General features: G+C 58.6%; 43 protein-coding genes and 2 pseudogenes (2 of these 45 cut by a window edge). 23 read left to right on the top strand and 22 right to left on the bottom strand.

Features of this window, described 5'->3' with window-relative positions:
- Both M017_RS0119375 and M017_RS0119370 read left to right on the top strand, forming a co-directional pair.
- Positions 1-537, top strand: the 3' portion of a protein-coding gene (locus tag M017_RS0119375) for a hypothetical protein (RefSeq protein ID WP_031499812.1). 360 nt of this gene lie to the left of the window's left edge; the window shows 537 of its 897 coding nt (coding positions 361-897); the start codon falls outside the window, past its left edge; its stop codon occupies positions 535-537.
- On the top strand, positions 534-1,196 hold the full coding sequence (locus tag M017_RS0119370) for a hypothetical protein (RefSeq protein WP_031499811.1): 663 nt from the start codon (positions 534-536) through the stop codon (positions 1,194-1,196). The genes M017_RS0119375 and M017_RS0119370 overlap by 4 nt, the downstream gene beginning before the upstream one ends.
- 3 nt (positions 1,197-1,199) lie before the next feature.
- Here M017_RS0119370 and M017_RS0119365 read toward each other — a convergent pair whose 3' ends face one another.
- The 5 genes from M017_RS0119365 to M017_RS0119345 all read right to left on the bottom strand — a co-directional run bounded on the left by M017_RS0119365 (position 1,200) and on the right by M017_RS0119345 (position 7,676).
- Positions 1,200-2,462, bottom strand: coding sequence for a hypothetical protein (locus M017_RS0119365; protein ID WP_031499810.1), 1,263 nt, complete (start codon positions 2,460-2,462; stop codon positions 1,200-1,202).
- A 10-nt stretch (positions 2,463-2,472) separates the two neighbouring features.
- Entirely contained in the window at positions 2,473-5,736 is a 3,264-nt protein-coding gene (locus M017_RS0119360) for a TonB-dependent receptor (RefSeq protein ID WP_031499809.1), read from the bottom strand.
- Between the two features lie 120 nt (positions 5,737-5,856).
- On the bottom strand, positions 5,857-6,180 hold the full coding sequence (locus M017_RS29760; RefSeq protein ID WP_031499808.1) for a peroxiredoxin family protein: 324 nt from the start codon (positions 6,178-6,180) through the stop codon (positions 5,857-5,859).
- Between the two features lie 189 nt (positions 6,181-6,369).
- On the bottom strand, positions 6,370-6,531 hold the full coding sequence (locus M017_RS29460) for a hypothetical protein (RefSeq protein WP_155121499.1): 162 nt from the start codon (positions 6,529-6,531) through the stop codon (positions 6,370-6,372).
- A gap of 167 nt (positions 6,532-6,698) precedes the next feature.
- Positions 6,699-7,676 (bottom strand): hypothetical protein, encoded by a 978-nt coding sequence (locus M017_RS0119345; RefSeq protein WP_031499806.1) that lies wholly within the window; start codon positions 7,674-7,676, stop codon positions 6,699-6,701.
- Positions 7,677-8,286: 610 nt separating this feature from the next.
- Here M017_RS0119345 and M017_RS0119340 point away from each other — a divergent pair.
- Positions 8,287-11,583, top strand: a complete 3,297-nt coding sequence (locus M017_RS0119340) for a transglutaminase family protein (protein WP_031499805.1) — start codon at positions 8,287-8,289, stop codon at positions 11,581-11,583.
- Here the strand turns inward: M017_RS0119340 and M017_RS0119335 are convergent.
- From M017_RS0119335 to M017_RS0119315, 5 genes are read right to left on the bottom strand one after another with little or no spacing between them, the layout of a single operon-like run.
- Positions 11,540-12,724: a ribonuclease H-like domain-containing protein gene (locus M017_RS0119335; protein WP_051670510.1), complete on the bottom strand. Its 1,185-nt coding sequence runs from the start codon at positions 12,722-12,724 to the stop codon at positions 11,540-11,542. The genes M017_RS0119340 and M017_RS0119335 overlap by 44 nt on opposite strands.
- Positions 12,725-12,742: 18 nt before the next feature.
- Complete coding sequence (gene lipA, locus M017_RS0119330) at positions 12,743-13,612, bottom strand: lipoyl synthase (protein ID WP_031499803.1); 870 nt, start codon at positions 13,610-13,612, stop codon at positions 12,743-12,745.
- Positions 13,612-14,427 (bottom strand): glutamate formimidoyltransferase, encoded by an 816-nt coding sequence (gene ftcD / locus M017_RS0119325; protein WP_031499802.1) that lies wholly within the window; start codon positions 14,425-14,427, stop codon positions 13,612-13,614. The genes lipA and ftcD overlap by 1 nt, the downstream gene beginning before the upstream one ends.
- Complete coding sequence (locus tag M017_RS0119320) at positions 14,424-16,043, bottom strand: hypothetical protein (RefSeq protein WP_155121498.1); 1,620 nt, start codon at positions 16,041-16,043, stop codon at positions 14,424-14,426. Before M017_RS0119320 ends, ftcD begins: the two co-directional genes overlap by 4 nt.
- Complete coding sequence (locus M017_RS0119315) at positions 16,034-16,774, bottom strand: ABC transporter ATP-binding protein (protein WP_031499800.1); 741 nt, start codon at positions 16,772-16,774, stop codon at positions 16,034-16,036. The genes M017_RS0119320 and M017_RS0119315 overlap by 10 nt, the downstream gene beginning before the upstream one ends.
- A 52-nt stretch (positions 16,775-16,826) precedes the next feature.
- On the opposite strand from M017_RS0119315, the gene M017_RS0119310 reads away from it, so the two are divergent.
- Entirely contained in the window at positions 16,827-17,756 is a 930-nt protein-coding gene (locus M017_RS0119310) for an HDOD domain-containing protein (RefSeq protein WP_031499799.1), read from the top strand.
- A gap of 467 nt (positions 17,757-18,223) precedes the next feature.
- Here the strand turns inward: M017_RS0119310 and M017_RS26910 are convergent.
- From M017_RS26910 to M017_RS0119265, 9 genes and pseudogenes are all read right to left on the bottom strand, one after another.
- A pseudogene (locus tag M017_RS26910) lies at positions 18,224-18,978 on the bottom strand (IS5 family transposase); the annotation flags it as partial.
- 101 nt (positions 18,979-19,079) lie between these two features.
- Positions 19,080-22,751 carry a hypothetical protein gene (locus M017_RS0119300; protein WP_035957885.1) on the bottom strand — a complete coding sequence of 1,224 codons (3,672 nt, stop codon included), beginning with the start codon at positions 22,749-22,751 and terminating at the stop codon, positions 19,080-19,082.
- An 11-nt stretch (positions 22,752-22,762) separates the two neighbouring features.
- Positions 22,763-24,766, bottom strand: a complete 2,004-nt coding sequence (locus tag M017_RS0119295; protein ID WP_031499797.1) for a BatA domain-containing protein — start codon at positions 24,764-24,766, stop codon at positions 22,763-22,765.
- Positions 24,767-24,769: 3 nt separating this feature from the next.
- Positions 24,770-25,654 (bottom strand): DUF58 domain-containing protein, encoded by an 885-nt coding sequence (locus M017_RS0119290; RefSeq protein ID WP_031499796.1) that lies wholly within the window; start codon positions 25,652-25,654, stop codon positions 24,770-24,772.
- A gap of 3 nt (positions 25,655-25,657) precedes the next feature.
- On the bottom strand, positions 25,658-26,686 hold the full coding sequence (locus M017_RS0119285; protein ID WP_031499795.1) for an AAA family ATPase: 1,029 nt from the start codon (positions 26,684-26,686) through the stop codon (positions 25,658-25,660).
- Between the two features lie 15 nt (positions 26,687-26,701).
- Positions 26,702-28,945 carry a tetratricopeptide repeat protein gene (locus M017_RS0119280; protein WP_051670508.1) on the bottom strand — a complete coding sequence of 748 codons (2,244 nt, stop codon included), beginning with the start codon at positions 28,943-28,945 and terminating at the stop codon, positions 26,702-26,704.
- The gene (locus tag M017_RS0119275; protein WP_031499793.1) at positions 28,945-29,856 is read right to left on the bottom strand and encodes a hypothetical protein; all 912 of its coding nucleotides are present in this window, start codon (positions 29,854-29,856) and stop codon (positions 28,945-28,947) included. Before M017_RS0119275 ends, M017_RS0119280 begins: the two co-directional genes overlap by 1 nt.
- Positions 29,857-32,121 (bottom strand): glutamine amidotransferase, encoded by a 2,265-nt coding sequence (locus M017_RS0119270; protein WP_031499792.1) that lies wholly within the window; start codon positions 32,119-32,121, stop codon positions 29,857-29,859.
- A gap of 24 nt (positions 32,122-32,145) precedes the next feature.
- Positions 32,146-32,958, bottom strand: a complete 813-nt coding sequence (locus M017_RS0119265; RefSeq protein WP_031499791.1) for a DUF4159 domain-containing protein — start codon at positions 32,956-32,958, stop codon at positions 32,146-32,148.
- Between the two features lie 135 nt (positions 32,959-33,093).
- Here M017_RS0119265 and M017_RS0119260 point away from each other — a divergent pair, with 135 nt between their 5' ends.
- A complete protein-coding gene (locus tag M017_RS0119260; RefSeq protein WP_031499790.1) occupies positions 33,094-34,365 on the top strand; it encodes a citrate synthase in 1,272 nt (423 codons plus the stop codon).
- Between the two features lie 56 nt (positions 34,366-34,421).
- Here the strand turns inward: M017_RS0119260 and M017_RS0119255 are convergent, their stop codons facing one another.
- Positions 34,422-35,666, bottom strand: a complete 1,245-nt coding sequence (locus M017_RS0119255; protein WP_051670506.1) for an amidohydrolase/deacetylase family metallohydrolase — start codon at positions 35,664-35,666, stop codon at positions 34,422-34,424.
- Positions 35,667-35,682: 16 nt separating this feature from the next.
- On the opposite strand from M017_RS0119255, the gene M017_RS0119250 reads away from it, so the two are divergent.
- The 8 genes from M017_RS0119250 (at position 35,683) to M017_RS0119215 (ending at position 45,451) form a co-directional block, all read left to right on the top strand.
- Positions 35,683-38,295 carry a serine/threonine-protein kinase gene (locus tag M017_RS0119250; protein ID WP_031499788.1) on the top strand — a complete coding sequence of 871 codons (2,613 nt, stop codon included), beginning with the start codon at positions 35,683-35,685 and terminating at the stop codon, positions 38,293-38,295.
- Positions 38,292-39,059 carry a cyclase family protein gene (locus M017_RS0119245; protein WP_031499787.1) on the top strand — a complete coding sequence of 256 codons (768 nt, stop codon included), beginning with the start codon at positions 38,292-38,294 and terminating at the stop codon, positions 39,057-39,059. Before M017_RS0119250 ends, M017_RS0119245 begins: the two co-directional genes overlap by 4 nt.
- 114 nt (positions 39,060-39,173) lie before the next feature.
- Complete coding sequence (locus M017_RS0119240) at positions 39,174-41,210, top strand: response regulator (protein WP_051670504.1); 2,037 nt, start codon at positions 39,174-39,176, stop codon at positions 41,208-41,210.
- Positions 41,211-41,233: 23 nt separating this feature from the next.
- Positions 41,234-42,406, top strand: coding sequence for a chorismate synthase (gene aroC / locus M017_RS0119235; RefSeq protein ID WP_031499785.1), 1,173 nt, complete (start codon positions 41,234-41,236; stop codon positions 42,404-42,406).
- Positions 42,407-42,928, top strand: coding sequence for a peptide deformylase (gene def, locus M017_RS0119230; protein WP_031499784.1), 522 nt, complete (start codon positions 42,407-42,409; stop codon positions 42,926-42,928).
- Positions 42,919-43,857: a methionyl-tRNA formyltransferase gene (gene fmt / locus M017_RS0119225; protein ID WP_238325952.1), complete on the top strand. Its 939-nt coding sequence runs from the start codon at positions 42,919-42,921 to the stop codon at positions 43,855-43,857. Before def ends, fmt begins: the two co-directional genes overlap by 10 nt.
- Positions 43,858-45,042, top strand: a complete 1,185-nt coding sequence (gene argJ / locus M017_RS0119220; RefSeq protein ID WP_238325951.1) for a bifunctional glutamate N-acetyltransferase/amino-acid acetyltransferase ArgJ — start codon at positions 43,858-43,860, stop codon at positions 45,040-45,042.
- Positions 45,023-45,451, top strand: coding sequence for a hypothetical protein (locus M017_RS0119215; RefSeq protein WP_031499781.1), 429 nt, complete (start codon positions 45,023-45,025; stop codon positions 45,449-45,451). Before argJ ends, M017_RS0119215 begins: the two co-directional genes overlap by 20 nt.
- A gap of 23 nt (positions 45,452-45,474) precedes the next feature.
- Here M017_RS0119215 and M017_RS0119210 read toward each other — a convergent pair whose 3' ends face one another.
- Positions 45,475-46,164, bottom strand: a complete 690-nt coding sequence (locus M017_RS0119210) for a carbohydrate-binding family 9-like protein (protein WP_238325950.1) — start codon at positions 46,162-46,164, stop codon at positions 45,475-45,477.
- 184 nt (positions 46,165-46,348) lie between these two features.
- Between M017_RS0119210 and M017_RS0119205 the strand changes: the two genes are divergently transcribed.
- The 10 genes and pseudogenes from M017_RS0119205 (at position 46,349) to M017_RS0119160 (ending at position 55,950) form a co-directional block, all read left to right on the top strand.
- Complete coding sequence (locus M017_RS0119205; RefSeq protein ID WP_031499779.1) at positions 46,349-47,506, top strand: hypothetical protein; 1,158 nt, start codon at positions 46,349-46,351, stop codon at positions 47,504-47,506.
- A 12-nt stretch (positions 47,507-47,518) separates the two neighbouring features.
- Complete coding sequence (locus M017_RS0119200; RefSeq protein ID WP_080507949.1) at positions 47,519-48,937, top strand: tetratricopeptide repeat protein; 1,419 nt, start codon at positions 47,519-47,521, stop codon at positions 48,935-48,937.
- Positions 48,938-48,943: 6 nt separating this feature from the next.
- Positions 48,944-49,402, top strand: coding sequence for a roadblock/LC7 domain-containing protein (locus tag M017_RS0119195; RefSeq protein ID WP_031499777.1), 459 nt, complete (start codon positions 48,944-48,946; stop codon positions 49,400-49,402).
- Between the two features lie 48 nt (positions 49,403-49,450).
- Positions 49,451-50,869, top strand: a complete 1,419-nt coding sequence (locus M017_RS0119190; RefSeq protein ID WP_035957882.1) for an amino acid permease — start codon at positions 49,451-49,453, stop codon at positions 50,867-50,869.
- Positions 50,863-52,140 (top strand): ethanolamine ammonia-lyase subunit EutB, encoded by a 1,278-nt coding sequence (locus tag M017_RS0119185; RefSeq protein WP_051670502.1) that lies wholly within the window; start codon positions 50,863-50,865, stop codon positions 52,138-52,140. Before M017_RS0119190 ends, M017_RS0119185 begins: the two co-directional genes overlap by 7 nt.
- Complete coding sequence (eutC, locus tag M017_RS0119180; protein WP_031499774.1) at positions 52,125-52,817, top strand: ethanolamine ammonia-lyase subunit EutC; 693 nt, start codon at positions 52,125-52,127, stop codon at positions 52,815-52,817. Before M017_RS0119185 ends, eutC begins: the two co-directional genes overlap by 16 nt.
- A 31-nt stretch (positions 52,818-52,848) precedes the next feature.
- Positions 52,849-53,160, top strand: a pseudogene (locus M017_RS30785) (FKBP-type peptidyl-prolyl cis-trans isomerase); the annotation flags it as partial.
- A 420-nt stretch (positions 53,161-53,580) separates the two neighbouring features.
- Positions 53,581-54,468, top strand: a complete 888-nt coding sequence (locus M017_RS0119170; protein ID WP_031499772.1) for a hypothetical protein — start codon at positions 53,581-53,583, stop codon at positions 54,466-54,468.
- On the top strand, positions 54,447-55,376 hold the full coding sequence (locus M017_RS0119165; RefSeq protein ID WP_031499771.1) for a glycosyltransferase family 2 protein: 930 nt from the start codon (positions 54,447-54,449) through the stop codon (positions 55,374-55,376). The genes M017_RS0119170 and M017_RS0119165 overlap by 22 nt, the downstream gene beginning before the upstream one ends.
- Entirely contained in the window at positions 55,363-55,950 is a 588-nt protein-coding gene (locus M017_RS0119160; RefSeq protein WP_031499770.1) for a malonic semialdehyde reductase, read from the top strand. Before M017_RS0119165 ends, M017_RS0119160 begins: the two co-directional genes overlap by 14 nt.
- Here the strand turns inward: M017_RS0119160 and M017_RS0119155 are convergent.
- Positions 55,943-57,671, bottom strand: partial view of a tetratricopeptide repeat protein gene (locus M017_RS0119155; protein WP_162179981.1) — the 3' portion only. The gene runs 1,256 nt beyond the window's last position; only the last 1,729 of its 2,985 coding nucleotides appear in the window; its start codon lies beyond the right edge, outside the window — the gene reads right to left on this strand; it ends in the stop codon at positions 55,943-55,945. The genes M017_RS0119160 and M017_RS0119155 overlap by 8 nt on opposite strands.

Here is a 57,671-nt window from a genome sequence, read left to right as displayed (position 1 = left end):
AGCTATGACCTGGCGCTGCTCCCGCAAATGAACAGCACCGAGCGGGCCGCAGCCGAAAAGATACTGCTGTCCAAGCTGAGCGCCAATCCGGACTGGCGCGACGTCGAAGCGCTCCACGCCATCGATAGCCCGGCGGCACGAGTCGCCGTCCAGGCCGCCCGCCAGAATCGGAATGCAGACGTTCGGAATTTCACGTTGCAACTCACCCAGCAACAGCAACCGCTCTCGGAGACCGAGGTCATTCAAGCGATCCAAAGCGCTGCCGCGCTGGACGGTCTTGCCGGAGTGATCGATCTGGCGTCGCAATACAACACCCCGGCGGTCCGCAGCGCAGCTCTTGAGAGAGCCCGGAGTGGCGATGCACCCACTCGCGTTCACATGGCTGCCTTGCTCTACTATTTCTGCGGACTGAGCGCCGAAACATTCGATTGGAAGCAGCGCCCTATCTTTTTGCAGTTCGCGGAACCGGATTCCCAGGCCGCCTGGAATCAACTCAGCAGCAAACTAAAAGACTTTGAGGAGATATCGAAACCATGATCTATCTAGCTGCCATTGTCGTTGGATTGATTGTCGGGGCGGCACTCGGCTTCGGCGTTGGACTGGGTGCGGCGACCGTCTACACCGAGATGTATGGCGCCAACAGCGGCGGGAGTGCCATGGGTGGCTTTTTCTACATTGGACCCTTTGGCCTGCTGGCCGGCTTTCTCCTCGGAGCCGCAGTATTTCTCCGCTATTCCGATGCGTCTCGCGGCCTAACCACTGGCCTGTTCTGGGCCGGTGGGATCGTATTCGCGATTGGCTTGATTGCCTTTGCTATCCCTGTCGTCAACACACTCCAGGAACGCGCCTCACGAGCGCCTTTCGACCTGGAGCTTGAGTTTGAAGTTCCAGCCAGCCAGATCCAGGATTACAAAGATCAAGAAAAATTCCATTGGGGCTACTCTGGCGAGTCTCCCGAGGAGAAAGCGGATTCGCCCTTCTTCAACGAACAATGTGCCAACGGGGTTTGCATCCTCACAGGGGCCATCCAGATGACAGACTTCCCCTCCCGGCGCCTCGCCATCTTCGAGTATGAAGGCAAGCGCCAAAGCTTCCCCATCGCGCAAGCCGGACGAGTGACCCAAGCCACCGATTGGTCCGAATGGCAACAGGGCGATCAGGTCCGCTTCCGCTGGATGATGAGGAAAGCAAAGTAACGGCTATTCCCAGATCAGCTCCACCACATTCATTTCATGCTCCGCTTCCGCCGCCCGGGCATGGACAACTTCGCCGCGTAGTTCCACCCGGACGCCCGCCTTCTTCGCTTCCGGCACCGCCACGGCGACAGAATCCCGCGTCGGCACTCCCGGTAGCAGCGCTTCCACCGCGGCGCCATCCATGGTCAGAGCATCCCGGCCCTTCGAGAGATATCCCTGGGGCCGATGCACCAACAGTCGCGGCCCACGCAATCCCTCCATCGCCGCAGCCGGCAAGAAGCGAAAGTTCAGCAAGGGTGTGGAGCGCAAGAGTCCGGCCATGAAGTAACGCACCACTCTTCCATCCTTCTCCAGGACAAACTCATACTCACGCTCGGGTTGGACCGCCAACGGCCCCCAAGCACCTGTTTCGGGAGTCGTCAGATCCAGAACAGCCTCGCCGTCACGCTCCGCAGTCCCTGCCTGTAAAGCAAACACGCGAAAGCGAAGTCCAGCTACCGGCCGGTTTGTGGCCGCCATTCCTGCAAAGCCCGTCACTACACCGCTCAAGGTAGGCTTGGTCTCTGCCATCACCTTTGCGACGCTTGGCGCCGCACCTGTCAGAAAACGGTAGGTCTGAGCAAAAGCCAGCGGGTGGAAGGCCACCTCCCGATGATCAAGCCCAGGGAGTACCACATTCTCTGCCCCCTTCAACTCCGGACCGTCATATCCCACATTCGGTTGCGCGAACTTATCCATCTTGTCGCTTCGCAAGGTAAGGAACTTTACGCCCTCCACCACCTCTGAGCCTTCATTCAATTGCCGCAGGAAATGTCCCTTCCCATTGAACTCTCCTTCCAGCCCTGTATCCATTTGCATCACGCCGTGATTCGGCGTCCCGCAAAGCACGGCATGCGATACGACGGCTGCGCCACCTGCATTCTTCAGATAGTTCCGGATCGTCATTCCGCCACGGCTGCTGCCCACCAGCGCGACTTTCTTCTCGCCTGTCTCGAGCAATACGCGTGTCACCAGCGCGCTCAATTCGCTCGCCTGATCGGTAGTGGAGGAACGGAAAGGTTCCGCTCGATGGTTCTCACGGCGAGCCACCGGGTCTGTGAAGCGGATCGCAAACAAACGATCCGCCCGGTACCCATTCGATTCAAACATCCAGATCACCGGCAACCACTTGGTCGCATCATCTCCGTTCCCATGAACGAAGATGATCGGCGTCTGCGCCGCAGCAAGCAGACTCAAAGCCAAGAGAGAGAAGAGAAGCTTCTGCATGGTGTCTTCCTTAGAATTGCAATTTCAAAGCAAGCTGCAACTTCCGGGGATCATAGGTCGATGTGATCGTACCGAAAGCAGTGCTCGAAATATTTGCATTCGGTGCGCTGAAGTTGGCCTTATTCATCACATTGAACGCCTCGGCGCGGAACTGCATCCGGAGCCGCTCGGTGATCGCGAAGTTCTTCGACAAGCCCAGATCCACCTGATAGAAGGCAAAACCTCTCGTGATATTCCGGCCCGCATTGCCAAAGGGCTGATAGTAGTCCGGAATCGAGACATTGTTCCTGTTTAGATAGGAGTTCACCGTTCGCTGCCCCTCTGGCATCAACGGATCTCCAGACACATTGGGGCGGAAAGCATTAAAGCCCAGCAGCGTCAGGAACGGAGCCACCTGGCTCCTTGCCGCAGCCGTATAACTCATCGTAAAAGGCTCGCCCGCACGCATGTTCACAATCGAATTCACCTGCCAACCACCCAACACCAGATCTACGGCCCGATGAGAGCTCTGCAGGAAGCGCCTTCCCCGTCCAACCGGCAACTCATAGACCAGGCTCGTGATGTTATTGAACTTGCGATTGTAATTTGAGATTCCTTTATCTGCTCCAATGTCATAAATATTTTGGAAGCTTGTTCCATTCCCGTTGCTGCTGTCAAAGGCCTGGCTGGAATTATCAATCGCCTTCGCCCAAGTGAAGCTGTTCAGGAAGTAAAGTCCTGCTTCGCTCCGCTTCTCGGCGCGCACCTGCAGGCCATGATAATTGGAGAATCCATTGGCAACCGTACCCGAGATGGAACTGTAAGCCAGATTCGGACGACGGTCTTCGATATTTGTGTTCTCGCCAATCGCATTTGGCCTCGCCTGATTCAGGTCATTGATGGTCGCCAAATGATCGGCCTTGTTCCCCACATAAGCGACGTCCAACAGAATCCCCTTCGGCAATTCATGCTGGATCGAAACAAACCAGCTCTTCACTGTGCCCCAGGGCGAATTCGGATCCACATACTGCACCGTACTCTTGCGCGGATCGAACTTCTCCGGTGCCGTAAAGTCAGCCGGGAAACCTTGCTGCGTGTTCAAGAACCCAGGCTGCCCCGGCGTCTGCGCCGCACTGGCCAACACAAAACGTGGCGCGTTATAGGCCAGATAGCTCGTGCCGGTACGATTGAAGCTGTTGTAACCCATGCCATAGCCGCCGCGCAGAACCGTCTTCGGAGCAAAGGTCCAGGCAAGCCCCAGCCGAGGCGCGAAGTTGTTGGTATCCATATGCACCAGGCTCCGGTCATAGATCGATCCACTCTTTGCCGTGAGGATCTTATTTGTTACCGGATCCCAGTTCGACAGTAAGTTATCCCGCTCATAAAACGGCGTGGCCAACTCATAACGAAGCCCCAGATTCAAAGTCAACTTGGAGTTCAATTTGAAGTCATCCTGGAAGTACGTAAAGAAGGACTGCTGCCTGTGATTCACCAGCCCCGGGTTCACCAACTGATAGGTATTGCGCGCGCCAAATAGGAAGTCTGCAAGGCTATAGATTCCTTGTGTTGCCGCCGTAGCGGTCACACCTGCCGGCACGGAGAACAATCCCGTATAAGTATTACGACCGATGATCGGACTCACATCCAGCGTTTCGACGCCGAGCCACTGATATTCCACACCGGCCTTCAACGTATGGCGGCCCGCAATCCGTGTGTAGTTCAGCTTCGGGTTCCACAGCCTTGGGTGCTGGAACTGCGGGCTCGTCCCCTGACGGCCCAGCGAAGTAAAGCTGATCAAGGTCTCAGCGGTGATGCCGCCGGTATAACGCTTGTCCGTAGGCAATCCCGGAATCCCAAACAGATCGAGCAAGCTCGGTCCGCCACTCAGTGGCGGGTCCTTACCGGCCTCGGAAGCGGAGTAACCCAGACGGGCCTCAAGGATCGACTTCTCATTGATCGTCCAGGTGAGGCCACCTGCGAACGAAGTCAACGGCACCTTTTGAAATCCATTGCCATTGCCACCTGCCAGCCCCACGCCAAGCGTGCCCGGATCGAACACATCGAAGCGGCTCTTACTAAAGCGGAAGAATCCGCGCACTTTGTCGGAGAAGTATTGGTCCGCTTTGAAGTCTCCCTTGTCCCGCGAATCCGTGATGCGGCGCAGGCTCTGATAGTTATTGGCCGCAGCTGCACTCGTATTCGCCGGAAGCGCATCCAGCACGCCCCGCGCATAGCGAATCACCGCACTCGCCGGAATCACACCGTCAGAATAAATCTCTCCCGTGAACGGATTCTTGATCGGCACACCCAGACTTCCCGAGCGTTGCGCCGCGTTCGGCAAGGTCGCATAAGCAACCGAGGAATTTACCTCGCGATAGGCCTCATAGTCCAGGAAGAAGAAGGTGCGATTGCGAAGAATCGGGCCGCCCAGTGTAAATCCGAATTGATTCTGATTCTGAATTGGCCGTCCCGTCGTCGGCTTAAAGAAGCCAACGGCATTCAGCTCCGTGTTCCGGAAGAATTCCCAGGCTGCGCCATGAAACTGATTCGTGCCCCCACGCAGACTCGCATTCACGGTCGCCCCGCCGGCCCGCCCATACTCCGCGCTCATGTTGTTCGTAATCACACGAAACTCTGCTACAGCATCTGGCGGAGGCTGCACCACTTGATTGGAGAACCCCTGATTGGAAGTTCCGAAATAATTATTGTCCAATCCATCCAGCAGGAAGTTATTCGCCGTACTTCGCAATCCATTCACGCTAAACGAAGCTTCTCGCTGCGCCGAACCGACGCCCGAACTTGGTGTCCGGACAATGCCCGTGCTCAGATAGACCAGCTCGGAATAAGCACGTCCTGCCAGGGGCAGTTCACGAATCTGCGCCGCCCCAATCGTTTGTCCTCGATCCGAGCTGTCCGCCTGGAGAACAGAAACCTCCGCCGTCACTTGCACGCTTGTCTGCACCGAACCAAGCTCGAGCTTGAAATCCACGCGCTGCCGCGCTCCGATCGTCAGTTCAAATTCCGGACTCGACTGTGGACGAAATCCATCCTTTTCCACTCGAACCCGGTATCGTCCAATCGGAATGGAAAGGAACTCAAAGCTACCCGTCTCACTGCTTTGCGCACGGAAGCTAACTCCCTTGCGCACTTCCTCAATGAAGACACCAGCAGACCCTAATGGCGCACTCGACGAGTCAGAAACGTTCCCCAGAATGTTTCCCGTATCGAACTGGCAGAACAACGGCACGACACTCGCCAGAAATAGCGTGGCGAAAGACAGCAAAAACCTATGCATGGTCCTTAGAAGTACCAAGCAGAAATGTCTATTTAATGAACGATTCCTAACAGATAGATGTCACCTCAAGGAAGCCTCACGCCCAGCTTCCGCAACGCCGCTCGCACTGTGTCCTCTGCCTCAGCACTCATGCCCGTTTCCACCGCGCACAATGCCCTCGCGATCAATCACCACCAGCGTCGGAATGCTATCCACTTCATAGGCCTTGCGCGCCACCTGCTTGGGGCTGTCAAAGAGAGTTCTCATCTTTCGTCCGAGATGATCTCGCAGCCGTTCCCACTGCGCTCCAAATTCTGACCGATCCAGAACTACCGCGAGAACAGGCGCCGTTCCAGTGCCCAACGCCAACAAGTCTTCCTGCACAAACGCATTCGCAAATTGAGGCTTCGAGAACCGCACCGTTAACGCCGTAGGGTCATGGCCAGAAGACTGTAACAACTCCATGGCCACTCTCTGTGCTCTCGCTTCCGATTCCCGACGCCTCATGACAAACGTGATCGGCGACGTCAAGACACACTCCGGCATCCGACCAATCTTACGGTCTCCATGCGCCAGTACATGCGCGAGAAGGGCTGCAAGCTCAGTCTCATTCGAAACTCGCAACAAGAGCGCACCGCTGAGGTACACCAACCTCTAACTGACTGCCTCCGTAGAGGCTTCGACACCACGACTGATTCGAAACTCGACATCGAGGCCCCCCACCTGGCTGGCAACTCGATGGACATAGCTCAATCGGCCAGGATCAAGCACGCGGCCGTCTCGACGATCCAACTCTGCGCTCACAAGCTGATTCATGAGCTTCTCTTTGCGAGCAGTGTCCTCATCCGCGGCAAGAGCAACACAAGCAGGGAACGAAGACTCATCGACTGGCTCCTGCCCAATATCTTAGGACTCTCCGCAGCGCGCAGAATCACCATCGCCCGCCGCTTCAGAAAGTGCTCTCCGTAAGAACAGAGACGTCTCTAAGGAAACCGAACCACCGCATCTACCTTCTCTGCAGGCATTGGATGATACTTCAACCGCACCACTCGTAAGCGCTCATCGTGCATCCTCAAACTCAACAGCATCTGCAAATTGTAATCATCAAAGGGAAACGAATCCTGTTCCACCACGACCAATCCCCCCGCGGGCACTTGCAGCTTGCGGTACTGCTCCGATGCCATCACTTCTCGCACCGGCGCCGAATCAAGATAAAACGGCACCCGGTACTTCTCCCCTCGCTGCACATTCCAAAAAGCAATCAGCAAACAATAGCAAAGCATCGCCGGCACCCAGACCGGCCGCCCAAGGGATTGCAGCTTCTCGAGCAAGGGCAGCAGGCAGAATCCCAGTCCAGGAACCGCAATGAAAAAGACGTAGATGTTCCGCTTGTAAGCAAACAGAAGCAGCCCGCTCACCACCAGAATCAACCACCAACCCAGCAGTGGCCGCCGGTCCCGCAGCAGTAGCGCCAACAGCAGCGGCAAACTCGCCACGATCGCAATCTGCCACCAAGCAGCATCGAGAATCGTAAAGTCGCTAACCCACCCGAGATACCACGACAAATTCCGATGGAGACGATCTATGCTGAACTCGAGCGAGTAGCCGCCATTGGCCGTCATCGCGCTTTTCCGGACCAGATACCAGATCGTTTGTGGTGCAAGCAACAGAGCGCTCCGCCAGTCCTTCCAGAACAGAAACACAAAAGGAATGCACACACTCACTTCCTTCGCTCCCAATGCAAGCTGATAAAGAAACAGACCCAGAATCACCAATTGGTAGCGATTCCCGGCGCGCTTCAGACAAACATAGGCGGCCCAGCCAAACAAGCTCGCCAACGTGTCATAGACAATATGTGCCCCAAAATATGCATCCTGCATTTGCGGGAAATAGGCCACCGCAATCATGCAAAGAAGAGCCGTCAGCTCCGAGGCATGGCAACGAAACACCAGGAACCACACAAACAGATTGCAACACTGCGAGATAAATCCGGATCGGAAGCGGCTGAAAGCCAAACAGTTCATACATCGGCCGGTAGAACAAGGCGGCCGTCGACCGGTCGAGTGGAATCTCAAAAGTGAACAGATTGCGAATCTCTGTACCCCAGGATCGTGGAATGGAATGAACCCAGGTATTCATCACATCATCGGGCTGCAAACTCAAAGGAGCCGAATATAAAAAGAAGAGTGCCGCGCTCAAAAAGACACAAAAAATAAGTGCGATTCCGCTACGATTCAAACCCAACCTCCAACAAACACTCGCAAACACATCTTGTAATTCTATCCAGTATCTGGCCCCCCAAGGATCCGGTAACAGGTAGGCGTCCGGCGCAATCTTCCGTGCAGGAGATCCTCTCATGGAACAGAAATCAGAGAAGTGCGCTCACCCAAGTTGCAAATGCAAGGCAGTGCCAAATAGTAAATACTGCAGCACCTTCTGCGAAGGGCAGGCCCAGACGGCCGATATTCTTTGCAGTTGCGGACACGCAAGCTGTAGCTAGCGTTACAGCCCCACCGGGGCAAATACTGCCGGAGCCTACGCCGATCATGCCAAAATCGTGGAACCACCACCATGGCAATTCGCGTAGCCCTCCACCATCGCACCAGCTACAACTACGATCGTCCCGTCACGCTGGGGCCTCAGGTTGTCCGGCTCCGTCCCGCTCCGCACAGCCGTACTCCAATCTTGAGTTACGCCCTGAAGATCCAGCCCGCCAACCACTTCATCAACTGGCAGCAGGATCCGCAGGGCAACTACCTCGCCCGGCTGGTCTTCCCCGAACCCACCACCCACTTCTCCGTCGAAGTCAACCTGCACGCCGACATGAGCGTGATCAATCCTTTTGATTTTTTCCTCGAACCGTACGCCGAAAATTTCCCATTTCACTACGAAGAATCACTCGCCCGCGAACTCCGTCCTTTTCTCGAAACGAACCCAATCACGCCCGCACTCCAGAGCTTTGTGGATTCCATCGACCTCAGTCCCCGCCTCAGCGCCAGCTTTCTCGTCGACCTCAATTCCCGCCTCCAGAACCTCATCCGCTACACCATCCGCATGGAACCCGGCGTCCAGACGCCCGAGCAAACCCTCACCTTGCGCAGCGGCTCCTGCCGCGACACGGCCTGGCTGCTCGTCCAGACCCTCCGTCATCTCGGCCTCGCCGCCCGCTTCGTCTCCGGCTATCTCATCCAACTGAAGGCTGACGAGAAGTCGATCGACGGCCCGTCTGGCCCCGAGGCAGACTTCACAGACCTCCATGCCTGGACAGAAGTCTATCTACCCGGCGCCGGCTGGGTCGGGCTCGACCCCACCTCCGGTCTCTATGCCGGCGAGGGCCACATCCCGCTCGCCGCCACTCCCGAGCCTGCCTCAGCCGCCCCGGTCAGCGGTCTGGTTAGCCCGAGTCAGGTAGAATTCGAACACCTCATGCGCGTCGCGCGCGCCCACGAAGATCCGCGAGTCACCAAACCCTACACCGACGAGCAGTGGCAGGCCATCGACGCCTTGGGCGAGCAGGTCGATCAGGATCTCGAGGCTGCCGACATCCGCCTCACCATGGGAGGCGAACCGACCTTTGTCTCAATGGACGACATGGATAGTCCGGAGTGGAATACCGAAGCACTTGGCTCTGAAAAGGAACGCCGCGCCGGGCAACTCATCCGCCGCCTCCGCTCTCTTGTCGCGCCCCAAGGCCTGCTCCATTACGGACAAGGCAAATGGTATCCGGGAGAGACCTTGCCCCGCTGGGCCTTCACCTGCTATTGGCGTAGCGATGGCTCCCCGCTCTGGCAGGACGACCGGCTCATCGCCAACCCCGAACAGAACTACGGGCACGGCACCGGCGAGGCGCTGTGCTTTGCCGAAGCGCTTGCCGAACGCCTCACCATCTCCCCGGACTTCGTCATCGCCGCCTATGAGGATCCTCTCCAATGGGTCCACAAGGAACGCCAACTGCCGATCAACGTCGATCCGCTCGACAACCGTCTGGCCAACCCCGAAGAGCGCGACCGTTTCCGCCGCGTCTTCGAGCGTGGCCTCGACACACCGTCCGGCTTCGTCCTCCCCTTACAAAAGCTGGAAACCAAGGACGGCCCTGCCTGGCAAAGCGGACTCTGGCTGCTCCGCGCCCGCCACCTCTTCCTCGTGCCAGGCGATTCGCCGGTGGGCTACCGGCTGCCGCTGCAAAGTCTTCCCAACGAACCCGATTCCAGTATCCGAAAGATCTATGAGATCGACCCAATGGCGCCGCGCGGTCCACTGCCCATTTCCGAGGGTCCGCCGCAGATCGGGCTCTGGGGTGAATTCCTCCAAAGCCCGCCCCGGCAGATTGTTCGCGAGCAGACACTTTCCGCAAAACCCGACGCCACCGTCCGCACCGCGCTGTCCGTCGAACCTCGGCACGGCCGTTTGCATATCTTCATGCCCCCGGTTGAAAGCGCAGCCGAATACGTTGAGCTGATCGCCGCCGTCGAAGAAACCGCTGGCAAACTCGATCTGCCTGTCCTCATCGAAGGCTATGCGCCGCCCTTTGACCATCGCCTCCGTAGCCTCAAGGTCACTCCCGACCCTGGCGTCATCGAAGTGAACACAAACCCCGCCGCCTCCTGGCGCGATCTGGTCTACGGCACCACACAGCTCTACCACGAGGCCCGGCACTGCCGTCTGGCCGCTGAGAAGTTTATGCTCGACGGCCGCCACACCGGCACCGGTGGCGGCAATCACATCGTCATGGGCGCCGCCAAACCAGCCGATTCCCCCTTCCTGCGCCGTCCCGACCTGCTCCGTTCCCTCGTCCTCTTCTGGCTCAACCACCCCTCGCTGTCCTATCTGTTCTCGGGCACCTTCATCGGGCCCACCAGCCAGGCCCCGCGCGTCGACGAAACGCGTCCCGATGCGGTTTACGAACTGGAGATCGCCTGCCAGCAACTGGACACCCACGGCCTCGAAGACCGCTATCTCCCCTGGCTCACAGACCGTCTATTTCGCAATCTTCTGGTCGACGTCACCGGCAACACCCACCGCGCCGAGTTCTGCATCGACAAGCTCTATTCGCCAGATTCCGCCACTGGCCGCCTGGGTCTGCTCGAGATGCGTGCCTTTGAAATGCCGCCGCACGCGCGCATGAGCCTCACCCAGCAACTGCTCATCCGCGCCCTGGTATCGCATTTCTGGAATCATCCTTATCACCAAAACCCCATCCGCTGGGGCACGCGGCTGCACGACCAGTTCCTGCTGCCTGCCTTTGTCCAAACGGATTTCGCCGAAGTGCTCGCTACACTCCCCCATCCCATGGACCCTTCCTGGTTCGCGCCTCACTTCGAGTTCCGCTTCCCCGTCTACGGCACCGTCACCTACGATGGCATTGAGCTCGAACTGCGGCAGGCCATCGAACCCTGGTATGTCCTGGGTGAAGAGGGCAGCGCGGGCGGCACCACGCGCTTTGTCGATTCCTCCGTCGAGCGCCTGCAGGTGCGCGTCCGCAACTTGACTGGCGAGCGCACTGTGGTCACCTGCAACGGACGCCGTCTGCCGTTACGCCCTACCGCCGTCAAAGGTGAATATGTCTGCGGCGTCCGCTACCGTGCCTGGCAGCCGCCGAAGTGCCTGCACCCTACGATCAAGGTCCACACGCCGCTCCATTTCGATCTGATCAATACCGAAACCAAGCTCTCGCGTGGCGGCTGCATCTATCATGTCGGCCATCCCGGCGGACGCAATTACGACACCTTCCCGGTCAACGCAAACGAGGCCCAGGCCCGCCGTGCGGCGCGCTTCCTCGCTTATAGCGGCACTACGGGCAAAGTCGAAATCCCGGAACTTCGCATCAACCCCGAGTTCCCCACAACCCTCGACCTTCGCTGGGTTTAGCGAGTTTCCGTTCGAGGCGCTCGCGGCGATGGCGGAGTTCCATGGTCTTCCCGAGCGCCTCGGCCTCCACCACGCATTCGAGCGCCATGAACAGGTTCTTCTCCGTGTGCTCGTAATACTTAGCCAATTCCTCAAGCGCCTCGGCACGATAAGGGTTCTTGCTGCGCGCCAGATCGCTCCAGATACTGAGCGCTCCCGCCGCATTCTCGCGTTTCTTTTCGACCAGCGCCCATTCCCACAGCGCACGGAACAGCAGTTCGTCACCCATCGGAGCATCGATGCTCCGCCTGTACATCTCTGCGGCTTCGTCCAGCCGGTCTTGCGACACCAGCCAGCGCGCCACCCCACTCAGCTCCGCACCATGGCCCAGCGAACAAGCGCGCGGATCGTCGAACACCGCCGGAATGATCGCCGCGAGAAAGGCAAGCGAAAGGATGTCCAGCGCATTGTGCTCGAGGACAGGCTTCAGCTTCCCCGCCCGGCGCGTGCGCAAGTACTCAAAGTACAACTGCGGAATCAGTTCGCCCGGCACATCCCCCACCCGTTCATGCCCCAACACTTGGCGCTCCAGCTCCACCAGGCGGCAGGATTCATAGCGAAGCTTCCAAAGCCGGCGTGCCCCGTATAACAGGTCCAGATGCTCCATGCGGCTGAACGGCGTGCGTTGCCGCGACAGCGTATAGCGCGTCTCAAGCAGCGGCTGATCGTAGCTCCGGCCGTTGTAACTCACCAGAGTGTCAAAGCGAGTCAGATACTCGGCCAGCGACGACAGCGCGCTTGCCTCCTCGCCATGCTCGCGAATGAACCACTGCCGCATCACGAAGCCGTCCTCTTCGACACTGGCCGCGCCGATCAGAAACGCCATCGTCCCGGCGCCCCCGGCCAGTCCCGTCGTCTCCGTATCGAGATAGACCCAAGGCTTCGCCGACAAGTCCCGCAAGCGTTCCACTGGCAGTTTGCCATGCAGATGTTCATGCGGATAGGTGCGAGTCAGTTCCCAATGCTTGCCCAACGCCGTTTCTACTTCCGCGCCTCCCAGGCAAGACGCGTCTTCCGGCTCAGTGGCCGGAGCAAAACGGGCCTCGACTTTCTGGATGCGCTTGCGCAAAAGGGCAAGCTGCTCGTGCAGACTCGTCGCCAATATTCGTGATCTCTTCGCCTATTTTACGGCTTCGTCGGCGTGATAGCTAGAACGAACTAAGGGGCCGCTTTCCACATGTTGGAAACCGAGCTCAAAGCCATACTTCTTCAGCGCCGCAAACTCGTCCACCGGCACATAGCGCACAATCGGCAAATGCTTGCTCGAAGGACGCAGGTATTGGCCAAGTGTGACGATATCGACATCGTGCGCGCGCAAGGCCCGCATTGCCTCGCGAACCTCCTCCAGCGTCTCCCCCAGGCCCAGCATCAGGCCGCTCTTGGTGGGCATCTCTGGCGCCTTGCGCTTGGCATACTGCAACATCTCGAGACTGCGCTCAAAGCGCGCTCCCAGCCGGACTTGTTTGTACAAACGCGGCACGGTCTCCGTGTTGTGATTCAGCACATCGGGACGGGCTTCGACCACGATATCCATCGCCGCATGCGAACCCTGAAAATCGGGCACCAGCACCTCGACCCCACAGCCCGGCACACGTTCGCGAATCGCGCGGATCGTTGCCGCAAATACGCCAGCGCCGCCATCGGCCTGATCGTCGCGGTTCACGCTGGTGATGACGGCAAAGCGCAGGCCCATCTGCGAGACGGCTTCGGCAACGCGGCGCGGCTCGTCATAGTCGACCTCAAGCGGCGCGCCCTTCTGCACGGCGCAGAATCCGCAGCGGCGGGTGCAGACATTGCCCAGAATCATGAAGGTCGCGGTCTTGCGATTCCAGCAGTCTCCGATGTTGGGGCAGGCCGCGCTTTCACACACGGTATGCAGTTTCAGATCGGTGACCAGTTGTTTCAGATCGCGGTAGTTATCGCCAACCGGCGCGGGAGCCTTCAACCAGGCGGGCCGTGTCGGACGAGCAGGCTCAATGGATACAAGCACTATATTCCTAGTTTATCCTCGAGGATCTGATTAGGCCGGAACGATTGCCGTCCGACCGCTGCGCGCGGAATGAATCCAATCAGTTCCGGCTCGAGAATCCCCACTCCATATGCGGCGGCTTCTGCCTCAACAGCCGCATAAACCTCATCTACGCTGGTGACGGCAAAGTCCGTCAAGTTCATCGACACCTGTGCGATGCCCCGCGATTCCAGAAACAAACCCAAGGCCTTCACGCAAGGCAAGCCACCGGAACTCGTACGGATCTTTGTTGCAATCGCCTTCGCAATTGCAACATCGCTTGTTGTCAGGTTCAGGTTGTAGGCAATCAGAAAATGCCGTGCGCCGACGACCGTGGCACCGGCTGTTGGATGCGGGGCACCCAAATCGGGAGCAAAGCCACCGCGCCGCACCACCTCGAGACGCCGCTTCTCTGGTACCTTTGCCGCCGCTTCATAAAAGTGAACCCCCACGCCGAAGCGCCGCCAGATCTCTGCTCCGGCTTCCCAGGCAATCTCGATGCAGTCCTCCATCGTCGCCCCCTGCACGGGGACGAAAGGGACCACATCAGCCGCGCCAATTCTCGGATGGACGCCCACTTGTTGCGTGAGATCGATGCGTTCCACCGCAACGCCCACCGCACGAACGGCAGCATCGAGCACAGCCTTCGCCTCACCAGCAAGGGTAAACACACTGCGATTGTGATCAACATCCGCCGTGCGCCCGAGCAGTGTCACTCCGGTCAATGCCGCGGCAATCGCATCGAGAGTGGCGGCATTGCGGCCTTCTGAAAAGTTCGGAACGCACTCAACGATCATGCAGCGCCAATCGGACCTTCGCCCACGCTCAGCGCTGCGAGAAGCTGCTCTTTGCGCTCCTGGGCTCCGCGCTCGGCCGTATCCATCGCAATTCGGTAAAACACAGCGGCAAGTACGGCGTTCAGCGTCAGCACCCCAAAAAAGGCCCACTCACTTTCAAAGGCATAGCGAGCCAGATAGGCCAGCCCAATCGGAATCCCCAACACCGGATAGGCCAACAACATCCACACCTGGAACTGGCCACCTTGCCGCGCCCGCCAAGAGCTTTGCGGATTCGAAGGCCGCGGGTAATAGACGCTCCCGATGTTCCCCAGACCGGTGAAGAAGATCGCCAGCACGCCGGTGACGGCAAAGGCCTCCGCAATCTGAACGCCCCCAACCGGGAGCCGCAGCAACAGGCAGGCACCAGTCACCAGAACGAGTTCTAGAAAGATGTAGACACTTGCGGTGATGTTTTTCGCCAGCAGCACCGTCCGGAATTTCACCGGCGCAACCCAGTACAACTGCGCAGCGCTCCGATCAAAACCAAGGTGATTGAACAGCGCCACCTCCCCCAGCATCATCACCGAATACACACTGATCCAAGTGAGAAAATTTCGCTGCATCACGCCGCCTGGCGTCGCAATCTCACGGCTGAAAACAAGCGGCAACCAAACCACCAGACCAAAGGTGAAGCCCATGAAAAACACCAGCCGGAAGCGGGAACTCCGCGCCAGGCTCTGCATCTCTTTCTCCACCAGTGCGGCAAGCGGATCGGGAAAAATGCGGCGCGGCCACTCAAAGAGCAGCCCGACCCAGCCCCGCCCCGAAGTGGTTCCCCCATGCCCGGCATCGGCACGCGCCGCATCGACATCAAAATGCAGTCCGCGCTCGAACTGCCGGCGGCCAAACCAGATCGCCAACACGGTCCAGCCCAGCATCAGTGGCAGGTGCACTTGCGGCTGTCTTCCCAAGGCCAACCCGGCCGCCGCCCCCCAAGGCAAGAACGACTGATTGAAGCCCATCACAGCCTCTTTGAAGCCTTGCGGTAAGCCCAGCAGCGCAATCATCTGCGGACTCACCATCACCACCACCATCAACAACACCGCGATTTCCCGAATTCCCTTTCGCTCCATGATCCGGGCCACCAGATCCTTGATCCCCGCCGAGAGATACAGGTTAAAGACGAGGAAGATCAGGAGCGTAAAAGGCGCCCAGACTGGAATCTCCGCGTTGGAGAGTAAACCGACAAACGCGCCGGTCAAAAACAACACGACTTCGATTCCCGTCGAGAGGCGCAACAGGACCTCTATCAGGAAGAGCTGATTGTGTGGCACCGGATAGACGATGAGCTTGCGTGAATCGAGCGACATGCCGGTGGAGGCGAGAAAAACCGGCACCACCTGCCAATACAGAAAGGCTGCCAGCAAACCGAAAGTAACAAACGATTCCAGTTTCGGAACCCGGCTGGGATGCACTGAGCCGAGCGCAAAGGCAACACCGACGCTCAGCGCCGCCACCATCAGGTACCAGATCGCCATGACGATGGTACCGACCCAATACCCGCCCATCTGCGGCTTGCGATAAAAGTTCACCAGGGTCCGGAACTGAGCCCAGAGGATTGCCTTTATAGCCATGAAAGGTCTGCCGATCGATGCGTCTCGCCCACTGTGCGCACAAACAGGTCTTCCAGCGTTTCCGACTCCCCACCCTGCCGCAATTCATCCAAAGTTCCTTCTGCTACCAGTTTGCCCTCATGGATGATTGCAATCCGGTCGCAGAGCCGCTCCACCACTTCGAGCACATGCGAGGTGAGAAAGATCGTCGCGCCGCCCTTGACCAGATCGAGCAGCAAGTCCTTCATCAAGCGCGCCCCCACCGCATCGACGCCTTCAAAGGGCTCATCCATCAGAAACAACTTCGGCCGGTGGATGAGTGCGGCCGCCATCGCCACACGTTTCCGCATGCCTTTGGAATACTCGGCAATCAACTTCCGGCCCGCGCCCCCGAGTTCAAAAAACTCAATCAGTTCTTTCGCCCGTTCCTGCGCGACAGGCCGCTCGAGGCGATAAAGACGGCCAATGAACTCGAGATACTCCGGCCCCGTCAGATTGTCAAAGAGCAGTGATTCATCGGGCACAAGACCAAGGTTCGGACGAGCCTTCTCGATCGAATCGCCCAGCAGAAGAATCTCGCCAGAACTCGGTTGCGCCACGCCCATCATCATCTTGATGGTCGTCGTCTTTCCGGCGCCATTCGGACCCAGAAAACCGTAGAAACATCCTTGCGGCACCGACAGGTTCAAACCGTCTACCGCCGCCTTGGCGCCATAGGTTTTTCTCAGATTCTTAATCTCGATGGCTAACACTTTTTGTATTATCCCCCTTCAAGTTCCACTACCCAGTTCCGATAAGGCCAGAGTGGAGCTCATCACGATCGCCGACAAGGAGTCCGATATCCTGAGCGTCGAAAACAAGCAATTGCTCTATCGACCAAAGCTCCAGCGCGTTCTCAACAATTTGCCCGCCTTCTCCCCGATCCTGAACCGCCTCCTCGCCAGTTTGGCCAGTGAGGATGTCCGGTTTAGTGAGTTGGCGAGTCTGATTGAAAAAGATACTGTACTCAGCGGCCATGTGCTCCGTCTGGTCAATAGCGCAGCGATGGCCCGCCGGAGCCGCATCAATTCGATCTCCCATGCGGTGAGTGTCCTCGGTATTGTCCGGCTACGAAACTTTCTGCTCAGCCTCTCGATTGCCCGCCTCTGGCAAAGCACACGCACCCAAACCCCCTGGTCCATGGCGAAGTTCAACCTGCATGGAGCAGCCGTTGCGCTGATGGCCGACCTCCTGGCGCAACACTGTGATTGCTCCTACCCCGAAGGTGCTTTTCTCGCCGGACTCCTGCATGACTATGGCAAACTCCTGATTGCAGCCGCCTTGCCCGAACAGTTTCTGGAGATTCTGAAGCTCAGTAGCGAAGAGGAAAGCTCTCTCATCGATTGCGAACGAAAAGTTACCGGCTTCACACACGCGGAGCTCTCCGCCATGACACTCAAAGCGTGGAATCTTCCGGAAGACATCGTACGTGGCGTAGAGTTCCACCATCAGCCGGAGGAAGAAGCCGCGCTACTTGCTACGCCCGTGAAAGGCATTCTCCTCGGCCGGCTGATCTTCATTGCCGATGTCATTGCTCATCACCTGGGCTTACATGTTCTGCCTGCGGAAGGTCCAGCACAGCCGTCCCGGGCCAATGCGCTGGCCGCGCTGGAGATGTTTGGCTTTCACGCCGTTGCCCCCAAGCTCCTTGAGCAATTTGACACCGAGTACGACGCGATTCGCGCCTTCTTCTAATTCTTCTTTGCCGCCAAGCGTGGCGCGCCGAGTTTTCCTCACGCGCCAGAAGCAGGCTGCACTTGAGAACTTCGATTTCCCCGCCGATCCTGACGTTTCGAGACGAGAGAAGCCATCATCGTCTCGAAAGCAGTATCTTGAGAAATCCGATGCACGGCACTGTGGACTGGTGGAAGATTCCTTTCGTCCGGAGCGCAAGTTCAAGACATACCCGATGGGCTATTTACATGCTGAGGTCCGTATCACCGAGATCAGCATCTGCATTCCTGGCCACGCTACATTGCCACATGTTCGACATGCGTCGCCGCAAACCCCATCGAACACCAGCTCACCAAGATCAGGCATCCATGGACCAACGGCCAAGTCGAACAGATGAACCGCGCGATCAAGGACGCAACAGCTAGAGCCTGTAATTCACTTAGATCCAGAAAGGCGCGGTTGAGGAAGGGGCAGGCGAAGAGGAAGGGGCAGGCGAAAGCGAGGAAGTGGAGTCCGGCAACGGTTTGAGGAAGGCGTTCGAAATCACGGGCGAGACAGCGAAAGCGGATGGTCCAACCGAAACTCCGTTCCACAACCCAGCGCCGCGGGAACAGGACAAAACCCTTCTTGGCCTCCGGTAACTTGACGACTTCCAGTTCGATCCCGTGTTGTTGGGCCGCCTCAGCTGCCACTTGTCCGGTATCACCCTCATCCTCTCCCGTCACCAGTTGGATTTGAGCGGCCAGTGCACTCACTTGAGCTCGATCCTGCTCAGCGGCCGGAGTGACATGGAGAGCCAACAGATGGACCAGGGTATCTACGGCAATAGTGTCTTTTCTTCTCTTGGCTCCGTCGTAGCCACCGCGCGCCCCGCGTTCCGGCGTCGACTGCAAGGTACGGCTATCGAGAATCGCCGCGCCCGGTTGCGCTTTGCGCCCTTCCCGCAAGCGCAATACCTCTCGCAGGTCCTGAACCATGACTTCAAACACCTGCGCTTGAATCCAACGCTGCGCCTGCTGATCAACCACCTCCCAGGGTGCAGATCATTCGGCATCCAACGCCAAGAGGCTCCCGTTCTGATGATGTAGCGCAGCCCGTTGAAGACCTCTCTCAGATCATGGTTGCGCGTGGTGCGGCTTCATCCAGCAATGTCAGGTAGCCTGACACAAAGGCCCAATTCTTCATCGCTCACGTCGGACGGATATCGCTTTCGGGCTTCGGGGGGAAGGCGCCAGCCCTTCAGCGTCTCAAAAGTGAATTACAGCCTCTAGGATCGTACCTGACGCGCTGCGGAGTGCACATCTGTTGCAGCACAAACTTCAAGCGCGAGGAGGCCCAACTGTCCTAATTCTTCTTGGGTGTCGTGGACGTCGCGCTGCCCTTGCTCAGGCGCCGGAAGTATTCCGCGACCTGATCGGCATAACCTGTAGGAACACGGTCCGGAGTCGCACTGCGCGCCTGGCTTCCTGCTTCCTTCGCATCCATCTCGCGGCGAAGCTTCAGTTCCAATTGCTCCAGCACAGGGAGCAACTGGCTTCGCATCTGTTCGACGAGAGCCGGATTGCCCTTGAAGCGATTCGGGTCTAAGGCCGCCATCTCGCGAAGCAGTTTCTGGATCTCGGCCTGATCTTCTGGAGTGCTGCCCAAGCGATTTCGGTTTGCTTCAAGATCCCGCAGACCTTGCGAGAAATTCTGCTGCATCCCACGCATCTCGGCAGCATTCGGCAGACCAGGTTGGCGCTCGCCCATATTCATGGCACCACGATCTGTACCACTGCCCCCGCCACCGCGTTGTTCGCTCGGGTTGCCCTGCTGGCCACGACCCTGCCCCTGTTGCTGGCCCTGGCCCGGCTGATTGCCAGCCTGCTGCCCCTGTCCCTGCCCTTGCTGCTGTCCTTGCCCGCCTTGCTGGCCACCCTGTTGCCCTTGTTGCTGCTGTCCTTGGCCTTGCTGTTGTCCCTGCTTGGACTGTTGTCCTTGCCCCTTCTGATTCCCCTGCTGGCTGCCGCCCTGTTGCCCCTGCTGCCGGGTCAATTCGGCCACTTGCTGCCGCAGACGTTCTACCTGCGCGAGCGCCTTCTCATTCGGATCCTGAGGATTGCCGCCCGGGCCAGCCATCTTCTCGGCCTCCTTCACCTTGTCACGCAACGCATCGAGAGCCTTTGTGATTTCCTTCTCGCGACCCGCCATGTATTGCCCATACCCACGGCGGATGTATTCGCTCATCATCTTCATCTTCAGGTTGAGGTCTTCCTTCTGGGCATCGCCCAAGCCTTCCTGAAGCTTCGCCGAGGCGCTGCGCTGCGAACTCCGCAATTGACGGGCGGCATCCTGCAGATCCTTTTCGAGTTTCTGGTAATCCTCCATCATCTTTGCCTTCTCATCGGCCAGCTGATTCGCCTTCTGCGGATCTTGCCCCTCTTTGAAGGAATCGCTGCGGGCATTCGGGTTCCGGTTCTCGCCCTGCCCATACTGGTTGCGCATCTGCTTCTCAAAGTCACGCTGGCGCTGGGCCAGCTCTTCGCTCCGCCTCGATAAGTCGCTCAGTTGCTGCTCTCGTCCCGACTTCTCGCTGTCCCGCATCAGGTTGCGAGCTTCATTCAGCCGCTCGGCGGCACGGCGTGTTTCCGCATCGTTCTGCTGCCCGTTCTGCTGATTCGCTGTCGCGCGGCGCATATCGTTGGCCGCTTCCTTCAACTGTTCCATTGCCTTGTCCAGGCGAGGATCGCGATTCAACTTCTGTTGCTGGCGGCTCTGTTGCCCGCTCTGCCCCTGCTGACCGCTTTGTTGAGACTGTTGGCCACTCTGCGATTGCTGTCCAGCTTGTTGCTGGCTCTGCTGCTGGTTCTTCTGCAAGCGCTCGAGTTCCTGCTGCAACTTCTCCGCTTCACGGCGCAACATCTCCTGCTGCCAACGCTGCTCCGGCGATTGCTGATTCTGCCGGTTGTTGCTCGCCAATTCCTGCTGCCTGCGGGCGAGCTCTTCCAGCTTCCGCAGTGCCTCATCGGTTTCCCTTTGCTTCTGCTCGGCACTCATCTGCTGGCCGGTCTCGTACTGATTCTTCTCCGTATCTAACTCGAGATCGAGCAGACTCTCAAGATCACGCTGAGCGCCACCCCCTCCGCCGCCCCCTTGCTGCCCCATGGCAACTTCGATTTCCTTGCGCCGCGCCTCAGCCCGCTGCAAGTATTGCAACGCCTTCTGCTCATGCGGCAACGCATCCTTGAACTTCTGGCCTCGCAAGGCCTCCACTGCAGGCGACATCGCGTTGGCCGCTTCCGTCATATCCTTGGCCATCAGTTCGATCGTCTCGTTCTGTCCAGCCAGTTGCCGGGCGCGAATGCGCTGTACGAAGGTCTGCGCCTGCTGCCGCAGCTTCTCCTGCGTTTCACTCAAAAACTTTGCGTTCTCTTTGGCTTCGTTCGCGTTCTTCTTCGTCTTGTCTTCCTGGAAGGTGGCGCTGATGATTTCCTTTTGCCGCTGGACAATATTGCCATCCTGATCCTGCTGTCCACCACCCCCGCCACCCTGCTGTTGGCTCTGTGAAAACTCCCGCTCATAAGGCTGCGCCTCGAGGAAGAAGACATCCGTCGAAGACTCCGACTTCGCATCGTGCGCCTTGGCGTAGAACATCACATTGTCACCAGGGGAAAGCTTAAAATCTTCGAGGTTCAACTGGTAGCTGCCAGAACCATTCTTCGATCCACGGTGGATAGGCAACTGCACGGTCTGCTCCGTCCCCCCATTCACCGAATAGTGGAAGCTGAGCGCATGCAATCCGAAGTCGTCAGTCGCACTGATCTCGAAGGCAACCTCTTCGATCGGGCTCACCTTCGCATCGCGTCCCGGCCGCGAGATCTTCACCTCAGGCGGACCTTCCTTCAATGCTTCGACAAAGTAGTCATCGGTCAGACGGATCGCCTTATCGTTCTCAAGCATGGCCAGATGGAAAGAGCCATCCTTGCGAATGCTGACCGTCACCAAATGAGTGATTGGACTCTTGCTGTGCACCGGCACCCGCGTCCCGTCGTCCATCAGCAGCACCGGCTTCTCGAGTGGCTTATCGGTCTCGATCTCGAGATAGGCATCCGTACCTGTCACCGCGCGGAGATCGCCGCCCGGGTTCTCGATCTGATCCGGCATTCCAGACCAGGACGGGAAGTGGTAGGTGGTCTTGATCTTTTTGACCCCGGGCAGATCGACAGCCGTCAGCGTGTATTGCTGGCTCTTCAGGCTCCCGGCGACAACATAATAATCCACACTGTCGGCAAGCCCGGCAAACAGGAAATTCCACTTGTCCGTCGCCCCATTCACCGGCATCATCGGCACTTCTTCCCAGGTGCCGGCTTTGTGGAAACGGGCAAAGATGCGGACACTCGGCGGGTTCATCCCACTCACCTGCGCGGTCACCATCATGTCAGCCCGGCGGCGCACTTTGGTCGAACCAGGTTCCACTTTCAGTTCCCGATTGAATACGCTCGCACCCTTCGGAACCCCGCCCCAGAGCAGCGCACTGCCCTGCCCCAACCAACCCGGACCCGCCAAAATCAACCAAGCTAAAACACCCAAACTCACCACGGCCGTGCCCGCAAAGCTCGCGATCCAGGAACTGCCTACCAGTTGTGATGGCTCATACGCACGCGCCTTCTCCCAGGCCTGTTCGGCAACCAGCGCCACCATCGGATTCGACTCGTCCTTGTTCTCAAGACAAGTGATCAGACGCTGATCAAGACCCGGCACCGTCTGCTCCACCTTTTGCGCTGCACGCCGGCGATTGATCAACATCACCGGAAGCGCGATACCGAAGGTGATCGCGGCAGCAATGCTGAGGAAGAGCAGGGCCCGCGACCAGTTCCAATTCTCCGCCTGGACATCCAGGCGATAATTCACAGCCACCAGCAGCACCGTCATCAACAGTGCCACCATTGCGGCAATCGCCAACCCTTTCAATACCGCAGACGCCAGCAAGCGGCGCTTGACGCGCTCTACGTATCGATTCAGGTACTCGAATGCCATAACGGTACTCCTTAAGCTTGGGCTTGCAAATAACGGGCCGAAAGCAAACTCTCGGCAAGAAGCGTCACAAATGCGAACAGCGCCACCCACCACCAGAAGCTTTGCGGCTCCGGTTGGGGCGTGTCCACCACACTACCAGCTTGTCCGGTACCGCCGGCGGACTTGCCGGTCTGTTCCCACAACTGCAGATTCTCACGCGGCGTCGGATCGAGGTCGCTCTCTCGACGATCGACATTCACCGCCACCAGTTCCTGCCGTCCATTCTCGCGGCGCACATCGTAGAATCCCGATTCGCCTAGCCGCAAGCTACTCGCCGCAGCCGCCTCTTTGAGGCTGAGCGCCCGCTCCCCATTCGGCCCCAACACTTCCACCGACGAGGCACGTTTCTGATCGGCGCGCAGATCAAGATAGGAATCCACCAGATAACTCGAGGTCCGCTCTTCGACGTTGCCCAGATAAGCAGCCGTCTGTTCGATAAATGGCACAAAGCCCGGCTTCACCGGAAAGTCGTTCGACACATTATCGAAGCTGGAGGCAAAGACCAGCACCTTGCCTTCTCCCATCTTCTTCTCAAGCAACAACGGACTCCCGTCATCAAGCTTCGCCGCCACCACAGCCCCTTCGGGCACTTCCATGCCAGCGAACTGGAAGAAGCGGACGCCTTCGAGGCGGCCGGCCCGGCGCAAGGACGGAAAGGTCGGGTCTACATTAGCCGCTGCATAGAAGCGCTGCGCCCCACGCGTCGCCACTTTCGATCCTTCGCTCTTGATGCCCACCACCGGAATCACCGGCAGGCTGCCGGTCTGCGTTCCGGCGGCAATCAACAAAGCACCACCGCCTTCCACATAAGTCTTAAGCGCGGCTTCCATCCCCTTCACCGCCAGCCCCGGATCATTCAACACGACAAAAGCGTAGCCCGACAAATTCACGCTCGCCGCATTCCCCGCGCTCATCTCCTCCACGCGGAAGAACGACTCTGTGCTGGACTCGAGCGCCGTCTTGAAATACATGCCGGCACGGGATCCACGCTGCTCCTCAATCAGCAGAACCTTCCGCGGATCCGCACGCTCCACCGTGAAATAGAACTTGTTATCAGCCTCAAGGGCATCAGCATCGGCAATGGCAACTTCCCCGCGCAACCAACCATAAGGCCCTTCCAGCCCAGTGAACTCTACCGTGACCCTTCCGTTCTCCGGCACCTCAACGGTCTTCGAGGCAATCTGCTTCCCGTTGATGCGCAGCACCACCGTCTTCTTCGCTGCGGGCGCGTTAAAAGCAGTCAGCGTCGCGTTGACCTTCGCCTTGCTCAAATCGGAAATCGTACGCGGCGCATTCACTGTCTCCACCGTATAGTTCGGCATCTTGCGTCCAACATCGATCACCTTCAGCTCATTGCCGGGTTCGAGCACCAAGTCGCTGAAGGAAGGCGGCATCGCCGTCCGTTGCGCGTCCGTCACAAAGCTCACCTGCAAGGCGCGGCCACTCGATCGCCCTGCATCGCGCAGCGCACGCGCCAGTTCCGCAAAGCTCGATTTCTCATCGCTCGGCCCAACGCTATTGATGGCCCCAGTCAGTTCGTTGCGGTCCTTCGTAACCGGCGACAAGAAACTCACATGGCTGCCCAGGCTCCACACCTGCGCCACGCCGCCGCTCGGTAAAGCGGCCAGCGCTGCGGTGCGCGCTGCATTCAGACGATCGCCCTCGCGCATCGAAAACGAATTGTCGACCACAATCAGATGCAGCACATTCGCCGCATTCAGAATCGCCGGCGGCTTGTTCAAAAAGGGCTGCGCAAAAGCAAGCGCGATCAGCAATAAGAGCAAAAGCCGCAGCGCCATCAGCGCCTTGTACTTCAGCCGCCGCTGGTAGGTGGTCGATTCCGTGCGGCGCTCCATCAGCATCGTCGAAGCAAACTGGATCGGGTCCTGCTTGTGCTGTTGCAACAGGTGCAACCACACCGGCAAACCAGCCGCCACCACGCCACCAAGCAACCACCAGGGAGACAGCAGGCCCATCGCTTACATCCTCCCCTGACGCGCCGCCAGATACTCGCGCAGGCCTGCGTCGAGCGGCTTATCGGTCGGCATCAGAAAGTAATCCATCCCAGCGCCCTGCGCCCGGCTCCGCAAATCTTCAATGTGCGCGTCCATCTTCGCCCGGTACTCGGTCTTCACATATTCCGGCGTCACTTCAATCGCTTCACCGCTTTCGATATCGATCATCGTCGCCGGCCCGGTCAGACTCGGCTCCAGTTCCTGCCGGTCCAGAATGTGGAACAGCACCACTTCGTTATTCTTCCAACGCAGCGGCGAGATTGTCTCGATCACCTCTTCCGGCTTCGCATAAAAGTCAGAGACCACAATCACCAGTCCCCGCTGGCGGATCAGTTCAAGAAAGTGCCGGAAGGGCTTTGAGAAATCGGTATGCTGTCCCACCTCGGCATGCTCAACAGCATGCAGCAGGCGTTGCAGTTGGCCCACGCGCGAGGACGGCGGAATGAACTGCCGCACCTCATCGTCAAACAGAATCAGACCCGCCGCATCGCGCTGCTGTACCGCCAGATAGAGCAGGCTCGAAACCAGAAATCGGCTGTAGTCCAGCTTGTTCGGCTTGGCCCCAAAGCTCATCGACTTCGACAAGTCGAGCAACACCGTCATCCGCGTATTCGTCTCACCGCGATAACGCTTCAGATAGATACGATCCGTGCGGGCGTAGACATTCCAATCCACACTGCGCAGGTCATCGCCCGGCGTGTACATCCGGTACTCGGCAAACTCCTGGCTGAAGCCAAAGTCGGGGGAGCGATGCAGACCGTTCACGAAGCCCTGCACCACCGTCTTTGCGACGAGGTCGAGCCCCGAGATCGCGGCCAGTACTTGCGGATCGAGAAAATTCTGCTGCAAGGGCTACTCTTTCGGAACGGGAACGAAGTCGATCAGTTTGGTGAGCAGCGCATCGGTTGTCAGGCGCTCGCTCTCGGCCTGGAAGTTCAGCAAAATGCGATGCCGCAGAATCGGCGTCACCAGCTTCTGCACATCCTCATAAGTGACGTGATAGCGGCCCTTCATCAAGGCGCGGGCCTTCGAGGCCAGCACCAGATTCTGAATGCCGCGTACGCTCGCCCCAAAATTCACATACTTCTTCACAAAGTCCGGCGCGGAGGCATCGCTATGCCGCGAGGCCCGCACCAGCGACACCGCATAACGGGCCACGCTTTCGGCAATCGGCACCATGCGCACCAACTGCTGGAAACTCAGCATCTCTTCCGCCGTCGTGATCGCCGAGGCGCGCGCCGTCGTCGTGCTCGTCGTCAGGCTCACCACCTTCAGCTCATCCTCAGCACTCAAATAGTCGAGCACGGTATTAAACAAGAAGCGATCCAACTGCGCCTCAGGCAGCGGATAGGTGCCCTCCAGTTCAATCGGGTTCTGCGTCGCCAGCACAAAGAAGGGGCTCGGCAGTTTGTAGTGATTGCCGCGCACCGTCACCGTGCGCTCCTGCATCGCCTCGAGCAAAGCCGATTGCGTCTTTGGAGGCGTGCGATTGATTTCGTCGGCCAGCACCACATTGCCAAAAATCGGACCCTGGACAAAGTTCCAGGTGCGCCGTCCCGTGGCCGGATCTTCTTCGATAATGTCGGTGCCGGTGATGTCAGACGGCATCAGGTCGGGCGTGAACTGGATGCGGGTAAACTTCAAACCGAGGATGTCGGCCAGAGTCCGCACCAGCAAAGTCTTGGCCGTACCCGGCAGGCCGGTGATCAGACAATGTCCACCGACGAAGAGCGCGATCTGCACTTGATCCAGCACTTCTTCCTGGCCCACGATGACCTTGTGAACTTCGCTGACCAGTGATTGTTGAACGCTTTGAAAACGCGCCACGCGGGCTTTGATATCAGTCGTGTCGATGGGCGTTTCAGTCGGGATCGTGCTCATGAATGATTCCTTGGATTATTGATTGCTCGAACGGCTCTCAAGCTCGAGTAACAACTTCTGGGCCGGCTTGAAGCTGGGTGCCAATTCGAGCGATTGGAACAGCGCCTCTTTCGCTTCGGGGCGGCGAGACAAGGCCAGGTAGCTTCTGGCCAAATTGTAATATGCACCCGCGGGGTCCACCGGCTTTGAGGCCAATTGGGCCTGGAAAGCAGGCAGCGCGCGCTGCGGCTGTTGGAGATCAAGATAGTATTCGCCCAGCTTGCGATGCAGATCCTCGTCCCCCACCGGCGAAATATACATCAGACGCTGGAGCGCGGCGGCGGCCATCGCTTTATCGCCCCCCTCTTCCTCCAACTGCGCGAGTTGCTTCAAAGTTTCCGGATTGCGGCCCGCTGCCTTCGCGTATTCCCGCAGTACTTCGCGAGCCTTCGCCTTGTCCTTCTTCGCCAGATAGGCCTTCGACAACAACTCATAACCCACCGGCAACATCGCCGTCACCGGATAGCCATCCGTTGCCTTCTTGCCTTCGGCGATCGCCGTATCGTAGTCCTTCGCAGTCAAGGCCTTGCTTGCCGCCGCCATCGCCTCGCGAATCTCTTTCATCTTTGAAGCCGCCTTGCCGTAGCGCTCATTCATGAACGCATAGAGCTTTTCATCAAACTCTTCGGGCTTCAGCTTCAACTGCTCGGCAATCACCTCAACCGTGGTCTTGTGCTCGGAAAATCCCTTGGTCATCGCGTTCAGCCTGTCCTGGCCATAGGTCAGGACAATCCAGTCAATCGCCTGCCCTGCCTGGAAATAGCTCAACTGCACCTGATTCGGTTCCTTCGGCCGCACAAAGCCACGATCGAGTTCGGCAATCGGCAGAAACTTCTTTTCCTTCAAAGCCAGCAGCGTCCCCGGATCGGGCGGATCGCCCCACTCGGGCGACACCATTGTCTCCTCATGAACACTGATGCCTTCGGTGTACCAGCGCGGCGTCAGAAACTTCGTCGCCACCAGGATGTAGCTATGGCTCAACTCATGCCAAAGCGTCGAGGCCCAGTGATACTCACCGGCCTTGCGGGCCGACGGCGAATCCATCGCCACCACCGGACCAAAGCTCACGCCGGTGGCTCCCAGCCCCGGCATGCCCATCGTGCGCACAGCAAAGTCTTCGTGATTCGGATAGACCTCCACCTCCAGCGGTGCATCGAGATGCATCTTGTACTTCGCCTCAAAGCTCAGCCGGGCCTTGCGCACTTCCTGCTCAAAGTAAGGCTGCAGAATCGCTGATTCCTTCTGGTCCAGGCGCAGCTCACCGCCCTCAAACTTCGTCGAGATGAACTTTGAATACTTGTCCATCAGCCGCAGCGAGTTCACCACTTCGGTCGAAGTGAATCCAGCGTTATAAGCCGTCTCTAGTTCCACCCGGGCCGGCTCTGGCTTTCCCGTGCGCATCAAATTGATGCCAAGCTGTTCGCGTGCCACCCACAAGTCTGGCGTCAAGGCGACAGCCTTCTTGTAGTATGCAATCGCCTCTTCATAGCGGCGGTTCAGAACAAAGTGATGGCCTACCCAATACCAGGCTTCTCCATAGCTAGGATCAATCGCCAGCACCTTCTCGATCTGATCGGTCGGCCGGTTCTGCAGCAGTTCGATGGTCCCCAGAGTCGCCATTGCATTCAGTGCCTTCGCGTTGATCGCGAGCGCCTTCTGCGCCTCCTCGGCGGCCTTCACGGGTTCAGAATTCTCAAGCGCCAACTGCGCGAGCAGTTCATGAGCCTGGTACAGCTTCGGGTCAGCGGCAGCGGCACGCTGCGCCAGCTCGACCGCCTTCGTATCGAATCGCTTCGACAAGATCTTGGCCATCAACATCAGGCCCCGCACATTGGCCGCATCCATCTCCAGGGCCTCAGAAACGGACTTGATCGCCTCCGGCTCATTAAAGCGCTCAAAGAACAACGCCCCTTCGCGAATCCGCACTTCCGCATCCTGCGGGTGTACCTCACGAGCGAGGTCAAACTCCCGCAGCGCATCCTCATACTTGCCCGTGCCCCAAAGACCCTCTGCCTGGATCGCCGCTTCTTTTTCCGCCAGCAAGCCGACAAAGCACTGCGTCGACTCCACGACCTTACGCTGCTTGCGCAAGTCCCAGCATCGCGCCGCCTTTGAGGTGTCATAAGTTGGCTTCACAGCGCTCAGCATCTTCACCTTCGGCATCGGAGCCTGCGCCAGCAGCGCAGACATCGTGAGCAGGCCGATGAGGCTGACTTTCATCACTTGTCCAACTCCTGCTGGACACGAGCCAGTTGCAGAATCAGATTGCGCAGCTCCAGCCGGTATTGATCGGCCGGCATCGCCGCCTTGCGCAGCTTCAGATTGTCCACCTGCTGCTCGAGCGCTTCCCGCTGCCGCAAGAGCGCCTGCTTCTCGGGAGTCTTCGCCGCATTCTGCAGGCTTCCCAGCAACAAGACAGGCGTCCGCATCGCAATCACCGCTTCGCCCTTGGTCGTATCGGGAATACGGAATCCAGCCGCACTGGCCGTATCGGCCAGCAACGGATGCTCGGTCGCCAGACGCTTGTTCGTCTCGTAGTACTTCGTGGTCTTTGACTCGGCGTAGCGATAGGCTTCAAGCGCCGTAATCGTCTCGTTCTTGTCGGCATCGGCCTGCGGGTCGCGCAAGGCCTCGAGCCAGTAACGCGGAAACACCGTCGACAGCTTCTCGGTGCCGCTCTTGGTTGCCGTAATGACGACGCGCCCTTCCTGGCGCAAGGCAGCCAGGCTGCCGCCACTCGCACTCGTCGTGTTCACCACCACCTGGCGTTTTGCCGCAATGGGCAACATCCACAAGGCCAGATCCTTCGCCGCCATGTCCGGGCCCGGCAGATTGAACTTATAGTCAAAGCCGTCAAAGGTGCCATGGCCGATCAAGGTCACCACAACCGTATCGTCTGGCTTCGCCTCGTGGGCCACCTGCGCGAAGATTTCCTTCAGACGCACTTTCGTAGCCTGCGCGCCGCTGACACTGAACACCTTTGCATCGGGCGCTGCCTTGGTCAGCTTATCCAGTTCTTCAATGTTGCTCTTGAAGCGAGTCTCGTAATCTTCCTGTCCGCCCAGTCCGCCGACATTCACATAGAAGGTCGCGGCCATCACCGGAGACGCAAGTAGAAATAACAGCTTCATCTAGACAGCTCCCCAACGGCGGCGTAGCAGCCATTCCGCACCTTTCGCGCCAAACAGCGCGAGAAAGAATGCGGGCATATTCCAAAGATCCTTTGTCTCGCGTGTCGTGACGCCGGCTTCAGAATAAGCAATATCTTCGGGCAGTGTGCTCGCCGTCGCCGGCGTGTAATAGTTGCCATTCGTCTGCCGGCTCAAGCCTTCGAGCAACTGCTTGTTCTGCTCCGCATGAAAATTCTCGGCAACCCCATCCTGCCGCACAAAGGTGAAAACATCGCGGCCCATCTCTTCCTTGCCATTCTTCGCCAGTACTTCGACAACATAGCTGCCGGCCTTCGGCGCATCCCACTTCGCAGTGAAGATCCCCGGCTGCGTCGCATCGGGCGTCAGCGGAATCATCGAAGCCGCACCACCCGGACCCAACACCCGCGCCTCCACCGTCGCCGCGCTCACCGGATGATAGGCCTTATCCCGAATGTCCGCCCGGAACTCCAGATTCCCCTCATCGAGCAACACCTGCTTGCTTGGACTCGCCGCAATCTGAGCCGGCGTCTCGCTCACCAGCCAGCGCAAAAGCTGCTGCCAGAACAATTCATGACTCATGTCTTTGGCATCCTGGCTCATCTGCCAGCGCCAGGTGCCGCTGCTGGCAAACACGGCCGTGCGGCCGCGGCCATAGCGCTCGGTCACCAACAGCGGAAAGCGTCCTTTGCTGGTTGGCAGTGCATCAATCAATACCGTTGCGCCCGCCTTGGCCGTGCCAGTCTCCTGATAATTCGCCATAAACGGCAAAGTCTTCCAGCGCTCAACATTCTTTGCCGCGTCTTCTTCAATGCGGACAATCAGACTATCGCGGCCCGCCTGCGTCAGTTCCGCCGTTGCCGGATCGCGATGAAAAGTTCCCTTGCGGTCACTCAGCGTCACCGGAATGATCTCTGCAATCGAACTGGCCGCATAGCCGCCATCGTTCAGCGCACCCCGACCCGCCACAAACATCACCCCGCCGCCGCGGCGGTCGGCAAAGTCCTTGATCATCGTCTGCTGCTTCGGCGTAAAGTAGCTCGCCTCGACACCGCCAATCATCAGCCCGCTGAACTTGAACAGTTCTTCTTCCTTATCTGGAAAACCCTGCTCCAGTTCCTTCGCGTTCTCTACCCCTTGGCGATAGATCTTGTTCTGTGTCGTCCGCAGCATCGTCGTCAGTTGGACATTGCGATCCCCATCAAGCGCGCGGCGAATGAACTTGAAGTCCCACTTCGGCTCGCCTTCGATATAGAGAATGCGCGGCTTCAAACTCTCGACATTCACCAACCGCAGTTGCGCGTTGTTGTTGCTATTCTCCTCATCGGCCAGCTTCACGATGCGTGCCTCGACACTGCGCGCCCCAGCCAGCCCGGCATTGAACAACAGCGTCTCGGTTTGCGGTACGCCTTCATCTCCCAGCGTCACTTCTCGAGAGCTGACAATCTTGCCGTCCAGGCTCAGCATCAGCTTCGCCTTCTGCCCCTTGTAGCCATAATTCCGAAAACTGACTGCCGCCCCAATGCGGCTATCGGACAGTGCGCGCTGCGGCGTATCGAGATCGATCACTTCGACATCGCGCGTCAGCCGTTCGGCGCCAAAGCCAACCGTGTGAATCGGAATGCGGCGGCGGCGAATCTCATTCAGCGAATCGGCTTCCATGCCGCCCGCGTTATCGCTGCCATCGCTCAACAACACCACGGCCCCAATCGGCAGACTCGCGGACTCCTCCATCATCTGTTTCATCGCCGTCCCGAGATGCGTCGTACTCTGGCCACCGCTCACCGCATCAAGGCCCTGGATCCGTTCGAGATTCGCTCCCGCCCGGTACACACGCACCTGAAAGCGATTGCGCAGCTTCTGCAGCAACCCTTCGTTCAACAGGCTCTTTGCGGTATCGATGCGCGTCGCGCTCTGCTTGCTCCCCTCATTCGGCAGCTTCATACTGCTCGAATCGTCGATCACCACAGCCACCACATTCTGTTGCGGCTTCAAGGCAGTCACGCGAAGGCCCGGCCGCCAAAGCAGGAACAGCAGCAGGCAAAGCACAAAGGTCTGCAATGCAGCAATGACAATCCAACGCGCGCCCTTCAGATTCGCGCCATGGCGCTTCAGGACAACAAACGCGATCCCCGCCGCAATGCCGGCACAGAGAAGCAACAGCAGCCACACAGACCACCCGGAGGCGAAAACAAATTCGCCTTTCGAGAAGAGTCGCGAAGGATAGAGAAACAGCGATTCAAACATGCTTGAGAGTGATTCGGTGACGGCTCAGTGCGTCATGCTGTAAATGATGTAATTCAAGCCAATGCGATAGGCCATCGACGTGTACCGCTCCGGATATTGCGGCATATCCGCATGCTCCCAGGCATCGCCCAGGTCCATGTTGTGGCAAATGGCGACAACAATGCGTCCCTTATCGTCGTAGATGCCGCCCCATTTATCCTTGACGCCGTCCTGCTCATAGGTTTGCCCAGTGTAGAACATCACAATTCCCGGAATTTGGATGCGATCGTCGAGGTCGAAAAGAATATGGAAGATCGCGTCTTTATTGTTGATATCCACAACGGGTCGATCGGGAAACACGCGGCTCATCGAGCGCATGAAAATTTCCCATTCAATGGTGCCGTGGAAGTCATCCACCATCAGAAAGCCACCGCGATTTAGATACTCGCGCAACTTGGCTGCCTGCGTATCGCTCAGATCCCAATGCCCCACTTCCACCGCGTAGAGCCACGGGTAGTCGAAAATCTTATCGGTATCGAGATCCACCACTTCTTCGACACTACGCGCATGCACACGCGAAAGCCGGCGAATGCCCTGCGCTAAATGACGCTCTGCTTTCGGCGCATCCGTAGACCAGCTCCCACGCACGCCCCAATAGCCCGCTTGTTGTCGATAGGAGTTATAACGAAGGCGCGCAAAAGTCCATTCGGTCTTCTCGGCAGCATCGGTGGGATAAGGTTCCGGATCGTCATCCCCGTCCAGGAACGACGGTCGATTCCGGCCCCGCTGGAAGGCGAGCGCAACCCCGGCCAGCATGATCACGATGCACAGCGCGCGGAGGTATTTTTTCTTCGCCATCAGCCAGATTGAGCCTACTCTAACACGGACGAAACAGCGTGGATCTCGTTACCCAATTCGTGAAGATTTTCCAACCGCCTTGTCCCAGAGCACCCAATTCCGAGACATAATCTAGCTTTGGAGCAAAGAGTGAGCATGGGGAACGAAAGCCTAACAATTACCGACAACAGAACCGGCAAGTCTTACGAGCTGCCGTTGAAGCATGGCAACATTCGCGCCATGGATCTCCGGCAGATCAAAACGACTGAGAAAGATTTCGGGGTGATGTCCTATGACCCCGCCTTCTTGAATACCGCAGCTTGTGAGAGCCGGATCACCTTTATTGACGGCGATCTCGGCATCCTGCGCTACCGCGGTTACCCAATTGAGCAGCTGGCCGCCAAGTGCAGCTACCTCGAAACGGCCTATCTTCTTCTCTATGGCGAACTGCCGGATGAGAAGAAACTCAGCGACTTCACGGCGCGCGTTGCCCGCCACACTTTCATCCACGAAAACATGAAGAAGTTCATGGAGGGCTTCCGCTACGACGCCCATCCGATGAGCATGCTCGTTAGCTCCATTGCCGCGCTGTCCAGCTTCTATCCCGATGCCCGCGAAGTCCACAATCCCGAAGTCCGCGAACTGATGGCCATCCGCCTCATCGCCAAGATTCCGACCATTGCCGCTTACGCCTTCCGCCATACCAACGGCCTGCCCTTTGTCTATCCCGACAACGAGCTCAGCTACACGGCCAACTTCATGAACATGCTCTGGAAGATGGCCGAGCCGAAGTTCCTCGCCAATCCCGTCCTGGCCCACGCGCTCGACATCCTGTTCATCCTCCACGCCGACCATGAACAGAACTGCTCCACCTCCACCATGCGCGTCGTCGGATCCTCACAAGCCGATCCCTTCCTCAGCATGGCCGCCGCAGCATCCGCACTCAGTGGTCCGCTGCACGGTGGAGCCAATGAGGAAGTACTGCGCATGATCGATGAGATCGGCAGCATTGAACACATTCCCGCCTTCATCGAAAGCGTCAAGAAGGGCGAGCGCAAGCTCATGGGCTTTGGCCACCGCGTCTACAAGAATTACGATCCGCGCGCTCAGGTCATCAAAGAAACCGCCGACAGCGTCTTTGCCGTTACCGGCCGCAACCCCAAGGTCGACATCGCCCGTGAGATCGAGAAGATCGCGCTCAGCGACGAATACTTCGTCAAGCGCCGCCTCTACCCGAACGTCGACTTCTACTCCGGCATCATCTACGAAGCCATGGGCTTCCGTCCCGAGATGTTCACGGTCCTCTTTGCCATTCCCCGTACCTCCGGTTGGCTCGCTCACTGGGAAGAGCAATCGAAGGATGCCGATACGAAGATCAGCCGTCCGCGCCAGGTCTATCTCGGCTCCGGCGAACGCAACGTCAAATAGAACAAGCTCCATAAACAAAAAAGAGGCGCGATCCCCATCGCGCCTCTTTTTCTTTTCTACGGCATCCGCGCGCCCGGCAACGTCCCAGGCTTCCACTCGGGCGCCGCCATTCCATTCAAGTCATAGATCGTTTTCCCACCCCGCAGCGTCAGCTCCGTCGTCAACCGTAAATTGCCATTCACCCGTTGCGCACGGTTATCCAGATAACCGAACTTCCCCTTCGTCAAACGCAGCACCGCCACATCGGCATCAGAGCCAACGCTGAGCGTTCCAAGCTCCGGCCGCTTGATCGCCTTGGCTGCCGACGAGGTCGTCATCCGGACCACCTGCTGCAACGGCAGTCCATGAATCAGAAACTTCGACATCACATTGTTGAGGTCCTTCATGCCTTCGCTCCAACTCCGGATGTGCAGATCCGTCGACAAGGTATCGGGATAGAACTTCTCCGCAAAGGCAGCCTTCGCCACAGTCCAGAAGAAACTTCCGTTGCCATGTCCCAGATCAAACAACACACCGCGCTTGCGTGCCTCCCACAGCACCGGATTCAGCTTCCCGTTTGGCAGTTGTTCGTTCCGCAGTCCTGAGAACACATGGGTATAAATGTCCCCCGGACGGAGCTTCTTCAGCAGCAACTCTTCAATCGTGCGCTCCGGCTTGCGCGACCCAAAATCAACCATCACCGGAATATTCGCCCCCACGCCCCCCACCAGCGCCTGATCCACGGCAATCCAGTCCGGTGCGCCATAGTGAGCCGTCTTCACCCCGACGATGATCTCCGGATATCTTTTCGCAATCGCCGCCACTTCATCGCCCTTCATGTCCGCGCTATTCTGCTCATTCTGATTGCCGCTCATCCCTAACCCCGCGACATTCACAAATGCGAGCACCCGGGTTCGCGACCGATCAATCACCCGCTTCTTGAAATCCTCAAAGTTCCGCCAGCCGGAGGTGCCGGCATCGACAATCGTCGTCACTCCGCTGCGCGGCGCAATTGCATCTGGCATCAGCGAAAATTCACCCGCATACTGCGCAATCAAACCGGTATTCGCATAGACATGCGCGTGGATATCAATCAACCCTGGCGTCACGTAAAGGCCACTGGCATCCACCACCTTGCAATCGGCTTCAGTCGCAATCTTCGCCTCGACGCGGGCGATCTTACCTCCGGCGATGGCGACATCCATGCGCCCATCGCGATTGTTTGCGGGATCGATCACATGCCCGTTCTTGATCACAAGATCGAAGGAGCACGCCTGAACAAGAGAAACGGTCAGAACAGAGAGAAGCAATAAGAATCGCATCAGCGTTAGCATATCGATGATGCCTGATGATTCGCCAGCCGACTTCACTCAGACCGTCGTCGGCACCGGCGCGGTCCAGGCTGCGCGAAGCACAACTCCCAGCTCGCATTCTTCTCAGCCACACCCCATTGAAGGCCGATTTCCCCCGGGAACCCTGCTCAATGGCCGCTACCGCATCATCGCTCTGCTCGGCCGCGGCGGCATGGGCGAAGTCTACCGCGCCACCGACCTCACGCTCGGCCAGTCTGTCGCCCTGAAGTTTCTCCCCCACCTCGTCGACAATGATCCTCGCTGGCTCGAACGCTTCCACAGCGAAGTCCGCATCGCCCGCCAGGTCTCTCATCCCAACGTCTGCCGTGTCTATGACATCGGCGAGAGTGAAGGACTTCCCTTCCTTTCGATGGAATACGTCGACGGAGAAGATCTCTCCACCCTCCTGCTCCGCATCGGACGCCTGCCCACTGACAAGGCTCTCGAGATCTCACGCAAGATCTGCGCCGGTCTGGCCGCGGCCCACGATCGCGGCGTCATCCATCGCGACCTCAAACCGCAGAACATCATGCTCGACAAGCGTGGCGAGGTGCTCATCTGCGATTTCGGACTTGCCGCTGTCGCCGATCAATTGAGTGGTCCCGAATCCCGCCAGGGCACGCCCGCCTACATGGCCCCCGAGCAACTCAAAGGCACCGAAGTCACCCAACAAAGCGACATTTATTCGCTCGGCCTGGTCCTCTACGAAATCTTCACCGCCCGCAAAGCGTACTCAGGCACCACGGCCAACGAACTGCTAAACCAGCAGGAGGCCATGTCGATCACCAGCATGATTTCGTTGGCAACCGACATTGATCCTTCTGTCGAGAAGGTCATTCGCCTTTGCCTCGATCCCACTCCCGCGCACCGGCCCAAAACCGCCCTCATCGTATCCGCGGGCTTGCCCGGTGGCGATCCTCTTACGGCCGCGCTCGCGGCTGGCCAAACCCCAAGCCCGGAGTTGGTGGCCGCCAGCAGAAGCGAAGGTCTCGGCCGTCGCCACAGCATCCCGCTCCTCGCCTTTTGCCTGCTCTTTCTCGCAAGCTTTCCCTTTTTCAAAGGACACATCGAGACCCTGGACTACACGCCACTCGATCTGGCGCCGGCGGCCTTGCAGGCACGTTCCCAGGAACTCATCAAAACCTTCGGCTACCCGGAGAAACCCATGGATTGGGAACAGTTCTTCGAAACTCGAGGCGGGGTGAAAACATGGTTGGAGAAGCAGAATAGTCGCGACTGGAACAAGCTCTTTGCCGCGGAGTCTCCCATTCTGTATGCCTACCGCCAGAGCAACGACTATCTCACCGAGAGTCCCGATGGTCTCGTACGTTGGAACCGTCCTGGCTTTGACGCGCCAGGCATGGTCCGGCTCATGCTCGACAGCATGGGAAATCTGATCCTGTTTGAAGCCATTCCCTCCCGCAAAGAAGAGAGCCCAACAATCCCCTGGAACGAGAATCACCTCTTTGAGGCCATGAGCTTCGATCGCTCGAAGTTCGCCGAAGCCCCCGCCCTCCGAACACCCGGCAGCGTCTTTGACCAGCGGGTGAGTCTGCGTGGCCCCCACCCTCGACTGCCAGGAACCACAGTCGACCTCCAATACACCACATGGAAAGGCCGCCTCACCTCACTTTACATCCAGGCTCCCTGGTCGCCGCCCATCAGCGATAGCGGCAGAATGCTGGATAAAGCACAGAACGTCCAGCAGCACTTCATCACGCTCGCTCTGCTCGGCTTTCTTTTCTTCAGTGCCAGTCTCGCCCACAAGAACTGGATCAGCAACCGTGCCGATCGGCGAGGCGCATTCCATCTCTTCGTCATCCGCATGATTCTGCTTCTCTCCGCTTGGTTGCTGAGTGCACACTACATCCCGGACCTCCGGATGTTCAGTTTCGCTGGCTTTGCCATCGCGGAAGCGCTTCTCAGCGGATTGGTTTTATGGCAGCTCTACCTCGCTCTCGAACCGGCTCTGCGCGCCCGTTGGCCGAAGTCGATCATCACCTGGAACCGGATTCTCTCCGGCAACTTCACTGACCCCGCAGTCGGATCCCACATCCTGATGGGCGTGGCCATGGGGATCATCATCACCTCCGCCTTTCTCGTTAGAGATTGGTTTAGCTTCCAACGCAGCGGCTTGCTCAGCACCGGGAACATCAGCGATCTCTCCACCCGCGATTGGATCGCCTCGCACCTTCTCATTGCCAACAGTTCCCTCAGTGTCGGACTGCTCTTCTTCTTCGTCATCTTCGGACTCAAAGTTTTATTCCGCCGCGAGCTCCCCGCCATCGTGGTCTCTGCGATCCTGCTCTCCCTCACCAACGGCCAACTCTTCCAATCGCAAAACGTCTGGCTCGACGCAGGTGTTTACACCTTGATCAGCCTCTTCATCATGATTGGCCTCATTCGCTTTGGACTCCTCACCACGCTCGTAGCCGTATTCATCACCAACTCCCTCGGACGCGCAGCCACTTCCACTGACCCCTTCGACTGGTTCATGCCCTTTACGATCACTACCCTCGTGATGGCCGCAGTCCTGGCGATCTACGGCTTCTGGCGCTCCCTGGGAAACCAACACATCCTCGGAGAAACCGCACAATGAACCCTCTCACCAACGCTCGCATCATCGACCTCGAGCAACCCCGCTTCACTGGTATGCCCATCCATCCGGCTCACAAACCCGGATATTTCTACGCGCTACACCGCCGGCATTCCGACCCAACCGGCACCCCCCGCACCAGCGCTGGCGGCGTGCTGACGATGATGGAACACACCGGCACTCACATCGACGCACTCTCGCACCAAGCCGCACACGGTTGCCTGCATGGTGGAGTGAACGCCCACGAAGTGGAATCGCCCGCCGGCTTCTCCCAACACGGTGTCGAAGAAATTCCACCGCTCCTCCGCCGTGCCGTCTTTGCCGATCTCGCGCCCCTTCCTGCCGAGTACGAATTCACCGCAGACGACCTCGAACGCGCGCTCGGTGGCACGCGCCCCAACCCCGGCGACATCCTGCTGGTCCGCACCGGCTTTGCCAAGCTCTGGCACGATGAGGCGGCTTATCTCAAAGCGGCTGGCGCTCACAAGTCTGCGACCCTCTGGGCCGCAGATCACCAAGTGTCTGCCGTCGGTGCGGACAACATGGCTTGGGATGTCCCCGGTGTGGTCGATCCCGAAACCGGAGTTACGCTCTTTGCCCACTTTTACCTTCTCCCGCAGAAAGGGATCTATATCATTGAGAATCTCAATCTCGAAGAGCTTGCTACCACCGGAGTGAAAGAGTGTTTCTTCATCTGCCTCCCTCTCAAGCTCAACGGAGCTACCGGTTCTCCGGTCCGGCCAGTTGCCCTTGTAGCCGCGCCTTAATCTGTACCTTTCTGCCATATTTGCGGAGACCTTACCCATCAAGCAATAAAAATCCATCAGGCAAGAAATCTAACTAACAGTAAAATCCACCTTACTGTAAGCTATAAAGAATCTATGTTCCGCTTCTTCGCGAACCTATTTCGAGCGGATTTCATGCCGCACGGTTATTGTTTTGCGTGGAGACCTGAGATTCTCTGGCTTTCGGTTCTCGCAGATGCGCTCATAGTTCTGGCCTACATCACAATCCCCATCACGCTGATTGGCTTTGTCTACCGCCGCAGAGATCTGGTATTCAATTGGATTTTCTATATGTTTGCCGCATTTATCCTCCTTTGCGGCGCAACTCATGCGGTCAGTATTTATGTCCTCTGGTATCCCATTTATCGCTTTGAAGTTCTCCTGAAACTCGCAACCGGCATTGTTTCCATCTGCACAGCGGGAATGCTATTTAAGTTGATCAAGGTCGCCTCAAAGTACCCCTCTCCCGCAGATCTCGAAGATGCGAACAACCGGCTGGCGCTCCTCAACGCGCAACTCGAACGAAAGGTAGAAGAGCGCACGAAGGAACTCGCCTCCGCACGGGATGAAGCGGTGGAGGCGAATCGAGCCAAATCGAATTTCCTGGCGACCATGAGCCACGAAATCCGCACTCCACTCAACGGCATCATCGGCACCCTGGGACTCATTCCACCCTCTGCACTCCCTGCTGAAGAAAACGATCTCTTCGACACCATTCGCCTCTCCAGCGATGCACTCCTCACCGTGATCAATGACATTCTCGATTTCTCGAAAATCGAAGCAGGCAAGCTATCGATGGAAGCGGCCCCATTCGATCCACGTCAGGTTGTCGAAGAATCCATCGCGCTCAATGCCGCTGGCGCCCGGCGCAAGCATCTCGGATTACGGCGCAGCATTTCCGACGAGATTCCGGAGGCGCTGCTGGGCGACAGTGTTCGTCTGCGGCAAATTCTGGTCAATCTCCTGTCGAACGCGGTCAAGTTCACGCCCCAGGGCGAAGTCTCCTGTAAAGTAACGCTTCTCAACCGTACCGCCACTCACGCCTCGCTCCGCTTCGAGGTTGCCGACACGGGAATCGGCATTTCCGAGGCGGCACACGCTCATCTGTTCGAGGCCTTCACTCAGGCAGATTCCTCCATGAACCGCCGCTACGGCGGCACGGGACTCGGTCTTGCCATCTCTAAACGCCTGGTCGAGATGATGCACGGACGCATTGGCGTGATCAGCCGGGAGCACGCAGGATCAATTTTCTGGTTCACAATCGAACTCCCCTTGGCCAACTCGCTGCCCAATCCCCCCACTCCCGCCGCAACCTTGGCCACCCGGCGCATCCTTGCCGTCGACGATAACGAGATCAACCTGCGCATTCTCTGCCATATGCTCACCGTGGAACAAGTCCAACTCGTCGAGTCCTCCTCGGGCACTCATGCCCTCGGAATCCTGCTGGAGGCGCTGCAGGCCGAACAGCCTTTTGATGCGGCCATCATTGACGTTGAAATGCCTCTGATGGATGGACTCATGCTCACCCGGGCCATTCGCTCGCAGCCGGGCCTCCAACAGCTTCCGGTGATTCTTCTCGGCTCATCGGCTCACGACCTGGACCGCAAGCTGCTGAACAATCTGCGAATCGATACCTGCCTGCTCAAACCAGTACAACCCGAAGCCCTCCGAGCCGCATTAAACCACGCCATCTGCACTCCGGAGTCACCGCTGGAGGAGGAAAGCAGCAGCTTGGATCCCATCTCTGCCAGGGTGCTCCTGGCAGAAGATAATCCGGTCAACCAGAAGGTTGCCCGGATCATGCTCGAACGTTTGGGCTGCGAAGTCACGATTGCTGCCGATGGAAGCCAGGCCTTCCAAGACCTGCGCGAGGGCGACTTCGATGTCGTACTGATGGATTGCCAGATGCCCGGGATGGACGGATATGCCGCAACCGCCGCAATTCGCGAATGGGAGAGGAACGAAGGCCGCAAATCTCTGCCCATCGTCGCCCTCACCGCCAATGTGATGGCCGGAGCCCAGGACCTGTGCCTGGCCGCCGGAATGACAGACTATCTCGCCAAACCTCTCACAATCCACCAACTCAGCGATGTTCTTCGCCGTGTCCTGGCGATGCAGGAGCAAAGCTCCTGATAAACTAGTGACTTACAAGTACAATGTTTCGCTTTGAGACCGCGGGCGAGAGCCATGGCGAATGTCTGGTGGCTACGATCACCGGCCTGCCCTCTGGCATCCCGATATCCCTAGAAAAAATCAATCGTGAATTGTGGCGCCGCCAGCAGGGCTTCGGCCGTGGCGGCCGCATGAAGATCGAGACAGACACGGCGCACATCGTTTCCGGTGTGCGGCATTCCAAGACCATCGGTGCACCCATTGCATGCATCATCGCCAATCGTGATTGGAAGAACTGGACGCAGTCCATGCCAGTCGAAGATTTCGACGGTGCGGCCGAACACTTCAAAGAAGTGAAGCGTCCGCGTCCTGGCCATGCCGACCTCATCGGCTGCATCAAGTACGACTTCGATGACGCCCGTTACATCCTGGAACGTGCCAGCGCTCGCGAAACGACGGCCCGTGTTGCCGTCGGAGCCATCGCCAAGGCCTACCTCGCCGAATTCGGCATTGAGGTACTGAGTCACGTCGTTGGTGTCGGGCGCGAAACCTCCACCTACGAAGCAACCTGGGAAGACCTCGTCGCGCTTAGCAAAAAAGAGGAAGTCCTGCTCGGCACCGTCGACCCCGAAACCGAAGTCCGCTTCAAGGCTGTCGTAGACGAGGCCTACCGCACCGGGGACACGGTCGGCGGCATCTTTGAAGTACGCGCCCATGGCGTACCGATTGGCTTGGGCTCTCATATCACTTGGGATTCCCGTCTCGACGGCAAACTGGCGCAGGCCATTGTCTCCATGCAAGCGGTCAAGGGCGTTGAAGTCGGCTATTCGCTCGAAGGAGCCCAGAGTTTCGGCAGTAAAGTTCAGGACACCATTCACTACAACAAAGAAGAACGTGAATTCTTCCGGGGCGCCAATCGTGCTGGCGGTCTCGAAGGAGGCATCACCAATGGGCAGGACATCATCGTCCGCGGCCATTTGAAGCCGATCTCGACACTCCGACGTCCCCTGGAAAGCGTCGACCTGCCCACCAGAGACTCCGCCCTTGCGGTCTATGAACGCAGCGACGTCGCGGTCATTCCTGCAGCGGGAGTCATTGGCGAGGCCATGGTCGCGCTGGTTCTGGCCCAGGCCATGCTCGAGAAATTCGGCGGCGATTCGCTTCGCGAAGCAAAGCGGAATTTTGCAAACTATCAAACGCAGGTGCGTGAGTTTTAGATGATTTACAAGATTGTGAAATACGGCAACCCGGTGCTCGAAGTGGTCTGCGAACCTGTCGCAGACTCCGAGTTCGGCAAGTCTGAGCTGAAGCAGTTGGTCGCAGATATGTTCGCCACCATGTACGCAGCAAAGGGCGTTGGCCTCGCCGCGCCGCAGATTGGCCTCACCAAACGCATCACCGTGATCGACCCCTCCTCGGGCGAAGATCCCCTCCAGCGGCTCGTGCTCATCAACCCCGAGATCCTCTCGAAGGAGGGCAGCCTCTCAGAAGAAGAGGGTTGTCTTTCAATCCCCGGCTTCCGCGAGCCCGTCAATCGTGCGAAAAAGACCACCGTCCGTGCCAAGAATGAGCATGGCGCGTGGATTGAAGTTACGGGCGAAGACCTCCTGAGCCGCGCCATCCAGCATGAGAACGATCATCTCGACGGCATCCTCTTTATCCATCGCATCAGCCCGCTGAAGCGCGACATCATCCGCCGCAAAATCCGCAAGCTGGAGAAGGCCGGAGAGTGGGAATAAAAGCCATCTTCCTGGGCACGCCGCAATTCGCCGTGCCCAGCTTAGAAGCGATGGCGCATGCCGGCCACCAGATCCTGGCGGTCTATACGCAACCCGACCGCCCTAAAGGACGCGGCCAGTCTTTGGCCATGAGCCCGGTCAAGAACTCCGCGCTCGCCCTCGGTCTGCCCGTGCGGCAGCCGGAGCGGATTCGGAACACGGCAATTGTCGAAGAGCTAAAAGCCGATGCCCCCGACATCATGGTCATCGTCGGCTATGGCCAGATCATCCCGCAAAGTATCATTGACATTCCTCGTTTTGGCATCGTCAACGTCCACGGCTCGCTGCTCCCGCGCTATCGCGGCGCAGCACCCATCCAGTGGGCCATTGCCAACGGGGAACACGCCACCGGCGTCACCACCATGCAGATCAACGCCGGCCTCGACACGGGCGACATGCTGCTCAAGGCCGCCACCGAAATCGATCCGAACGAGACAGCCGTCGAGCTGGGAGCCCGTCTCGCTCCAATGGGGGCCACCCTGCTGCTCGAGACCCTCACCGCCATCGAGCAAGGCACGATGATTCCGATTCCACAGCAGGATAGCGAGGCCACCCACGCCCCCATCCTCAGCCGTCTCGACGCCGCCATTGACTGGAACTGGCCCGCCACTGTGATCCACAACCGCACGCGCGGCTTCTTCCCTTGGCCCGGCACCGCAACCCAATTCCGAGGGCAAACCCTCCGCATCTCCAAAACCCGTGTCTCCGAGGACTCCACAACTCACGAACCAGGCCGTGTCCTCGGCGCCAAAGGTCCGCTGCGCGTCGCCTGCGGCCAATCCACCGTCCTGGAACTGCTGGAAGTCCAGCAAGAGGGCCGCTCCCGTGTTTCGGGCACCGACCTCCGCAACGGCCTGCGCATCGCCGAAAATGAACTCTTGGGTGATTAAGTGAAAATTCAGCTTCCTCTTGGCTATCAGTACAGCTCCGTCTATGCAGGCATCCGCAAGGTAGAACGCGATGACCTTGCCCTCATCATCTCCGACCAACCGGCCAATGCCGCGGCTGTGTTCACTCAAAACCTGGTGGCCGCCGCCCCGGTTGTGCTCTCGCGTCAGAACCTCGCCATCTCCAAGGGCAAGGTCAAGGCGCTGCTGATCAATGCCGGAAATGCCAATTGCGCCACCCGCACGGGAGCCAAGGTGGCCGAGACCAGTGTCGACGCAGTGGCCGATCTGGCCGCCTGCGACCCCGCACAAGTCCTGCCCTCCTCCACCGGCGTCATCGGCGTCGAGCTCGACGTCAAAAAGATCACCAAGGCGCTCCCCGCTCTCTTCGCAGGTCTCAGCGCCTCGCGCTTTGAAGACGTTGCCCGGGCCATTCTGACCACGGACCTCGTCATGAAGACAGCCTCCGAAACGATTACCCTCAAGCAAGGCAAAGTCCGCATCGCCGGAATGACCAAGGGCTCAGGAATGATCCAGCCGAACATGGCAACCACCCTCGGCTATCTCATGTGCGACGCCGCAATCCCGGCTCCGGCACTCCAGAAGATCCTCACCCGCGCCACCCAGCTCAGCTACAATCGCCTCACCGTCGATGGCGACACCAGTACCAATGACACGGTCGTCCTCCTGGCCAACGGGGCCAGCGGCGTCAAACCCAGCGCAGCCGAATTGCAGCTCGTCGCCGAGGCCGTCACCCGCGTGATGCAGAATCTGGCCGCCCAGATCGCCCGCGACGGCGAAGGCGCCAAGAAGCTCATCCGGGTTCTGGTCAGTGGGGCAAAGTCCGAAGCGGACGCCGAAAAGATCGGCCGGGCGATCGCCAATTCTCCGCTGGTCAAGACGGCCATTGGAGGTTCCGATCCCAACTGGGGCCGGATCATCTGCGCCGCTGGTTATTCAGGAGCCAACTTCCTCCCCGCCGCAACGGACATCTATCTCCAGGGGAAGCGTGTCTGCAAGGCAGGCCTCGCTGCCCCCTTCGACGAAGCAAAACTCAAAGCGAAACTCGACGCCAAGGATGTCGTCATCGACCTCCGCATTGCCGGTGCCGGCAAAGGCTCCGCAGAATTCTGGACCTGCGATTTCACCGAGGGGTACATTGAAATCAATGGCAGCTATCGGACGTAGAAACGCCCTCGCCCTCATCGGTGCCTCCCTGACTCTCCACGCGGAGGTCAGGGATGAACTGCGCGAGGTCCTCGCCGGCATGGCGACCAGTTTGAGCGCCGCCAACTTCTCTGCCTTTTTCAAATCGATCGATAAGGCCATGCCCGGCTATCCGGAGCTGCGGCAGCAAATCACCGGACTCTGCGAAATGGCGGACATCAGTTCGAGCATCGAGATCCAGACGGCGACCGGAGATGCCACGCACCAGACCGCTCTGATCGATTGGTACATGAATCTCAAACCGCTGTCCGAACGGATCGTCAACGAGCAGCGCCGGGAGAGTCTCACCTTCCAATTCGAGAAGCGCGGGAAAAAATGGATTATCACCAAAATCGACCCGATCTCCTTCTTTGAGTTACCAAAACTCTAATCTTCCCAGCAAGATACAAGAGTTTATTGAAACTTCACTACACCCCATTTTTCCGGCACATGCATGTTGATCACTCCCTGGGGACTCCACACCCAGTTGTCTTCCTTTAAACCCTTCCGTTTCTGATATTTACCCTCGACAACATCAAGAATCCATTCCACCCGGGAGAAGTTGATCCGCCAGGATTCTCCGGGTTGGGGCGGCACAGCTTTCCGTGGCCCTCGATTGAAGGCAGTCCACGGAAACGCAATCTCCAGTGTCCAGCCGCGATCGGTATCTCGTGGATCGTTCAATGTTCCATTCAGATGCACTGCAGTCTTCAGCCCTGGAATCTCCCAACCGTTATCCGCCTTCCCACCATTCTTATAAGGCTTGTCCAGATAGAGATCCCAGCCTGTGTTCAAGGCATTCATCTCAAACTCGAAGTAATGCAGCCCATCTCCATCAGGATCAAGGAAAACCTCGAAATCATGTTCATGGAAAATCACCATGTCATGCTTGTCATAGGTAGCCCACAGGGCTGGTTCCTCAAGCTCGGCCGCGATGTAGAGATACTGATCATCCCAGGCCATCTTCACCCGGGTGCGAAACCGCGGCTTCGGCTTTGCCGCCCCTTCGATATCCACAAAATCGTCAGTCCAAGCCGCTCCACCCCATTCCTTCGGATCAAGAACTCCATCGATTTTGATTGGGTTACCAACCTTTTCACACAAGTAACTTTTAGGGGCGTCGGCCCCCGAAAGAGACGGCAAGAGGACGAGAGCAAGGAAAAGTCTCGGATTCACACTCCGATCTTAGCAACGGGCTAAAGCCGTTAAGGGGAAGTGCCGATTTCCTTGCCAGAGGCAGAATTCTACTATTTAGGCTGGGTGCAGCCGGTCTTCTGCTCAACTACCCATGACCTGTCTCTACTGCGGCAAAAAGCTTGGCTTCTTCTCGCGCTACAAGGACACTCCCTTCTGCAGCGAGGAGCATCTCCGTTCTCATCAAAATGAACTGGAGCACGCGCTCATTGAGCGGCTGGGCTCCAAGGCTGCGCCCCCCCCAGTGCCCAAGTCCGGGGCTCCGGTTCCCATTGCAGAGCGGTCCAATCTGAATCAAACTTCCGGCGAAAGCCGCAGCCGTGCATTGAAGCAGGAATCAGCGCCCGAGGAGTTGCGCGGTCCAGCGCCTCTTTGCGAGGACAGATTCCCGGAGATCCCTCCGCCCATCCCGGCCTTGGCTGTCCAGAAGCCGCTACTATCCCCCTCGACATTTGCCATCATCGTCCAGGCAGATTGCTGCACACCCGGCACCCCAGACCCAAGCCAGGTACGCAGTCTCCCGCTGCAGGAAGAGCAGTTTGAAATGGTCGCCGACGAGCCGAGTCAGCTCGCGACCGCTCTCCCATCTGCCCCGGCTTTTTCAGCCGAAGCGTTTGGAGAGCCCTGGCTCCTGTTTCCGGAAGCAGACCGGCGCGAGGCCAAGCGCTCCTTGTCTTACAGCCTGGACTTCGATCCTCTCGAGTACGAAGCGGTACCAGGTAACTTAAAACACACGCCCTTAGGCCGCCGGGAAGAGATCACGCCCCGCGTCCGCTTCCGTTATCCCTACGCCGCAAGCGAGGTCAGTTCGGCCTTCAATCATCTGGCTCGCCCGGAAAGCATTTTCACAATCGGAACGCCCGACACCTGGGACGCCATCCTTCCGGGCGACCAGCCCGCGGCCACACTCACCACCTTCACCCCATACCAAGCCGACCTCGGTTCCATCGCGCATCTCCACCTCTCGATGGAGGTGCAACTCCACGCGCATCTCCCGGCCCCTCTTCCTGCGGAGACAAGCAATCTCGCCTTCGAGGCAACAGAGCTTTCCGATGTGGCCGGTCTTCATCTGGCCTGCTCCGAGAGTTGGTGGGAAAACCGCCCTGTCCTACCGGCCGGCAATACGGCGTGGCTGGAGCGTTCTCATTGGCAACGGCTCTCGATCCCCCATCGGGTTCCCCCAGTGACCTTTCCGTCCCTCTTCCAATTGACTCCGGTTCTTCCGCCTCGGCCGGCGGCCAACCCGCGATAAACGAGAGCATGAATGTCTAACGCAGCCCGAGCCCTGAAAATCATCGAAATGCCCATGAAGCGTCAACCGGACGCTGCGGAGTCATTCGTTCCTGCGAGCTTGCCCAGTGAATCGCCCGCCGCCATTGCGGCCCGCAAGCTCGAAGCGCTCGCACATTTTCATCTGGCGCTCGACGAGTACGCTGAAGCGCTCGACGCATTCCAACGGCTGCTCAAGCTGGTCCCCACCCGTCCTGACCTGCTGATCCAGATCGTCGCCTGCATGGAACGGCTGGAACGCTGGGAGGAAGGCGCTGCCCTGCTCCAGCCCGAAGTCGAACTCCATCCGGACTGGACCGAAGCCGCTCTCGCACTGGGAATTTGCCGCCTGCACCTGAATCAACCCCAGGAGGCCTTCGAGGTCTTTAGTGCGGTCGATGCGCGATTGCCGGGAAATAGCGTCGCCAAAGAGGGAATCCGCGCGGCGCAAGCGCTGCTCGGCCCACCGTCAGCTGTGCAACCCGAGGATTGGGAACTCCAACTGCACGATCTCGCCGCAGGACAGGAGTGGGAACGGCTCCTCAAATCTTGCGAACCCTACATCGAACAGGGCGAGCCCACTGCGCATTTCTTCAATGCCTTCGCACTGGAACAAATGAGGAACTACGATTTCGCGCTCGCCGACTACGAGAAATGCCTGGAAGCGAGTCCGAACCACCGGGAAGCCCGTTACAACCTGAGCTGCCTCCTCATCCAACTCGGTAGATACGATCAGGCCGCAGATCACTTGGCCTACCTCACCAGCATCGATAGCAGCAATAGCAATGCCTGGTGGAACTATCTGCTCTCCGCCGAGTTCTGCCACCGTCATGAGGAAGCCGTTCTCGCCGCCCAAAAACTCATTCAGCTCGATGGCTACACGCCCGAGCTGCGCTTCCGGCTGGGCCTGAACTGCCTCGAGTCCGGCCGCTACGAGGAGGCGGTCCGCCACTTCGATCTGTGCTGTAGTGAGAACGAATTCTGGAGCGAAGCGCGCATCAACCTGGGCATTGCGATGCAGCGCCTGCGCAACTACAACCAGGCGCGCGCCATTCTCGAAAACGCCCTCCGGGAACAACCCTCCAGCCGGGAAGCAGCCGAAGCGCTCATCGGTCTCGAGATTGAGCTGGGGCATCTCGCGGAAGCGGTCTCGATTCTGGAAACACTGCAAAGCCGCGGGATCCCCCTCGCCTCCATTAGTTGCCGCATTGCCCGTGCCTTTGAGGCTGGCGAGCAAATGGCCCCTGCCCTTCACTACTATGAGCTCGCCTTACGTGCCGACCCCGGCTACGCGGAAGCCCTCATTTCTCTCGCCTCGCTCTTTGACCGTAGGGGGGAAGCAACCAAGGCCCAGCAATGCCGCCTGATGGCAGTTCGCCTCCAGCCCTCGATCGCCAAATCCTACTTTGGATAAGCCCATATGATCAACAGTAGCCTCTCCGGAATCCTGCAGGGCCTCATTGGCCGCGAGCAATGCCGCCAAGCCATTCTGGTCACACACGTCGGCAGCATCGTCGCCACTGCGGGTCAGGATGCCAAGCCCTTCGCCTTATCGCTCGGCCCGATTATCGCCGCAGTCTCTGGCACCGGCCGGGAACTCAGCCGTCTGCTCGGCGCGGGCGAACAATACTTCCAACTCCAACGAGGCCGGCGGCAGGATTTACTGCTCTGTCCAATGCCATGCGGCATGATCCTCGCAGCCAGCTTTCCTGCCCAAGTGGACGAGGGCCGCGTTCTCGATCTGGCCGATCAGCTCATCGAACAAATAGAAGCGCTCACTCCGGACACAGGATCCGCCAGCGAATCGCAGCCGCTCTCGCCAGAACTGCGCGACGAAGCCACATCCTTCCTCGACCAGCTCTTCCCCACTGCAGCTTGAGCACCCGCCCGCAAGTCCCGTCACGGCTACAATTGACGGAACATCCTCATGGTCAAGACTAGTTACACCGCCGCATCCGAGGACTTCCTCGCCCAGCGGCAGCTCCGCCGGCACGCAGGCGTCTGGCAACTCTGGGCTCTCGGCGTGGGCGCCGTCATCTCTGGTGATTTCTTTGGCTGGAATTTCGGTCTTGTCTCCGGCGGTTTCGGAGGCATGTTCCTCGCCCTGCTTCTCGTGACCGCCATGTATCTGGGCCTTTGTCTCTCGATTGCAGAAATGGCCGCGGCCCTGCCCCACACCGGAGGAGCCTATTCCTTCGCCCGCACCGCACTCGGTCCCTGGGGCGGTTACATCACGGGTCTCGCGGAAAATATGGAGTACATTATTACTCCCGCCGTCATTGTCGTCGGCATCGGCGGCTATCTCGGAGCCATCTTTGAAACTCCCAAATCCGCCGAACCGCTCTGGTGGCTTGGCTGCTACGCACTCTTTGTCGCGCTGAATGTTTTCGGTGTCGAGCTTTCGTTCCGCTTCTCGCTGGTCATCACCATCGCCGCACTCATCGCCCTGGTGCTGTACTGGATTTCCGTCGCCCCGCAGTTCAACTTCCAGCGTTTCGCCATGCCTGCCTTCCCCAAAGGCCTCAGTGGCGCGACAGCCTGCCTTCCCTTCGCACTCTGGTTCTACCTCGCCATCGAGCAACTCCCCCTCGCCGCCGAAGAAACCCACGACCCCGTGCGCGATATCCCACGCGGCCTCGTCTGGGGCTTCGCCACTCTCTCGGTCTGCGCCTTCCTCACGCTCACTCTCGGTGCAGGAAGTGCACCTGGCGCGGCAACCATCGGTGCATCCAATGAACCGCTCTTCCTTGGCTTCCAAGCCGCTTACGGCAATACCGCCAGCACCAAACTCCTCGCCGCCATTGCCTGCATCGGCCTGATCGCCAGCTTCCACACCATTCTCTTTGCCTACGGCCGCCAGATCTATTCGCTCTCACGGGCTGGCTATTTTCCCGTCTGGCTCTCGAAAACACACGCCACCCGTCAGACGCCTCACCGCGCACTGATCGCCGGAGCCCTTCTCGGCTTCTCCGCCGCGCTCGCCATCCAATATGCTCCGCATGATGGTCCGGTCGGCGCGATTCTCTTGAACATGGCGGTCTTTGGGGCCGTCCTCGCTTACCTCTCGCAGATGCTGAGCTATCTGGTCCTCCGCCGCCGCTTCCCGCTTCTCCACCGTCCCTACCGCAGCCCGCTCGGGCAACCGGGCGCCATCCTCAGCGGAGTCATCGCCTCGATCACCTTAATTACGCTCTTCCTCAATCCCGAATATGTCAAAGGCGTCTACGGCGCGGCGGTCTGGTTCCTGATCGGAATCATCTGGTTCGCCTTCCACGCCCGGCATCGGCTCATCCTGTCTCCTGAGGAAGAATTCGCACAAGCGCAACGGGAGAAGGCCGCATGCTGAAAACCCTCCTCGCCCACGCAAGTCCCGCCCGCTCCGGTGACGCACTCGCCGGCCTCGCCGCCTCTTCTCAGGAACAGCGCATCCGGGCCCGCATGGCGCTCGCCGCCATACCGCTCAAGCGCTTCCTCGCCGAGCCAATCATTCCCTACGAAAGCGACGAAGTCACCCGCCTTATTTGCGATTCACACGATGCCGAAGCCTTCGCGCCCATCTCGCATCTCACCGTCGGCGACTTCCGCGACTGGCTGCTCCGCACCGAAGACCTCAGCACCATTGCCGCCGGAGTCACCCCAGAAATGGCCGCCGCCGTCTCAAAACTCATGCGGCTCCAGGACCTGATCCTCGTCGCCTCCAAGTGCGAAGTCCTCACCCGCTTTCGCACCACGATTGGCCTTCGCGGCCGCCTCGCTACTCGTCTCCAGCCGAATCATCCAACCGACGATCTGCGCGGGATTGCCGCCAGCATCCTCGATGGAATTTCTCTCTCCAGCGGCGACGCCTGCATCGGCATCAATCCCGCCACCGACAGCGTCTCGACCGTCACCGCCATTCTCCGCATGCTCGATCAATTGCGCGAGCGGTTGCAACTCCCCACCCAGTCCTGCGTCCTCGCACACATCACCACTCAATTGCAGGCGCTCGCCGCAGGTGCGCCGGTCGATCTGCTCTTCCAGTCGATTGCCGGAACGGAGGCTGCCAACACCAGTTTCGGCATCAACCTCGCACTGCTCGACGAAGCGCATCAGGCCGGCCGCGAACTCCATCCCGGCGCCAATGTCATGTACTTTGAAACCGGCCAAGGCAGCGCCCTCAGCGCCAACGCCCACCACGGCGTCGACCAGCAAACCTGCGAAGCCCGCGCCTACGCCGTCGCCCGCCGCTACAGCCCTCTCCTGGTCAACACCGTCGTCGGCTTCATCGGCCCCGAATACCTCTACGACGGCAAACAGATCACCCGCGCTGGCCTCGAAGATCACTTCTGCGGCAAACTCATGGGCCTCCCGATGGGCTGTGATGTCTGCTACACGAACCATGCCGAAGCGGACCAGGACGACATCGATTCACTCCTGACCCTGCTCGGCACGGCTGGCTGCAACTTCATCATGGGCGTCCCTGGCGCCGACGACGTCATGCTCCACTACCAAAGCACCAGCTTCCAGGACGCCCTCTACCTGCGCAAGCTCTTGCACAAGAAGCCCAGCCCGGAATTTGAAGCTTGGCTCCACACCAACCCCAACCTGATCGAGCAACAGTCATGGCTCTTGACCTAAGATCATTCACCCCGGCGCGCGTCTCCCTCGGCGAGAGCATCTCAACAAGCGAGGTGCTCCGCTTCAGCCTCGATCACGCCAGGGCCCGCGATGCCGTCCACGCCGAGCTTGACCCCGCCTCGCTGCACTTTCCGCACACGCTCCTTGAGTCGGGCGCAAAAGATCGCAAAACCTTCCTTGTCCGTCCCGACCTCGGACGCCGGCTGAAAACCCAACTGACGCCCGGTCCTTACGACGCTGCAATTCTCGTTGCAGATGGCCTCTCCGCACTAGCGGTCCACCGGCACGCGGAAGCGCTGCTCGAACAACTGCTTCCCAAGTTCCACGACTGGAAGTTGTCGCCCATCTTTGTTGCAAGGCAAGCCCGTGTTGCCATCGGTGACGAAGTCGGTGCGCAGTGCCAGGCCAAACTCACCATTGTCCTCATCGGCGAGCGTCCCGGCCTCACCTCACCAGACAGCCTCGGCGCCTATATCACCTGGAATCCAGGTCCCGGCCGTACAGATGCCGACCGCAATTGCGTCTCCAATATTCGTCCCCAAGGCCTCAGTTATGCAGCCGCCGCCGAAATGCTTTTTTATCTCTGCTCAGAAGCCAAAAATCGCAGCCTGAGCGGCGTAACATTGAAAGGTGCTACACGCATTCCTGATCCCATTGGCCCTGGCGCAAATTCCTGAAGTGGCGGGAACCAGAACCGATTTCCTCCGCATGCAATCCATCGAAATCCAACTCGGCACTGGCGCCATCGCCCAACCAGGACAACAATTCACCGTCCACTACACCGGCTGGCTGACGAACGGCAAGAAGTTCGACTCCTCTCGTGACCGCAACGAACCCTTCACCTTCACCCAAGGCAAGCGACAGGTGATCGCCGGTTGGGACGCCGGCTTCGAAGGCATGCGTGTTGGCGGCAAACGCCGCCTCTTCATCCCCTATCCATTGGCTTATGGAGAAAAGGGCCGCGGGGCCATCCCGCCCAAAGCGGAGTTGATCTTCGATGTAGAACTCCTCGGCGTCCAGGACCTCACGCCCCAACCCGCCGCCCAGGATCTTCTTAATACCTTCAACAGCCTCTCCGCTCGCTTTCTCACTCTCGCACGCACGAAGGTAGACCCCAAACTTGTATGGCATGCTGCCAACCAGATCAAACTCCTCACCTGGGCAGCCCGGGACCTTCCTCCTGATGATCTCTACCAGCAGCGCGTCCAAGACTATGAAAAACGCGAGCAGGACACGGGATCCCGGCAAGACGCCATCGCTAGCTTTTCGGAAGCAGCGGCAGCACTCAAAACACAATTAACGCCTCTGCGGTCCTCTGCCCTCGACCGTGAACTCCGCGTCTTTGGCGAAGCCTCCACAGTCCGTGGCTATTACCTCCTCCTCATTACCCAACTTTCCGAAAATCTAGGCCGCCTCAGCGAGAAACCATAACCCACACGAATGACTAGAAAATGTCTCTTCCTCATTGATGTCGAACCCGATTTCCGGCATACCTCGACAGAGAGCAATTGGACCGGCAACCTCCTCGCGCTCTCTCACCTCAAAACGCTGAGAGCCAAGCTTGAGCAAAGCATCGGACGTTCTGTTCATTTCAATTGGTTCTTTCGCTTCGACCCTCAGATCGAACACACCTGGGGCCGGTCCGATTTTGTCAGGCAAGCTTGTCCGGAACTCCTCGATCAAGTCGAGGCCTGGCAGGACCATCGCGGCATGCACTGCCATCTCTGGAAATGGGACGAGGGCAACCAGCGCTGGTACAACGAATTCAACGATCCCGCCTGGGAAGAACACTGCTTCCGCACCTGTTACAACGGCTACAAGAAGACTTTCGGCGAAGCTCCCATCTCCGCGCGTATGGGAGAGCGCTGGATGTCTGAGCGCATTCCCCCGCTCATGCGGGAGCTTGGGATTCGATATGATCTCGGGGTGGAAAGCGGGATTCCTGCTGGTCCGGTCTTCGATGACCCCTACGCCACTTCACTACTTCCGGATTTCACTCCCTGCCCCCAAGTCCCATGGAATCCCAAACCTGGCGATTACAAAAGCCCGGGCGGGCCACCCGATCTCACCATGATCCCGACCACGGCCTCGAAGCCCCGGTGGATCCGCATCTACCGTTGGCCCTATTTTGAACGCCGGCAAGTGGTCATGAACCTGGTCCTCCATCCGTCCATTCTCATCGATACCTTTCGCGAAACCACCGCGCCTTTAGTGGTTGTCTTACGAGGTGCGGATCTGGCACAGCCCTGGGCTCTTAAAAATTTTCTGGAGGCAACTCCTGCGCTACTCGCGCTGAAAGACTGCGAATGGGTGAACGTCGGACAGTAGTCAAGCCTCGCGTCAGCATCAGCCTGGTCACTTACAATTCTGCAAGTTGTCTCGAAACGCTTTTCCGCTCATTGGACGCGCAGCAGGACATCAGTTGGGATGCTCATATCGTCGACAACGCCAGCGCAGATTCCTCCTGCGAAGTCGTCAAGAACTGGGGCAAGGCCCGGCTCACCCGCAATAGGGAGAATGTTGGTTTCGGCCGTGCCCACAACCAGCACCTCGGCCGGATCAGCGCGGACTACGTGCTGATCGTAAACCCGGATGTCAACCTGGCTCCAGACTTACTCGCCACCCTGGCCAATCATCTGGACAAGCATCCCGAACTTGCGGTGGTCGCCCCTCGTCTCATCGAAGGCGGAGAGACTTATCCCCCCAGCCACCGCTATCTCGGTGAAGCTCTCGCTCCCCTGGCAAACCGTCCTCGCACTCCCGGCTATGCCTGGGTCCACGGCGGCTGCTTCTTGATCCGGCGCCAGGTGTGGGAAGACCTGAACGGTTTTGATCCCGACTATTTTCTATACGCCGAGGAGGTGGATCTCTGCCTGCGCACAAGACGTGCGGGCTGGCAGATCGCCTGGAACGGCAATACCATCGCACAGCATGTGGGCCGCCACAGCATTGCTCACGAGAGCAATTACCGCCAGAAGCAACGCGAGTTCGCCGGCACTCTTCTGTTTTGGTCCAAGCACTTTGATGCCGCCACCGTCCAAAGAATGGTCAGCTACGAATACTATGCGCTAAAGCTCAGGCTCGCTCTGGGTATGGCCGGCAAGCGTCGCGACGAGTTCCAAGCCAGACACGACAGTTGCCGCAACTGGATCAGCAAACATGGCTGGGCTTTCCCATGGCGCATCATCGGTAACAGAATTCGGCAGACGTTATCCTTGCACTATGACTCGCATTGATGACGTCAGTTTCGACCTGCTCTTCCGTGACGCCCGCACTTATCCTGCATTTTTAAATAAGCCCGTGGACCACGCACTGCTCTTTCAGATCTACGATTTTATGAAGTGGGGTCCTACTTCGATGAATATGTCGCCGCTCCGCATTGTCTTCGTCACCAGTCCTGACGCCAAGGCAAAACTCAAGCCATGCCTGATGCCCGGCAATGTCGACAAAACAATGGCTGCGCCAGTAACCGCAATCTTCGCTTACGACCTTGAGTTCTACGAGAAGATGAGCAAGCTCTGGCCCCACTCCGACGCAAAAGCCTTGTTTGCAGGCAAGGCGGAAATGATTGAAGACGCCGCCTTCCGCAACGCCACACTCCAAGCTGCCTACTTCATGATCGCGGCGCGCGGGCTCGGCCTCGATTGCGGCCCCATGTCCGGATTCCACCGAGACGCCGCCGACGCAGCTTTCTTGGCTGGCACTCCCTATCGTTCGAATTTCCTCTGCAACCTCGGCTATGGCGACAAATCAAAGCTCTATCCTCGCGCCCCACGTCTCGACTTCGATGAAGTAGCCACCATCATCTAGCCACGAGATAAAGGGCAAAACCAGACTTTCTGGCAAGCTCGCTCGCCTTCTGATCTTCCACTCTGGCAGCAGCCTCATTCGGCTGCTGCCGCAATACCTGGGCTAACGCTCGTCTGGCCCGGATCTCATGCAGCACGGCCTGATGGCTCCGCATCTCTTCCAGCGCCGTACGCAACACCGCAGCGCCCCTCACCGGTGCGGTAAAAATCGCAACATCCCACTGGCACTTCCGGCACTCCAGATTCGACCTGTCCGCTAGTACTTCATCTGCCACGCTGCTCGCTTCCGCATTCCGGTTCTGCTGCGCCAGTGCAGTCACCAGCATCGCTTGATCATCGGTTGAGTCGGAATGCAAACGCAGATACCGCTCCGCTTCAATCGCATTCCCATCCTCGAGCCAGAGTTCCGCCATCACCCGATCGATGGCATGCCGGTCTTTCGCGTTGCCGCTCTTTTTGACGAAGCCATTCGCCTGGGCCAGCAAAGCCTCCGCCTCTTTCCGTTGCCCTCGAACCAGAAACCATCTCGCCTTCAGCACGAGCATATTCGGCAATGCAAGCACAGCGCCGGCCTCTCGCTCCAAACGAATCGCTTCGTCAAAATAGAGCCCGGCCTCCCCCACTTTTCCCAGGTCGAGAGAGAGCAGCCCCTTGTTCATCAGCACGATCCCCAGATCCTGCCGGGCGCCCATCGCTCGCGCTTCCGCCTCAGCCTTCTCGTAAGACTCCTGTGCTTTCTCAAACTCGCCTTGGGCCTGCCACATCACCGCGCTGTTCAGCCATCCGAAGGTCAGCCCAGCGCGGTCGGACATTTCCGCCGCAATGGCCAAGCGTTCCTCAAGCAGCTTCAGCGCCTCCAGATAGTTGCCGCGATCTTTCGCCAGAAGAGCTAGATTTCCCACCGTCATCCCAATTCCCCGCTGGTCGCCGATCTTCCGCTTGATCGCGAGCGACTGCTCGTAATGCTGTTTGGCTCCAGCCAAATTTCCCTCACGGAGCAGTAAACCACCGAGATTGTTATAGATTCGCGAATGTCCCACTTCGTCCCCAAGCCGCTCGTACAACGCCGCGGCCCGTTCCCAATCCAACTTGGCGCCCCGCGCGTCCCCCAGTCGAAAACGCGATACTCCCGACAAGGTCCAGCCGCGAGCCTCTGCCGTCAGAGATCCCTGCCTGCGCGCATCGGCAATCGCACGGCGGCTCACTTGCCCGGCCCGCTTGAAGTCATTGATGGTTTCCGCCGCTGCGGCCTCAACCAGATCGGCCCGCGCATCTCCTTTGGGAAGCTTTGCAACCTGCGCGAGCGCCGCGCTCCCTTTGCCGGCCTTCGTCATCGCTATCAACAGCCGCAAGCGATACTCAGGCTCGTCGGGATAGTCCTGCAACAAGGCTTCGTAGATCCGCTCCACACCATTCCAATCCCGATTCGCTTCCCGAAAACGAGCCTCGATTAGCAGACGATCCGATCGCGGCAAATCCGTAGCAAGGTCAAAAGCCTTGCGGGCTTCCATCTTCGACTGTGCGTCAAATCCGAGTGAGGCATAGAGATCCGCTAACGCCGCATGAGCCATCGCAAAATCCGGATCGGCGGCAACCGCCTGTTGGAGCTTCTCCCGTCCCCCAACAGGATCAAAACTCCGAATCAGATCGAGCCCCATCGCATAATTCCGAATCGCCGCAAACGGAATGAGCCTCCGCTCCTGGACGGCAACAATTTTCCCT

This window comes from Bryobacter aggregatus MPL3, from assembly GCF_000702445.1.
GTDB lineage: Bacteria > Acidobacteriota > Terriglobia > Bryobacterales > Bryobacteraceae > Bryobacter > Bryobacter aggregatus.
This window is presented reverse-complemented; position numbering and strand designations above follow the sequence as displayed.

Coding starts and splice junctions, on each gene's coding strand:
- M017_RS0119160 (WP_031499770.1), top strand. CDS start 55,363: ATGACTCGCATTGATGACGTCAGTTTCGACCTGCTCTTCCGTGACGCC.
- M017_RS0119300 (WP_035957885.1), bottom strand. CDS start 22,751: ATGGCATTCGAGTACCTGAATCGATACGTAGAGCGCGTCAAGCGCCGC.
- M017_RS0119240 (WP_051670504.1), top strand. CDS start 39,174: ATGTTCCGCTTCTTCGCGAACCTATTTCGAGCGGATTTCATGCCGCAC.
- M017_RS0119265 (WP_031499791.1), bottom strand. CDS start 32,958: ATGGCGAAGAAAAAATACCTCCGCGCGCTGTGCATCGTGATCATGCTG.
- eutC (WP_031499774.1), top strand. CDS start 52,125: ATGGCTCTTGACCTAAGATCATTCACCCCGGCGCGCGTCTCCCTCGGC.
- M017_RS0119295 (WP_031499797.1), bottom strand. CDS start 24,766: ATGGGCCTGCTGTCTCCCTGGTGGTTGCTTGGTGGCGTGGTGGCGGCT.
- M017_RS0119365 (WP_031499810.1), bottom strand. CDS start 2,462: ATGCAGAAGCTTCTCTTCTCTCTCTTGGCTTTGAGTCTGCTTGCTGCG.
- M017_RS0119165 (WP_031499771.1), top strand. CDS start 54,447: ATGGGTGAACGTCGGACAGTAGTCAAGCCTCGCGTCAGCATCAGCCTG.
- M017_RS0119250 (WP_031499788.1), top strand. CDS start 35,683: ATGATGCCTGATGATTCGCCAGCCGACTTCACTCAGACCGTCGTCGGC.
- M017_RS0119195 (WP_031499777.1), top strand. CDS start 48,944: ATGATCAACAGTAGCCTCTCCGGAATCCTGCAGGGCCTCATTGGCCGC.
- M017_RS29760 (WP_031499808.1), bottom strand. CDS start 6,180: ATGGAGTTGTTACAGTCTTCTGGCCATGACCCTACGGCGTTAACGGTG.
- M017_RS0119275 (WP_031499793.1), bottom strand. CDS start 29,856: ATGAAGCTGTTATTTCTACTTGCGTCTCCGGTGATGGCCGCGACCTTC.
- M017_RS0119260 (WP_031499790.1), top strand. CDS start 33,094: ATGGGGAACGAAAGCCTAACAATTACCGACAACAGAACCGGCAAGTCT.
- M017_RS0119215 (WP_031499781.1), top strand. CDS start 45,023: ATGGCAGCTATCGGACGTAGAAACGCCCTCGCCCTCATCGGTGCCTCC.
- M017_RS0119255 (WP_051670506.1), bottom strand. CDS start 35,666: ATGCGATTCTTATTGCTTCTCTCTGTTCTGACCGTTTCTCTTGTTCAG.
- def (WP_031499784.1), top strand. CDS start 42,407: ATGATTTACAAGATTGTGAAATACGGCAACCCGGTGCTCGAAGTGGTC.
- aroC (WP_031499785.1), top strand. CDS start 41,234: ATGTTTCGCTTTGAGACCGCGGGCGAGAGCCATGGCGAATGTCTGGTG.
- ftcD (WP_031499802.1), bottom strand. CDS start 14,427: ATGATCGTTGAGTGCGTTCCGAACTTTTCAGAAGGCCGCAATGCCGCC.
- M017_RS0119200 (WP_080507949.1), top strand. CDS start 47,519: ATGTCTAACGCAGCCCGAGCCCTGAAAATCATCGAAATGCCCATGAAG.
- M017_RS0119190 (WP_035957882.1), top strand. CDS start 49,451: ATGGTCAAGACTAGTTACACCGCCGCATCCGAGGACTTCCTCGCCCAG.
- M017_RS0119205 (WP_031499779.1), top strand. CDS start 46,349: ATGACCTGTCTCTACTGCGGCAAAAAGCTTGGCTTCTTCTCGCGCTAC.
- M017_RS0119245 (WP_031499787.1), top strand. CDS start 38,292: ATGAACCCTCTCACCAACGCTCGCATCATCGACCTCGAGCAACCCCGC.
- M017_RS0119270 (WP_031499792.1), bottom strand. CDS start 32,121: ATGTTTGAATCGCTGTTTCTCTATCCTTCGCGACTCTTCTCGAAAGGC.
- M017_RS0119170 (WP_031499772.1), top strand. CDS start 53,581: ATGACTAGAAAATGTCTCTTCCTCATTGATGTCGAACCCGATTTCCGG.
- M017_RS0119280 (WP_051670508.1), bottom strand. CDS start 28,945: ATGAAAGTCAGCCTCATCGGCCTGCTCACGATGTCTGCGCTGCTGGCG.
- M017_RS0119185 (WP_051670502.1), top strand. CDS start 50,863: ATGCTGAAAACCCTCCTCGCCCACGCAAGTCCCGCCCGCTCCGGTGAC.
- M017_RS29460 (WP_155121499.1), bottom strand. CDS start 6,531: ATGAATCAGCTTGTGAGCGCAGAGTTGGATCGTCGAGACGGCCGCGTG.
- M017_RS0119360 (WP_031499809.1), bottom strand. CDS start 5,736: ATGCATAGGTTTTTGCTGTCTTTCGCCACGCTATTTCTGGCGAGTGTC.
- M017_RS0119370 (WP_031499811.1), top strand. CDS start 534: ATGATCTATCTAGCTGCCATTGTCGTTGGATTGATTGTCGGGGCGGCA.
- M017_RS0119340 (WP_031499805.1), top strand. CDS start 8,287: ATGGCAATTCGCGTAGCCCTCCACCATCGCACCAGCTACAACTACGAT.
- M017_RS0119285 (WP_031499795.1), bottom strand. CDS start 26,686: ATGAGCACGATCCCGACTGAAACGCCCATCGACACGACTGATATCAAA.
- M017_RS0119320 (WP_155121498.1), bottom strand. CDS start 16,043: ATGGCTATAAAGGCAATCCTCTGGGCTCAGTTCCGGACCCTGGTGAAC.